Below are 56,587 nucleotides of genomic sequence, written 5' to 3'. Positions count from 1 at the left end.
GCGGCGCCGAACGCGGTGGCCAGGGCGTAGCCGAGCTCGCCGCCCTCGTGGAGGGTGCCCGGGACGGCGGGGGAGAGGTGGCTCGGGAAGCCGTCCGGGGCGCAGTAGCGGCGCGCCAGCTCGCGCAGCCCGTCCGCGTTCCTGGCCAGGGCGGGGTCGTAGTCCTCGTGCGTGCCTTCGAGCCACAGGTTGGCGTGCACGGCCGGTGCGCCGTGGCCCGGCCCGGTCACCAGCAGGACGTCGGCGCCGCGCTCGCGGACCAGGGCGTCGAGGGCGGTGTAGACCATGGTGATGCCGGGGCAGGTGCCCCAATGGCCGAGCAGTCTCGGCTTGATGTCCTCGGGCCGCAGGGGCCGGGTCAGCAGGACGTTGTCCCGCAGATAGATGAGGGCAGCCGCCACGTAGTCGGCGGCCCTCCGGTAAGCGCGCTGGTCGGGCTGCCGGGGGGACTCGGTCACGACATCGCTCCGCAAGGGCCGGGGAACCTTCACCCCCGCCGCCTGCCCCCGCCCGCGCCCCTGAACCACCGCCGTCGGGCGTAACCGGGCACGGACCGGCCCGGAGTCCGCCGGCCCGGGGAGTCCCCCGGGGGATCACGGGTAGGCGGCGGGGGTGAACTACGTGAGCCCCGGCAAGGGGTACTCCCGCGACGGCCGGTACCTCACCACCCGGATCACCGCCGACGGCCGCGACGGCTACCCGGTGGAGCCCGGCCGCTACCGGCTGGTGGTCAGCCGGGCCTGCCCCTGGGCCAGCCGGGCCGTCGTCGTACGGCGGCTCCTCGGGCTGGAGGAGGCGCTGCCCATGGCCGTCGCCGGGCCGGTGCACGACGAGCGCAGCTGGACCTTCGACCTGGACCCGGGCGGACGCGACCCGGTGCTCGGCATCGAGCGGCTCCGGGAGGCCTACCTCGCGCGCGACCCCGGCTACGACCGGGGCATCACGGTGCCGGCCCTCGTGGACGTGCCCACCGGAAAGGTGGTCACCAACGACTTCCCGCGCATCACGCTCGACCTGTCACTGGAGTGGCGGGCCCACCACCGCGCGGGCGCCCCCGACCTCTATCCCGCCGCCCTGCGCCCCGCCATCGACGCCGTCAACGAGGTCGTGTACCGGGACGTGAACAACGCCGTGTACCAGGCCGGGTTCGCGGGCGGCCAGCAGGCGTACGAGGAGGCGTACCAGCGGCTCTTCGCCCGCCTCGACCGGCTCTCGGCCCGCCTGGAACGCTCCCGCTACCTGGTCGGCGACACCATCACCGAGGCCGACGTACGGCTGTTCACCACCCTGGTGCGCTTCGACGCCGTCTATCACGGCCACTTCAAGTGCAACCGGAACAAGCTGAGCGAGATGCCCGTCCTCTGGGCGTACGCGCGGGACCTGTTCCAGACGCCCGGCTTCGGCGACACCGTCGACTTCGAACACATCAAACGGCATTACTACCTGGTCCACACCGACATCAATCCCACCGGGATCGTGCCCGCGGGACCCGATCTCTCGGGCTGGCTCGAACCGCACGGCCGCGCGGCCCTCGGGGGAAGGCCGTTCGGCGCCGGCACCGCGCCCGGCCCGGTCGCCCCCGCGGAAGCGGTACCGGCCGGCCACACCCCGCTCCCGCGGGCCTAGGAGGCGTGCCATGGCCGAACACGCGACGACCGTACGGCGGCTGATGGAGGAGTACGGGCGCACCCACGCCGAGGAAGCGGGCATCGGGCTGCGGAACACGCCCGCGCCGCTGTACCGGCTGCTGACCCTCTGCGTGCTGTTCTCCGTCCCCATCAGCGCCGACATGGCGGTGGCGGCGGCCCGGGAACTGGCCGCGGCCGGGATGCGCACCCCGCGCGCCATGCTGGACGCCTCCTGGCAGGACCGGGTGGACGCCCTGGGCCGCGCCCACTATCGCCGCTACGACGAGAGCACCTCCACCGCGCTGGGCGCCGGGGCGCAACTCGTCCTCGACCGCTGGCACGGAGACCTGCGCCGGCTGCGCGAGGAGGCCGACGGGGACCCCGCGCGCGTGCGCGACCTGCTGCGGGAGGTACCGCGCATCGGACCGGTGGGAGCGGACATCTTCTGCCGGGAGGCCCAGGGGCTGTGGCCCGAACTGCGCCCCGCCTTCGACGACCGGGCCCGCCACGCCGCCGCCGAGCTGGGACTCCCGACGTCCCCCGAGGCGCTGGCCGGCCTCGTCGGCGCCGACGACCTGCCGCGGCTGGCGGCCGCCCTGGTCCGCGTCGAACTGCACAAGGGCGCCGCCGAGCGCCTGCGCGAAACCGGCTGACCACCCGCTACCGGGGCGGCGACCGAGGTGCCACCATGGGCCCGGGCCGTTCGGGAAGGGGCGCGGGATGGGCGAGGAGCCGGCGGTACGGATCGAGCGGGACGGGCCGGTGTTCACGGTGGTCCTCAGCCGGCCCGAGGTGCGCAACGCGGTCGACGGCCCGACGGCGGCCCTGCTCGCCGACGCCTTCCGCGCGTTCGAGGCCGACGAGGACGCCGCCGTCGCCGTGCTGTGGGGCGAGGGCGGCACGTTCTGCTCCGGCGCCGACCTCAAGGCCGTCGGCACCCCGCGCGGCAACCGGGTCGGCGCCGACGGCGACGGGCCGATGGGGCCCACCCGGATGCGGCTGGGCAAGCCGGTCATCGCCGCCGTCGCCGGACACGCCGTCGCCGGCGGCCTGGAACTGGCCCTCTGGTGCGACCTGCGGGTGGCGGAGGAGGACGCCGTCTTCGGGGTCTTCTGCCGTCGCTGGGGCGTACCGCTCGTGGACGGCGGCACCGTCCGGCTGCCGCGCCTCATCGGGGAGAGCCATGCCATGGACCTGATCCTCACCGGCCGCGAGGTCTCCGCCGCCGAGGCGTACGGGATGGGCCTCGCCAACCGGCTCGTACCGCCGGGCCGGGCCCGCGCCGAGGCGGAGGAACTGGCCCGGCGGATCGCCGCTTTCCCGCAGCTGTGCCTGCGCCACGACCGGCTGTCGGTGCTGGAACAGCACGGGCTGGGCGAGCCGGAGGCCCTGGCCGCCGAGTTCCGGCACGGCGCGGTCCCGCTCGCGGCCGGGGAGACGCAGGCGGGGGCCGACCGGTTCGCGGCGGGGGCCGGCCGGCACGGTACGTACGAGGACTGAACCGGCCCGGCGCTGCGCCGAGCCGGCCCAGCGCTCCGCCGACCGACCGGCCCGGCGCTCCGGGGACCAACCGGGCGGCACAGCGGCACGGTCACCCGAACGGCCGCGCTCCGGTGTCCCCCACGCGGGCTCCGCAGAAGGCTGGAGGGTGCGCCGGAACCGGCGTACCCGCGGTCGAAGGAGCTTCCCGTGTCCCAGCAGACGACCCCCCGGTCCCCCCACCCCGACGGCGCCCGCTACGCCTGGGCGGCGGGCGGCACGGTGTTCGCCGGTGTCCTCCTCCTCGTCAACGGCGTCCTCGGCGTGATCAAGGGCATCTCGGGCATCGCCGAGGACGACGTGTACACCCGGCTGGGGTCCTACGTGTTCCGGTTCAACGTCACGGCGTGGGGCTGGATCCACCTGGTGATCGGCGTCATCCTGCTCGTCGTCGGCGCCTTCCTCCTCAAGGGCGCGGGCTGGGCGCGCGTCGTCGGTGTGGCCCTCGCCGCCATCAACGTGATCATCGACTTCATGTGGCTCCCGTACACGCCGGTCTGGGCCATCGTCTCGATCGCCATCTCCCTCTTCATCATCTGGGCCCTGTGCACGGACGGCAGCCGCCCCGCGTCCCGCCCCGTCTGACCGCCCGCCGCCCGACGCGGGACCCCGCCGTGAGCACCTCGCAGCGGGGTCCCGTCACGTCCGGCGGCCGGACGTTCGCCCCCGATTGGCCTAACCGGCCCCCGTCGCACACCGGTTGGACGTCCGTATGGGGGAGGCTGGCCCGGAAGCGTCCGTAACTCCCCCCACCGCACCGGGAGTGGTCATGAACGGATTGGGCCGGCGTGTGTTCCTCACCGCGGCGGGGGCCGTCGGCGTACGCGCCGTCACCGGCACCGCTGCCGCGGCCACCCGGGCGGCGCTCGACGCCGCCAGCGGGGCCGGATACGTCGACGTACAACTACTGAACATCACCGATCTGCACGGGTACCTCGGCGCACCGCCCGACCGGGACGCCGTCATCACCGGAGCCGGCGGGCGGACCTACACGGTCGGCGGAGTCGCCTACCTGGCCACGCACCTGGAACGGCTGCGCGCCGGACGGGCCAACACCTTCTTCTTCGCGCCCGGAGACCTCTTCTCCGGCTGGGAGTTCCCCGCCTTCACCCTGGCCGACGAGCCGACCATCGAAGCCCTCAACCTCCTCGGCCTCGACTTCGCGACCGCCGGGAACCACGAGTTCGACCGCACGCCCGGATACCTCGTCCAGCACATGGAACAGGGCCTCCCCTACGCGGGCGAGGGGAGCACCAACACCTTCCCCGACTCCCGGGGACGCCGCTTCCACGGCGCCGACTTCCGCTACTACAGCGCCAACGCCGTCACGGGCGGCCCGGCCGGGGCGACCGTACTGCCCCCTTACCACATCGAGTACGTACGGGCCCCCGGCGGACGGCAGCTGCCCCTCGGCTTCATCCACCTCACGGCCGTCGGCACGGAGGGGTTCTCGAACTCCTTCCAGCCCGGGCTCACCACCCTGGACGAGCTGACCGCCGCGAACCGCTGCGCCGCCGAGCTCAAGGCCCGAGGGGTCAACGCGATCGTGCTCAGCATGCACGACGGCGCGGTGGCCGGATCCGCCTTCGACTCCGGCACCGACCCCAGCGGACCGGCGTACGAACTGGCGCTGCGCGTGTCCGCCGACATCGACGCCATCGTGACGGGGCACTGGCACTGCGCCTTCACCATGATGCTGCCCGACCCCGCCGGACGCCCGCGGCCCTTCGTGGAGGCCGGCTGCCACGGACAGATCGTCAACGAGATCACCCTGCGCCTCGACCCCGCCACCGGCGCCGTTATCCGCGAGCTGACCACCTCGACCAACCACCCCAACACCCACGACGTCGCCCCCGATCCGGCGATGAGCCGGCTCGTCGACTACTGGAAGGGCTACGCCGCCCGGCACGCGGCCACGACCATCGGCCGCCAGCGCGCCCCCTTCCGCCGCGCCCTGTCCCCCGTCGGCGAGAGCACCATGGGCAACCTCGTCGCCGACTGGGCGCTGTGGGCGTCCGCACAGCCGGCCGACTCCTTCGACACCAGCCCCCGCCCCGGCGGCGCCGGCCGCGCGGCCGACCTGGCGCTGATCGCCCTGGCCCCGCGGACCGGCCGGAGCGTCATCAACACCGACCTCCCCCTCGGCTCCGCCACCGGCGACCCCGTCAGCTTCGAACGGGCCTGGCGGGCGGTCGGGTACGGCTGCCCCCTGGTCACGGCGACCGTCAGCGGCCGGCAGCTCCACGACGCGCTGGAGCAGCAGTGGGCGCCGGCCGCGGACGGCACGCTGACCTACGCCCCCCTCGCGGTCTCGGACAACGTCCGCTACGTCTTCGACGCCGCCCGGCCCGTCGGGGACCGGGTGGCCCCCGCCGACGTGCTCATCGGCGGCTCGGTGCTGCGCCTGGACGGCACGTACCGGGTGGTGACGACCTCGTACACGCTGACCGGGCAGGACGGCTACCCCGCGCTCGGCGCCTTCCGTGACCCGGCCCGCCACCGGCGCGACACGGACAGCTTCGTCGCCTTCGTGGCCGCCCGGGGCACCCTGGAGGCGGTGTCGACCGGCCGGGTCGCCGAGAAGCGCGGCCGGCTGGCCGCAGGGGCCGTAGGGCGGCTGCTCCCGCTCGACGAGCCGTCCGCCGCGCTGCCCGCCCCGGTCGCGGCGGCCGAGGACGCGGCCCGCGACACCGGACGCCGCCCCGTCTGCTGAGCGCGCGGGTTACGGCCCCGGGCCTACGCGCGCGGGGGCGACCGGTATTCCGGTCGCCCCCGCCGTCGGGTCCTCGGTTCCCGGGCCCCGGGTCAGCGCGTGGCGCCGAAGTCCTGCGTCCAGTACTGGCCCGGCTGCGCGAGCCCGATGCCGATCTCCTTGAAGGAGCAGTCGAGGATGTTCCGCTTGTGGCCGGGGCTGTTCATCCAGCCCTCCATGACCTTCGCGGCGGTGCTGTAGCCGTAGGCGACGTTCTCGCCGTACGTGCGCCACTCGTACCCGGCGCGGGTGATGCGCGCGCCCGGGTCGGAGCCGTCGGATCCGGTGTGGGACATGTTCTGGTGGGCGGCCATGTCCGCGCTGTGGTCCTGGGCGGCCTTCGTGAGCTTCGCGTTCACGGTGAGGGCCGGGCAGCCGACGGCGGCGCGCTCCTGGTTGACGAGCTGGAGGACCTCGGCCTGGGGGCCGGAGAGCGTCTCGGAGCCGGCCGGGGCGGAGGGCTCGGCGGACGGCCGCGCGGGCTGGGGCTGCGCCGGTTCGGGCTGCGCGGGCGCCGGAGCCTCGGCCTGCGGCTCCGCCGGCTGCTCGGCGACCGGCTGCGCGACGGGCTCGGCGGCCTCGGTGGGTTCGGCGGCCTGCGCCGGGGCGGCCTCGGGGGCGGCGGGTGCCTCGGCCTGGACCGGGGCCTGCGTGGGCTGGTGGTGGCCCGGCCGGCCGAGGGGCGCGTCCTGCCAGGGGCGGCTGTCCTGCTGGGCCGCGGCGGAGCGGGGGTGCGCGGAGTCCTGGGGGCCCAGGCACGCCATGGCGGCGGTGGGCACGCCCACGACGGCAAGCGCCCCGACGGCGACGGCTATCTTCCGGTAGTGCGTTTTCTTACGGTGCTTCCTCATGCGTGACCTCACTCGGTGATCGCGAAGCTCCCGGTGCCCGACCGCGGGACACCGCAGGAGCCGCCATTCTTAGAAGCCGGGCAGGAGCCTGGCAAGCCGGCTCCGCCGCGCCGCCCGGGAGGCCCGGAGCACGGCTTGAAACGGCCGGAAGATCGTGCATACCGGCCCGCGATCACCGCCGCACGCGCCTGACGCGCCGCTAGAACCGCCTCCCGTCAGCCCCGTTGGGCACAGGTAAATGAGAACCGGTGATTCCGTTTCCGGCGGTGTGCGGCATGTCAACGCCAAATAGCCACAAAAGGCGAAATGTCGACGCGATCGCCGCCCCCGCCCGCCCCGACGACCCGCCGGGCGGCCCGTGACGCATGTCACGATCCGGCAGGGAACCGCCCTATGGGTTGGCTGTGAAGTGACGGAGATGTGGGGGACGAGTGCGGGCGATGGGGCGAGAAGTTCTATATTCGTACGAACCAGCCATGCGCGGCCCTGCTGCGGTGATCAGGGGGGAATACGACTGCGATGGCCGACAACGATGCCGCCCCGCACACCCGGACGGAGTCCCGGAGCGTCCAGAAGGTCCGCAGGAAGGCCCGCCTGCGCAAGCGGCTCGGCGTGGGCGCCGCCGTCCTGTCCCTGGCCGCCGCCGCCACGACCGCGTACGCGTTCACCTTCGGCGACTCCTCCGGAGCCACCCGGGGGGACGCCCGGCTCGCCGACTCCGCCGCCTCCGGCGGCGCGAACGGCAACGGCGCAGCGAAGGGCGCGCAGGAGCCGTGGGACGGCAAGGTCAAGGTGCTGGGCGACGGCTCCACCTCCAACACCGGACCGCAGCCGGGCCAGCTCAAGCCCGAGCGGCTGAAGCCGGGCGAGAAGCCGCCGCAGTTCGTGGTCTTCTCCTGGGACGGCGCGCTGGAGGGTGACGACCACCTCTTCTCGCACTTCCGTCAGGTGGCCAAGGAGAGCAAGGCCCACATGACCTTCTTCCTCACCGGCATCTATCTGCTGCCGGACGCCAAGAAGATGCTCTACCGGCCGCCGCAGCACCCCCAGGGCTCGGCCGCCATCTCGTACCCGACCGTCCCGCACGTGAAGACCACGCTGGAGCAGCTGCGCGGCGCCTGGGCCGACGGCGACGAGATCGGGTCACATTTCAACGGGCACTTCTGCGGCCCCAAGGGCGGCGGCGACTGGAGCCCCGAGGAGTGGAAGAGCGAGATCGACCAGGCGTACTCCTTCATGAAGAACTGGAAGACCAACACCGGCTTCACCAAGGACGCGCCCCTGCCCTTCGACCCGGACCGGGAGGTGGTCGGCGGCCGGGCCCCCTGCCTGGAGGGCCAGAAGAACCTGCTGACCGCGATCAAGCCGTACGGCTGGCGCTACGACGCGAGCTCCTCCGGGGACTTCCAGATGTGGCCGTCCAAGCAGCAGGACATATGGAACTTTCCACTCCAGCTCGTCCCCTTGCAGGGCAAGGAGACGCAGGTCCTCTCCATGGACTTCAACTTCCTCTACAACCAGTCCGGCGACAAGACCCAGGGCGACCCGGCGAAGTTCGCCGCCTGGCAGACGCAGACCCGCATGTCGTACCTCAACGGCTTCAACCGCGTCTACAACGGCAGCCGCGCGCCCATGTTCATCGGCAACCACTTCGAGGACTGGAACGGCGGCATCTACATGAACGCCGTCGAGGACGTGATGCGGGACGTCTGCCCCCGCCAGGAGGTCCGCTGCGTCTCCTTCAAGGAGCTGGCGGACTGGCTCGACGCCCAGGACCCCAAGGTCCTGGCCCGGCTGCGCATGCTCGACCCGGCGCAGGCGCCGGACTGGAAGACCCTGGTCAAGTGAGCGTGCGCGGCGGCCGGGACCGTCGGCCGCCGCCGCCCACGCTCACTTCACGGCCTTGATGTAGTCGGCCCACAGGCGCACCGCCCGCTCGCTGCCGGGCGTGCCCGGGGCGTCAGCGCCCAGCCCCGTCAGCGGCAGCGGGACCAGGTCGGTCAGCGCCATCCGGTAGACCACCACGGCCGTGGACTCCTTCTCGGTGCTGGCCACGAACCAGCCCGCCGTGTTCGCGGCCGTCGTCCCGGTCTTGCCCGCCGCGCCGGGATGCGCCTTGGCCGCCGACTTCGCCGACCCGTCGGTGACCGTGTCCCGCAGGGCCTCCGTCACCGTACGGGCGGTCTTGGCCGACACCGCTCGCGTGGGCTTCGGCGCGGCGACGGGCACCACCGCGCCGTTGCGGGTGACCGAGCGGACCGAGTACGGGTCCGTGTGCATGCCCTGGGCCGCGAAGGTCTCGTACGCGCCGGCCATGCGGATGGCGCTGGGCGTGGAGTTCTCCCCGAGCGCGAAGGCGGGGATCCGCGGCCCCAGGCTCGATTCGAGCAGGCCCGCCCGCCGCGCGAACGCGTCCACCCGGTCCAGGCCCACGTCGAGGCCGAGCTGGAGCAGCGGGGTGTTGACCGAGTTCGCGACGGCCTGGCGCATGGTGACCTGGCCCCAGTTGCGCCCGCCGTCGTTCTTCCCCTTGACCACCTTGCCGCTGCGGTCCCAGTACGGGCCCTCGGGCGTCTGCACGGTGACCTGGTCGTTGCCGTCGTAGAGGGCCGTGGGGGACAGGGGCGTACGGGCCGCGCCGCGCGTGCGCGTGACGCCCTCCTCCAGCGCGGCGGCGTAGACGAGCGGCGTGAACGCCGTGCCGGCCGGGATCGTCGTCGCGTTCGACTCGTTGAAGCCCTGCTTCAGGTAGTCCGGGCCGCCGTACACGGCCAGCAGCCGGCCGTCGGGGGCGACGCTCGCCGCGCCGATCTTCGCGTGCTGGTCGGTGTCGGGGCGCTGCTGCGCGTCGAAGGCCTTCTGGGCGTTCTGGACGGCGGCCGTCAGGGCCTCCATGCGGGACCGGTCGAAGGTCGTGTAGACCTGGTAGCCGCCGAGGTCGAAGTCGGAGTCCTTGATGTCCCCGGCCTTGATGGCGTACTGCTTGGCCAGCTCCACCAGGTAGCCGGTCTGCGCGCCGGGCGTGCCGGACAGGGAGGTCCCGGAGGGCTCCGGGAACTTCGTGTACGTGGCCCGCTCCTTGGCCGAGAGCCGGCCGGTCTCGACCATGCGGTCCAGGATCCAGCTCCACCGCTCGACGGCCCGCTCGTGGTTCGCCTTGCCGAGGGCCGGGTCGAACAGCCCGGCGCCCTTGAGGAGGGAGGCCAGGAAGGCGCCCTCGCTCGCGTTGAGCTGCGATACGTCCTTGCCGTAGTACGCCTGGGCCGCGCGCTGGATGCCGTAGGTACCGCGGCCGAACCAGCTGGTGTTGAGGTAGTCCTGGAGGATCTGCTCCTTGCCCTTCTGGTTGTCCAGCTTGACCGCGAGGAGCAGCTCGGTGAACTTGCGGGACAGGGTGCGGTCCTGGCTCAGGTAGGCGTTCTTCACGTACTGCTGGGTGATGGTCGACCCGCCCTGGGTCTCGCCGCCCGTGACCGCGGCGCGCACGGCGCGCAGGACGCCCGAAGGCGAGACGCCGGGGTCGGAGTAGAAGCTGGAGTTCTCGGCCGCGAGCACGGCGCCCTGGACCGGTGCGGGCACCTTGTCGAGCGGCATCTCCTGGCGGCTGACCCAGCCGGTACGGGCCATCGTCGAACCGTCGGCCCAGTAGTAGATGTTGTCCTGTTGCTTGGCGAACGAGTTGAGATCGTCGGGTATGTCCGTCACCGCGTACGCGCACGCGACGAAGCCCACCATGCCGATGAGGGCGTACAGGCACGCGCCCAGCCACTGGCGCCAGGAGGGTATCCAGCGGCGCCAGCCGGCCCGGCCCGGCCGCGGATAGGCGGGCCGCAGCCGGCGCAGCAGCGGCCGGACCCTGGCGAGGGCGGCGGTGAGGACCGGCGCCAGGGCGGTGGCGAGGGGGGCCGTGAGGGTACGGATCCGGCCGGTCTTCGTACGGGCCCGGCGGCGCGAACCGGAGCCCCCGGGGCGGCCCGACGGGGCCGCGCCGCCGCCGTCGGCCGGGGCCGCCCGCCCGCCGCGCGCACGTCCTCTGCCGCCCCTCTCCTGCCTGCCCACTGCGCATGCCCTTTCCGCCGTACTTTCCCCACACCCTAGAGGCACTGCCTGTGTGGCTGTTGTGGGGCTCTCACACTCCGGACAAAAGGGGTGTCCGCGCGGCCGATCCGGAATCCGGAAGCACAGTTCCGGCGCCCCGGAGCCGCGGTGTGCGCACGTCAAGCGGAACGGATCGAAGGGGTCGCCAAGTTGTGCGAAGATTCCGTCCCCCGGTTCGAGCGGACCGGGTGACAAGGGGAAACACAGTGATAGCAAAGAGGTTCAGGCTCGCCGTGGGGGCGACCCTGACCGTGGGCGTCGCGTCCGCGAGCCTGCTCGCCTACTCCGCGAGCGCGGAATCCGGCCCCAAAGACGCCGACCGCAAGACGGTCGACACCTTCGCCCGCCTGGCGGACGATGTGCTGTCCCAGCGTACCGAGGCCCTGGTCGAGGAGCCGGCGGGACACCGCGCCCCGGCCCGTACCCCGTCCGCCAAGGCGCGCCTTTCCACCCAGCTGAAGAAGGACGAGGACGCCGCGATGGCGTCGCTGCGTTCGCGCAAGACCCGGCTGGCGGCGCTCGGCGAGGCCTACACGGGCGCCGACACCAAGGTCTCCGTGGACAAGGCCACCGTCACCGGCGGCAAGGCCACCGTGGAGGTCACCGAGCAGACCACGCTCACCTACAAGAAGGTGCGCGGCGACGAGCCGGCCACGACCGACTTCCGCACCCGCTACGAGCTGAAGCTCACCAGCAAGAAGGGCGGTGCCTGGGAGCTGACCTCGATCGCCTCCCAGGAGGCCGGCCCCGTCGCGGTGAACGAGCCGGTGGCCGCCAAGGTCAACGTGGTCAAGGACGACGGCAACCAGTACCCGGACGGCACGCCCGCGTCCACCAAGTACCCGGCGCCGGCCAAGCCCAAGGCGAAGACCGGCGGCGCCTACGACTACAACGCCATGGCGCAGTACGCCGAGAAGTACTGGAGCAACTACAACCCGGCCTACCGCAAGTTCACCGGCGCCGGCGGAGACTGCACCAACTTCATCAGCCAGGCGCTGAAGGCGGGCGGCTGGAAGGCCGTTCCCGGCTCCTCCTCGGACTACCGCAACTGGTGGTACGACGGCACCCGCCAGTCCGACTCCTGGGTCGGCGCGAACGAGTGGGCCTGGTTCACGCTCTCCAACCAGCGGGCCGCCAACCTGGCCAACGTCTACCAGACGGACGTCGGCGACATCGTGCAGGTGGACTTCAACAAGGACGGGTCCAAGGACCACTCCATGATGGTGACGTACCGCAGCGCCGCGGGCATGCCGTACCTCACCTACCACTCCACCAACACCAAGCGGAAGTCGCTCGCGAGCCTGATCGCGTCCTACCCGGACGCCGTCTACTTCGCGTACCGCACCTGACGCCGACGCCCGGCCCTGACACCGCCCGCCGCGAAACCTCGCGGCGGGCGGTGCCGCGTGTCAGGCCGGGCCGACGGCTCCAGGTGGCCGGGGGCGCCCGGGGTCTTCGTACGCGGTGGTGGTCAGGAGGCGGCGCGGCCGTGCGCCAGGGGCCACTCGCGGTGGAGGCTGCCCAGCGGGACGCGCCGCTCGACGGCCGGGGTGCCGAACAGCGACAGCCCGAGCTGGAGCTGCCCGCTCAGGTCGAAGCCGCCGTGCAGCGCCCAGGAACCGGCCGCCGCGGCCGTGCGGTCACCGGACGCCGTCGCCTTGCCGTCGGCCTCGCCGCGCAGGTAGGGCGCGAAGTCGGCGGTGACGCCGACGGCCCCGTACAGACCGACGGAGGCCTCGGCGCCGACCGCGGCCTTGACCTGCCCGGCCGCGCCGACCTCGGCCTTCACCGGCGAGCTGCGGACGGCCGAGGCGCTGACCGGGGTCCAACCCTTGCCCGCCGCGTAGCCGCCGCCGACGCGGAAGTCACCCGTCACGTCCTGCCGGACGTCGAGGGTGACGCGGCCGTCCGCCTCCACCTGGACGTAACAGGTCAGATCGAGGTTGACGACGACCGGCACCGGGCCCACCTGGAGGACGGGATCGCTGTGCAGCCTGGCGAACGGGAGGCGCCTGGGCGCGCCGGTGCTCGCCGCTGCACGCCCCTTCAGCTCCCACTGGGAGGACCAGTCGCCGCTCATGCCGAGGAAGGCCGCGCCCGGGCCGGCGCCGGGGCCGCCCTGGTAGGAGAACTCCACCTCGGGGGCGAGCTGGACGAAGCCGGACACCGAGGCGCCGGCCGAGGCGGGGGCGCCTTCGGCGGTGGCGACGGCGGCGTCGACATCGAGCCGGAGGCTGCCGAGGGGCAGGCGCGCGCCGTGGGGGCCGGAGCGCACGCCCCCGGTCTTCGCCCAGGAGACGGTGACGCCCTTCATCAGGGGCTCGACGCGGACGGTGGCCGGGTCGACGGGGACCTTGCCGTCGGCCGTGTCGTCCCCGAGGGCGGCGGCGAGCGTCGTGGAGGCGGTCTTCACCTCGGTGCCGCGGTCCGTCGTGCCGACGACCTCGGTCACCTTCGCGAGCAGCCCGTCGGGAGCGCCGGGCGCCGGGGCGCTGGCGATGACGTCGCCCACCGCCACGGGCGCGTCGGGTGCGGCGGCCGAGCGGCTGGGGGAGGCGGAGGGGGTCCGACGCGCGGGCGGGGCGTTCGATATGACGGCCCGTCCGCTGGCCTTGTCGTACGAGGCGACCTTGAGCGGGGCCTTCTCGGGGCCCTTCCCGTCGGTACGGGCGCGGGTGAGGGCGGTCGGCGCGGCCGACCCCTGCGGCGCGGCGTCCACGTCCAGCCGCTCGGGGGCGTCACCGGCCCGCGCCGCGGCGGTCGGGGGACTCGTGGTCCCGGCCGCGCCCGTGTGGGCGGTCGTGGAGCAGGCGGTGGCGGCGAGCGTCAGGGTGGTCAGACCGGGGAGCAGGAGACGGCGGGTGAACGTGCGCACGTGTGAGGGTGACCTTCTTGCGGGAGGGTTCGTTACTGACGAGTAACGCGAAAGTCGATCATGTCACGTGCGCTCGGCGGCAGTCAGGGTGGGTCCGGCCAACTCACCGCCGGGGCAGGGCGGTTGAACCTTCACCTAGCTGGGGCCCCGGCGGTGGGCGGCGGCTACAGGCCGATGTCGCGCCGGCTCATGTCGGCCAGGGATTCACGGCGTACGAGGAGCCGCGCCGAGCCGTCGCGGACCGCGACCACCGGCGGTCGGCCGACCAGGTTGTAGCCGGACGCCATGGACAGGTGGTAGGCGCCGGCCGCGGGTACGGCGAGGAGGTCCCCGGGCCGGACGTCGGCCGGCAGGGGCACGTCCTCGGCGAGGACGTCGCCCGCCTCGCAGTGCCGGCCCACCACCGTGACGAGGGCCGGCGCGGCCGTCGAGCGGCGGCCGACCAGCCGGGGCGCGTACCGGACCTCGTATAGGGCCGGCCGGGGGTTGTCGCTCATGCCGCCGTCGACGGCGACGAACGTGCGCCCCGAGGTCTCCTTGACGGTGAGCACCCGGTAGACGGCCACGCCCGCCGGGCCGACGAGGGCGCGGCCCGGTTCGACGGTCAGCCGCGGCACCGGCAGCTTCGCGTGCGCGCAGCCGTCCGCCAGCTCGGCCCGGACCCGGGCGGCCAGCGCGGCCGGGTCGAGGGCGGCTTCGCCGGGGCGGTACGGGGTGCCGTGGCCGCCGCCGATGTTCAGCTGGGGGAGCTCCAGGCCGTGGTGGTCGCGCACCTGGGTCATCAGGCCGACCATCCGGCGCACGGCGGCGACGTACGGCTTGACCGAGGTGATCTGGGAGCCGATGTGGCAGTGCAGCCCCACGAGTTCCAGGCGGGGCCGGGCCAGCACCCGGGCGATGGCGTGCTGGGCGGACCCGTCCGTGAGGGAGAGGCCGAACTTCTGGTCCTCCGTACCGGTACGGATCTTGGCGTGGCCACCCGCCGCGATGCCGGGCACGACCCGCACCATGACCGGCCGGCGCTCGCCGTCGGGGACGATCTCGGCCAGCCGGGCGATCTCCGGCGCGCTGTCGAGGACGATGCGGCCGACCCGGAGCCGCACGGCGGCGTACAGGTCCTCGGGGCTCTTGGCGTTGCCGTGCAGGACGATCCGCCCGGCCGGGAACCCGGCGGCGGTGGCGAGGCCGAGTTCCCCGGCGGAGCAGACGTCGAGGCCCAGGCCCTCCTCCTCGACCCAGCGGACCATCGCCCGGCAGAGGAAGGCCTTGGCTGCGTAGACGACGTCCGCGTCGGGGAAGGCGGCGCGGTAGGCGCGGCAGCGGTCGCGGACCTCGCCCTCGTCCAGGAGGTAGAGCGGGGTGCCGAACCGGGTGGCGGCCTCGGCGAGGGAGACCCCGGCGACGGTGACGTCGCCGCCGGGGGCCGGCCGGGCCGACGAAGGCCAGACGGAGAGGTCCGCCGGGGCGGCGGCGTGGACGGGGGCGGCCGGGAGGGTGACGGTCATGGCGGCGGGCCCTTCAGCCGATCGGGAGGTGCGGACGGTTGACGGCCGGGGCGGCGCGGTGGGGCTCGCGGCCCGGCCGGCCGGCCGGCGGCTCCGCGCCGGCCGCACCGGCGGCGGGGGCGCACAGCTGCGGGTCCACCGTGAGGAGCTGGATGCCCAGCGGGCGGGCCAGGGCGCGCAGGGCCGGTTCCGAGAGCCTGATCCACGGCTGGTCCGGGCCCAGGGTGGCGGTGAGCCGCTCGGCCGAGGTGAAGCCGACGGCGGTCCGCTCGCCGGGAGCGGTACGGAAGAAGCGGGCCGTGCAGCCCGCGGGTCCCGGCCGGACGGGGACGTGCAGGGGTCCGGCCGGGACGCGTTCGCAGGGTTCGGGGTCTTCGGCGCGGTCGGTGCTCGGCATGGTCGGCCTCCTGATCGGGAGCGTGCGGTGGCGCCCCGGCGGGAGGGCCGGGCGGCGCGCTTCGGCGAAGGTATGCCCGTACGGCCGGGGCCGGCCCCGGCGCTGACGCATGCTTGACGGGATCTCCCGCGGCGCTGACGCGTTGTTGACGCCCCGGCCGTACGACGACGCGGGGCGTGGTGGGGGGATCAGGGTTCGAAGCGGTAGCCCATGCCCGGCTCGGTGATCAGGTAGCGCGGACGGGAGGGGTCCGCTTCCAGTTTCCGCCGTAGCTGGGCCATGTAGACCCGCAGGTAGTTGGTGTTCTCGCGGTACGTCGGCCCCCACACCTCCAGCAGCAGCCGGCCCTGGGTGATCAGCCGGCCCGGGTGGGTGAGGAGGATCTCCAGCAGGTGCCACTCGGTCGGGGTCAGACGGACCGTGCGCTCGCCCCGCCGGACCTTCTTCGCCACGAGGTCCACGGTGAACCCGTCGGTGGTGACGACGGCGGTCTCCTCGGCCCGGGACGCCCCCGGCGCCGCCTGCCGGCGCGCGGCCGCCCGCAGGCGGGCCAGCAGCTCGTCCATGCTGAACGGCTTCGTCACGTAGTCGTCCGCCCCCGCGTCGAGCGCCCGGACCTTGTCCTCGGAGCCGTGGCGCGCGGAGAGGACCAGGATCGGGACGAGCCGGTCCCGGCTGCGGACGCTGCTGATGACCTCGACGCCGTCCATGTCGGGCAGGCCGAGGTCCAGCACGATGACGTCGGGCGCGCGGGCGGCCGCGAGCCGCAAGGCCGAGCCCCCGTCGGGGGCCTCCTCGACGGCGAACCCGCGCGCCTGGAGGTTGATCTTCAGGGCGCGGACGAGCTGGGGATCGTCCTCCACCACCAGCACCCGGGTCATGGATGTGCGGCCTTTCGTTCGTCGTGGGGCGGTCGCCGCCGGGAAGGGGGGAGCCGGCCGGAGGAGGTGTGCCCCCGGCCGGCTCCCGGTCCGCGCGCCGTGGAACCTCAGGGGTGGACCAGGGCCTTGAGGGCGGTGTTGAGTTCGAGGACGTTCACCCGGGGTTCGCCCATGAAGCCGAGCACGCGGCCCCGCGTGTGCGCGGCGACGAGTTCCTCGACCCGCTCGACGGCGAGCCCGTTGCGCTCGGCGACCCGGTGCGCCTGGAGCCCGGCATACGCGGGGGAGATGGCCGGGTCCAGGCCCGAGCCGGAGGAGGTGACGGCGTCGGCGGGCACGTCCTCGGGCCTGACCCGGTAGGAGGGCGTGGAGTTGTCCGTGATGACCGCCGCCTTCGCGCCGACGACCTGGGCGCAGAGGGTGCCCTCCTCGGCGTCCTCGGTGCAGCGGCCGTTCACCGCGCCGTTGTCGGCGGAGCGGTTGGTGGCCCCGGAGAGGATCAGCGTGTACCGCGTGTTGACGCTGTTGGTGCCCAGTCCGTTGGAGGGGCGCGGCTGGAACCACCTGAGGTCCGGTTTCGCCGCCTCTTCGGCGTTGCCCGGGTCCTGCTTCGGCAGCGGGTAGCTCTGGCCGATGAGCGACGAGCCGACGACCCGGCCGCTCCCGTCCTTCACCTCGGAGCCGTTGGCCTGGTCGGGGAAGAGCGCCTGGGCGACGCCGGTGACGGCGAGCGGGTAGAGCACGCCGCAGAGCACCGTCAGGACCAGCAGGGCGCGGAGGCCGGCGCCGACGAGGCGGGCCGTATTGCCTACGGAAGTGTTCATGCGGATCAGCCGATTCCGGGGATGAGGGAGAGGAGGAGGTCGATGAGCTTGATGCCGATGAACGGGGCGACGAGACCGCCCAGTCCGTAGAGGCCGAGGTTGCGGCGGAGCATCCTGTCGGCGCTGGTCGGCCGGTACCGGACGCCCTTGAGGGCGAGGGGGACCAGGGCGATGATGATCAGCGCGTTGAAGATGACGGCGGACAGGATCGCCGACTCCGGGGAGGCCAGGCCCATGATGTTGAGCTTGTCGAGGCCCGGGTAGACCACGGCGAACATGGCCGGGATGATCGCGAAGTACTTGGCCACGTCGTTGGCGATGGAGAAGGTGGTCAGCGCGCCCCGGGTGATGAGGAGCTGCTTGCCGATCTCGACGATCTCGATGAGCTTGGTCGGGTCGGAGTCCAGGTCCACCATGTTCCCGGCCTCCTTGGCGGCCGAGGTACCGGTGTTCATGGCCACGCCGACGTCCGCCTGGGCGAGGGCCGGGGCGTCGTTCGTACCGTCGCCCGTCATCGCGACCAGCTTGCCGCCGGCCTGTTCCCGCTTGATGAGGGCCATCTTGTCCTCGGGGGTGGCCTCGGCGAGGAAGTCGTCGACGCCGGCCTCCCGTGCGATCGCCTTCGCGGTCAGCGGGTTGTCACCGGTGATCATGATGGTCTTGATGCCCATGCGGCGCAGCTCGTCGAAGCGTTCGCGCATGCCCTCCTTGACCACGTCCTTCAGGTGGACGACCCCGAGGATCCGGGCGCCCTTCTCGTCCTCGACGGCCACCAGCAGCGGCGTGCCGCCCGCCTCGGAGATCCGGTCGGCGAGGACGGCCGCGTCGTCGCAGACCCGGCCGCCGCGCTCCTCGACCCAGGCGATGACCGAACCGGCGGCGCCCTTGCGGGTCTTCCTGCCGTCCACGTCGACGCCCGACATACGGGTCTGCGCGGTGAAGGCGATCCATTCGGCGCGGGCGAGCTCGCCCTGGTGGCGTTCGCGCAGCCCGTACCTCTCCTTCGCGAGCACCACGATGGAGCGGCCCTCGGGGGTCTCGTCGGCCAGCGACGACAGCTGCGCGGCGTCGGCCAGTTCGGCGGCCGTGGCGCCCTCGACGGGGAGGAACTCGGCGGCCCGGCGGTTGCCGAGGGTGATGGTGCCGGTCTTGTCGAGCAGCAGCGTCGACACGTCACCGGCGGCTTCGACGGCCCGCCCCGACATGGCGAGGACGTTGCGCTGTACGAGGCGGTCCATGCCCGCGATGCCGATCGCGGAGAGCAAGGCCCCGATGGTGGTGGGGATGAGGCAGACCAGCAGCGCGGTCAGGACGATCATCGACTGCTCGGCGCCCGCGTAGACCGCGAACGGCTGGAGGGTGACGACGGCGAGCAGGAAGACGATCGTGAGGGACGCCAACAGGATGTTGAGGGCGATCTCGTTGGGCGTCTTCTGCCGGGCGGCGCCCTCGACCAGGGCGATCATGCGGTCGATGAAGGTCTCGCCGGGCTTGGTGGTGATCTTGATGACGATGCGGTCGGAGAGGACCTTGGTTCCGCCGGTCACGGCACTTCGGTCGCCGCCGGACTCCCGGATGACGGGCGCGGACTCGCCGGTGATGGCGGACTCGTCGACGGAGGCGACGCCCTCGACGACGTCACCGTCGCCGGGGATGACGTCGCCCGCCTCGCAGACGACCAGATCACCGATGCGCAGCTCGGTGCCCGGGACCTGCTCCTCACCCGAGGCGCCCAGACGGCGGGCGACGGAGTCCGTCTTGGCCCTGCGGAGGGTGTCGGCCTGGGCCTTGCCGCGCCCCTCCGCCACGGCCTCGGCGAGGTTCGCGAAGACCGTGGTCAGCCACAGCCAGGCGGTGATCGCCCAGCCGAACCAGTCGCCGGGGTCCCTCAGGGCCAAGGCGGTGGTGACGACCGAGCCGGCCAGCACCACGAACATGACCGGCGACTTGATCATGACGCGCGGGTCCAGCTTGCGGACGGCGTCGGGGAAGGACTTCAGCAGCTGCCGGGGATCGAACAGGCCCCCGTCCACCCGGCCGGCGGCCGGCTCGCGGCCGGTGGACACCTCCTGGTGCGGAGGCCTCGTGGGGGTTGCGGTGCTCATGCGGCGAGCCCTTCGGCGAGCGGACCCAGCGCGAGGGCCGGGAAGTAGGTGAGTCCGGTGATGATGACGATCGTGCCGACGAGGAGGCCCGCGTAGAGCGGCTTGTCGGTGCGCAGGGTGCCCGCGGTCTCGGGGACCGGGGTCTGCTCGGCGAGCGAACCGGCCAGCGCGAGGACGAACACCATGGGAAGGAAACGGCCCAGCAGCATGGCGAGGCCGATGGTGGTGTTGAACCACTGCGTGTCGGCGTTCAGGCCGCCGAAGGCGGAGCCGTTGTTGTTGGCGCCCGAGGTGTACGCGTACAGGATCTCGGAGAAGCCGTGCGCCCCGGAGTTGAGCATCGAGTGCGGCGGGGTGGGCAGCGCCATCGCGGCCGCGGTGAAGCACAGCACCAGGGCGGGGGTGACGAGGATGTAGCAGGCCGCGAGCTTGATCTGGCGGGTGCCGATCTTCTTGCCGAGGTACTCGGGGGTGCGGCCGACCATCAGGCCGGCGAGGAACACCGCGATGACCGCCATGACGAGCATGCCGTACAGGCCGGAGCCGACGCCGCCGGGCGCGATCTCGCCCAGCTGCATGCCCAGCAGCTGGATGCCGCCGCCCAGGCCCGTGAACGAGGAGTGGAAGGAGTTGACCGCACCGGTCGACGTCAGGGTCGTGGCGACGGAGAAGATCGCGGATCCGGCGATGCCGAAACGGGTCTCCTTGCCCTCCATCGCTCCGCCGGCGACGTCGAAGGCCGGCCCGTGGTGGGCGAACTCCGTCCACATCATCAGCGCGGTGAACCCGAGCCAGATCGTCGCCATCGTCGCGAGGATCGCGTAGCCCTGGCGCGGACTGCCGACCATCCGGCCGAAGGTACGGGTCAGCGCGAACGGGATCACCAGGATCAGGAAGACCTCGAACAAGTTGGAGAAGGGGGTGGGGTTCTCGAAGGGGTGGGCGGAGTTGGCGTTGAAGTAGCCGCCGCCGTTGGTGCCCAGCTCCTTGATGACCTCCTGCGAGGCGACGGCGCCGCCGTTCCACTGCTGCGCGCCGCCCGTGAACTGGCCGACCTCGTGGATGCCGGCGAAGTTCTGGATCACCCCGCACGCGACGAGCACGAGCGCGCCGAGCACGGAGACCGGCAGCAGGATCCGGAAGGTGCCGCGCACCAGGTCGGCCCAGAAGTTGCCGAGTTCGCCGGTACGGGAGCGGGCGAAGCCCCGTACGAGGGCCGCGGCGACGGCCATGCCGACGGCGGCGGAGACGAAGTTCTGCACCGCCAGGCCGCCGGTCTGCACGACGTGGCCCATGGCCTGCTCGCCGGAGTACGACTGCCAGTTGGTGTTCGCGACGAAGGACGCGGCCGTGTTGAAGGCCTGGTCCGGGTCGATCGCGGAGAAGCCGAGCGAGCCGGGGAGTATCCCCTGGGCCCGCTGCAGACCGTAGAGGAACAGGACGCTCACCGCGGAGAAGGCGAGGACACCGCGCAGGTAGGCGGGCCAGCGCATCTCGGCCGAGGGGTTGGCGCCGATGGCCCGGTAGATCCACTTCTCCGGGCGGTAGTGCTTCTCGGAGGAGTAGACGCGGGCCATGTGGTCGCCGAGCGGACGATAGGCCAGCGCGAGGGCGGCGACGAGGGCGAGCAGCTGGAGCACGCCTGCGGTTACGGGGCTCATGACCGTGCTCAGAACCTCTCCGGGTACACGAGGGCGAGGACGAGGTATCCGAGCAGGGAGACGGCCACGACGAGGCCGACGATGGTTTCGGCGGTCACAGCTTGGTCACCCCCCGGGCGATGAGCGCCACCAGCGCGAACACCGCGACCGTGGTGACGACGAAGGCCAGATCGGCCATCGCGAGCTCCTGAGTGAAGTGGGGAGAAACGAATCGGCCAGGTGGCCGGTCGATGTCGAGACAACCCTGTCTTCACCCCGGCGTTAAGCCGCCTTGACGGGCTCCATACGGGCACGGGGGGAGTCTTGACGGCTCCCTGACGCCGGTGGGGGCCGGTGAGCGCCGGTGGGGCGGGTGGGGCCGGTCAGCGTCCGTGGGGCAGGCCGGCCGTGTCCAGGGCCGCGCCCGCCTGCGCGGCCAGCGCCACGGCCACCAGCCGCGCCTCCTCCGGCGGCAGCGGGCCCGGGCCCGGGGTCAGCAGGAAGCGGCCGTAGTAGTGCCCGCCGCCGACGATCCGCAGCTCGGTCTCGCCCTCGGGCCACTGCGCGTACTGCGTGATCCGCGTCCCGCGGCGCAGCCACACCGCGCCGTCGTGCTCCAGCCGCGGCAGGTGCCCGAGCAGGTTGCCGTACTCGAAGCGACAGTCCCGCAGCTCCAGCAGTCCGACCAGCTCACGGCGCACGCGCTCCACGACCTCCTGCGCGGAGCCGCCGCCCTCCGCGAGACGGGCGGTCGCCTGGAGGCCGGACAGATAGGCGGTGTCGCTGACCACGACGGTGCGCAGCCGGCGGGCGCGTACGGCCAGCTGGGAGACGATCAGCCCGACGACGAGCAGCAGGACCGCGGTCTGCACCTCGTCGCCGCCCGCGATGGCGAATCGGTGGTAGGGCCGGGTCAGGAAGAAGTCGTACCAGGCGGCCGCCGAGACGGCGGCCAGCGCGCCGGCCACCCGCGTGCCGAAGGCGGCGACGGCCACCACCGTGACGACCATGATCAGCGCCTCGTTCGTCGCCGAGAGGCCGCTGCGGAAGGGCACGAGGGCGAACGCCACGAGGAAGGGGGCGACGAGGGCCGCGAGCAGCGCGGCCCCGTCCTGGAACCGGTACCCGGACATCCGGCGCCTCCTGTCCGTCGGTACTTGTGCGGTCCGTTACGTCGGGACTCCCGGGCGGTGCGGTGGGCCCCGGCCCGTCCGTCAGCCGTACGCGTTCCGCCCACCACCCCAGCGTCCCTCCACCCACAGGAACGCGCGCGCCGTGGCAGCGGCTGCTGCGGAACCGGCGAGGCGGGTGCCGCTGAGCCCGACGGCGCCCGTGTCAGTCGCGCCGGGCGCGGGCGCAGCGGGCGGCGAGGGACTCCGTACCGGCCGGGGTGGGGGAGCCGTGGAGCCTGAGCCGGGCGATGCCGCCGTCGGGGTGGACGTCGAGGCGGGCGTGGGTGGCGACGACCGGTGCGCGCAGGGGCAGCCGGTGGAGGGTGTCGGGCTGGAGGCGGGTGCGGGGCAGGGCCTCGGTCCACGCCCCCGACGCGCCGTCCCGGACGGAGAGGGAGACCCAGCCGGCGGCGTTGCCCTTGAGGTGGGCGGTGTCGATTTCCACGGCGCGTACCTCGCTCTGCGCGGCCAGCCGGTAGACGATCCAGTCGTGGCCCGCGTCGCGCCGGCGCCGGGTCTCCCAGCCGTCGTCCTGCTTCTGCGACAGGCCGGGCAGGATGGTGTTGCCGGGGGAGGAGTAGAAACCGTCCGAGGCGTCCTCGACGCTGCCGCCGTTGCTCACGCAGGCCACGTCGACGGTCCCGAGCAGCGCGAGCCAGGCCGGGTCGGGCAGCACCTCGCCGTGGACGCGGAGCCGGGCGATCCCGCCGTCGGGGTACTGGTGGAGCCGCAGGTGGGTCCACCGGCGTTCGGAGGCGATGGCGAAGCCGTTGGCGGCGTGGCCGCGCACCGGGGTCTCGGGGAGGAGCTCGTGCCAGCGGCCCTCGTCGCGGAGCAGGTCGGAGACGGTGGGGACGCCTTCGAAGGCGGCGGCGTGGATGCTCACGCGCTGCGGAAAGTTGCCCCGGAAGTGGGCCGTGTCGACGAGGACACCGCGGATGACGCCGGGGGCGCCGAGACGGACCAGGGCCCAGTCGTGGTCGCCGTCGGCGGGGAACGGAGCGGCGGCGTCCGCGCCACGGCGGCGCCGCGTCTCCCAGCCGTCCATGACCTTGCCCTTGGGGCCGTAGGCGTGGACGTCGAAGACGGCCGGGGCGCGGGAGAGGAGGTTCTCGCGCGCGGCGAAGGACTCGTCGTTGGCGGCGACCACCCCGGCCCCGAGACGGCGGTCGGCGAGGTCGGTCAGCCGGGTGAAGGGGGAAGCGCCGTCGCGGTAGTCGGCATAGGGGTCGCCGGAGACGTAGGGGGCTGCGTAGGCGGAAGCGGAAGTGGGCAAGGCGTCGGCCTTTCTGCCGTGGTGGAGGGGCTCGTTGGAGCCGCTCTACGACTGCGGCAGCCGACGAAGGAACAGGTCCATCGATCATCTTCGACAGAATCATTCAGTCAGGCTTCAAAATCCAGCCCCCGCCCGCATCGGTTTGGGCCGTTTTCGAATCTCTGGCTGGGGTAGATGAGGTTTTGTTCGCCTACCCCGAGTGGCCGGACGCGTGGGGCGAACCCCGCACGCGACGGCTCGTAGAACGGAGTGTTTCCCTGTGTCCAGTGTCAGGAACGCCCTTCCCGAAGAAGACCTGAAGATCGTCGGTGCCGCGCTGCAGGGCGCGCTGGTCGACCTGATCGACCTGTCGCTGGTCGCCAAGCAGGTCCACTGGAACGTGGTCGGCCCCCGCTTCCGCTCCGTCCACCTCCAGCTCGACGAGGTCGTCACCTCGGCCCGCGCCCACTCCGACGTGGTCGCCGAGCGCGCCTCGGCCCTCGGCGTGGCCCCGGACGGCCGTGCCGGCTCGGTGGCGAAGTCGAGCGCGATCAAGGCCGTACCGGAGGGCTGGATCAAGGACGTCGACGCCGTCAAGATCCTGGTCGACGCCCTGGCCGCGGTGATCACCGGCATGCGCGAGCGCATCCGCGACACGGACGGCCCGGACCCGGTGACCCAGGACATCCTGATCGGCCTGACCGGCGACCTGGAGAAGCACCACTGGATGTTCCAGGCCGAAAGCGCCTGAGCGGGTCAGCGGAGGGCATGCGGCTCCGGCAGTGCCCCGGCCGTCTCGGACGGCCGGGGCCGTCGCATGTCGGCGGTTCAGCAGACCGGGTGGTCCCAGCGCAGGTCGGAGCCGGAGTCGGAGGACCCGTCGATCCAGAAGGTGTGGGAGCGCTCGGTCACGCGAAGGCACAGCTGGGAAATGCCGGGCCTGCCGATGCCCGCCCACGCCAGGAGGGCCCGCTCGATGTCGTCCCATACGGCGGCGGGTCCGCCCTGGCGTACGAGCCATCCGCCGTCGTCCCGCGTGAGCTCTGCGAACGACTCCCGGTCCGGGTCGAAGACGTAGACGATGGCCGTTCCCTCAGGGGACCGGGCCCTGAGGATGTGGGCCGTTGGCGCCGCCAGCTGGGCCAGGAGCGCCTGCATCGGCTCGTCTAGGGCATCCGGTACGACGAGGGCCCGCCGCTCGGTGTCGGGGTAGGCCACGGGGGAAGCCAGGTCTCCGGTGATCGGCGTGACGGCCTGGGAGCGGGCCTGCATGAAAGCGGTGTGGGCGACGAACCGGCCCTCGGCCGTTCCGTCCTCGCGCACGCTCACCTTCGCCAGGCCGCTCCCCACGGCCGCAGACCCGACCGTGGCGAGAACGCAGCCGCCGGGGCGGGTCTGCCGCACCCAGGCGTAGGGGATGCGCCGGACCCCGCAGGTGGCGATCACCCGGTCATACGGGGCCCGGCGGGGCAGGCCGAGCAGCCCGTCCCCCGTCACGGTCCAGGTACAGAACCCGGCCGCCTCAAGGGCCGCGTCGGCGCGCGCTGCCACGTCGGGATCGACCTCGATCGTGGTGACGTTGTCCTCGCCGAGACGGTGACACATCAGGGCGCTGGAGTAGCCGGTCCCCGTGCCGATCTCCAGCACGTGGTGCCCGTCCTCGACCTCCAGCTCCTCGATCATCTCCAGCACCAGCCGTGGGGCCGTGGACGATGAGGTCGGGATGCCCGGTACCGGCCCGGGGACGGCCTGGTCGGCGGTGAGGTGGTTGTCGAGCTGGGTGACGAGAGACTCGTCGGCGTACGCGATCCTGGCCCATTCCGCCGGGTCGGTGCCGGTGGCGGTCACCGGCCGCCACAGCCCACGGTCGGCGGGCTGGAAAACACCGGGGTGCAGGAACAGTTCCCGGGGGACCGCTTCGACGGCCTTCCGCCATGCCGGGGTGCGGACGACGCCTGCGGCTTCGAGCCGGCCGGCGAGCGCCCGCCGCTGGGGACTGGTATCGGTCACACGATTCTTCACAGGTTTCCTCCTTGGGTGAGAAGGTCGGCGAAGGCGGCTGCCATGGGGAGCCCGGTGTGCTCCTCCAGCCAACCCCACTGGCCGTTCGGGTTGAGCTCCAAGAACCAGTGGGTGCCGACGCGGTCGACGGCGAGGTCGAAGCTCCCGGACGTGAGGCCGAAGGAGTCGAGGAAGGCGAGAAGCGCCTTCTCCAGCGCGCCGGGCAGGGTGACGACCGAGTACGTGAGCGCGGAGTAGTCCCGCCGCCAGTCGAGGAGTTCGGATTCGATGCGTACGGCGAAGACCGCGGATCCCGCGATCAGCACGCGGAGGTCGTACGTTTTGTCGACGCGTACCTGGAAGAGGTGCGGGACGACGCGGACCCGGTCATCGATCTCGTCCTCCGTGACCGGCTCCGCCCAGGAGACGACGGGGACCCCGTCGCGCTGGTACGAGGTGGCTCGCAGCGTCTTGTGGATCACCGCGGTGTGGGCGGCGATGAACTCGCGCGCGTCGTGCGGGTCGTTGGTGATGAGGGTCGGTGGGATGGCGAGGCCGAGCCGTTGGGCGACGGCCAGCTGATGGGGCTTGTAGTCCGCTTCGGTGTTGCGGAGCGGGTGGTTGACCCACACCGGGCCATCGAGCGCGTGCAGGATTCCGCCGAGCCCGTATCGCGTCTGGGCATGGGCGAAGCGGGCGTCATCGCTACTGAGGCCGGCGAATGCGGGCCAGGTCGGCCGACGCCAGTACACGGCTCGGACGTTCTCCAGGAAGACGTCTCGGGACGGGGTGCGCAGCCGCCCGGCCACCGGGACCGGGCGGCTGCCGTACCGAGCCGAGACCGAGAGACCCTCGCCGATGTCGGCCGGGTTGAACCTGACCACGGGCGCGCCCCGTGCGTTCAGTTCGCCGATGACCATGTCGGCGGTGACATCGTCCGCTTCCGTGAGCACCAGGACCGGCCCCTTCTCGGTCGTACGCATCAGTCCTGGTTGCTGTCCTGGTCGCTGCCCTGGTCACCGGTCCCCGGTCCGCCGTCAGGGCTGGTCGAGGTCGTGGTTCCCGTGGCGCTGGCGGTGCCGTGCTTTCCCATCTCGACGATGTGCCCGTCGCGGTCGCGGCGAACGCCGAGCTGGGTGTGTGGGTCGATGGTGACGGAGGTGTGCGGGACCCGCACGACGGCGCTGTGGGGAGCGAGGCGGCTGCTTCCCCAGGGCGTCGCGGGGGCGGAAGTCGTGAGGGACATGGGTATCCGATCCAGAAGTGCCCGGCCCCGGTCGGGGCGGGGATCAGCGGGTGCCGATGACGATGACGGCGAGGATGCCGAGCACGATGACGGCGTACAGGGCTTGTCGAACGTGCTCAGCCACGCTTGCCGGTCTTCGACGGCTGGCACGAGGGGTCACGGATGTCATGCGCCCACGCGTCGGGGCGGGCGCCGGACATGGAGTGCGGGATGAACCCTGGAGGACGCGTCGTGAAGATCTGCGCGGTCTGTGGCCGTCCCATCCGGGCCGGGGGTGTCAGGCAGCGGCCGTGAACTCGACGCCGTTCGCGCCCCGGACGTACGCGGTGCGCGTGATGCGCTCGACCCCCTCGGCGTAGCCGAGCGTCTCGCGCAGGACGGCCATCAGCAATCCGGCGCGGCCCGTACGAGGGTCGCGGACATGGCGGTGCAGAAAAGGGTGGTCCACGTGCTCATCGAGCGAGTGGGTGCCGGTCTCCCGGATGTCCATGGTCGTGCTCCCTGCCGTCGTCAGCGGTGGAAGGCACGTCACCAGCGGAGAGGCGAAAAGGTGAATCGCGGCCGGTGACAGCCTTATGCGAGTAGCGTCACAGGGGCTGCGGGACGACGGAAGCAGGACAGTGTCCACTGCTGTCCGCAGCGCAGTGGACACGGGGGACATCCGCCATGCCCGAGACCTTCGCCGCAGCACTCCGCCGCCACCGCGCCAGCCGCTCGTTACGCGACGTGGCCCGCCTTGCGTCCTGTAGCAAGACCTACATCGGCGACCTGGAGCACGGCCGGGCGCCGAGCCCTGCGATCGCGGTGGCGCTCGACCGGGCCCTGAACGCGGGCGGCGAACTCGTTGCCCTCGCCGAAGTGCGGCCCGACGCGGACCCGGTCGAGCAGGCCGATGCCCTCCAGCACGGCATCGTCGGCACCCTCGTCGAGGCACCGGCCACGGACATGAGCCTGGACGAATGGGAGTACACCGTCGCCCGGCACGGCCGCGCGACCCGCTACCGGCCCGAGCGGGAACTCCTGCCCGACCTGCTCGCAGAACTCGCCGACCTCCGCGTGCTCCTCGCCCGGCGGCGGCCCGCAGCCACCCGACGGCGGCTCACGATCACCATGGCCCAGATGTCGGGGCTCGTGGCCCTCACGCTCCTCAAGGCCGGTGACGGGCGCGCCCGCAGCTGGTGGCGTACCGGCCGTACCGCGGCTGCGGCCGCCGAGGACCGGGCCACCCTGTCGTGGATGTACGCGCAGGAGGCGTACCAGCTGTACTACGGAGGCGACCTCCACGGCGCCGTGGAGCTGGCCGTCCGCGCCCAGCACCTGGCCGGCGGCCTGCCCTGTGTCGGTCCGGCGCTGGCAGCCCCGTTGGAGGCGCGTGCGCTGGCCCGTCTGGAACGGCGCGAGGATGCCCTCGCCGCGCTCGGCCGCGCCGAGTCCGCCCTGGACCGGCTCCCCGTCGCCGAGCGGTTGCCGTCGGCTCTCGGCTACGACGAAGCGCAGTTGCGCTTTCATTCCGGGAACGCCCTCACACACCTTGGGGAGTTCGACCGGGCGGGAGAGCAGCAGCACCGGGCACTGGAGCTGTACCCGGAGTCAGACCGGTCCGACAGGGCGCTGGTGCGACTCGACCAAGCGATGTGTGCCGCCCGGTCCGGGGACGCTGCCGGAGCCGCGGTCGTGGCGATGGACGCGGTGCTGGATCTCCCGTCCGCGTGCCGGTCTCAGCTGATCATCTACCGGGCTCGGGAGGTCGCGGCTAAGGTGCCTCAGGCGCGCGCGGTAACAGAGGTTCAGGCGTTGCGTGAGCTGTTGGCGCTGCCCGCGGTGGAGAGGACTACGGATGCGGATCGAGCAGGCGACCGAAACGGACATCGAGACGATCTCGGTGCTCCTCGGTGAGATCGAGGAGTACTACGGCGGGGAGCCGACGCCCGGTGACCCGGTCGCCGTGAGGGCGGCTCTGTTCGGGCAGTGCCCCGCGGCGATCGTTCTGCTCGCCCGTGATGACGACGGGGTGCTGGGAATGGCCTCGTACACGTGGCTGTGGCCGGCCGCCGGCGCCGATGCCAGCCTGTACCTGAAGGAGCTGTTCGTACGGAAGTCGGCCCGCCGCCGGGGGGTTGCGCGAGCGCTGATGGCCGAGCTGCGGGCGGCCGCCGAGCGAGCGGGCGCGTCCCGGGTGGAATGGACGGCGGACGCCGACAACCCGGCCGCGCTCGCCTTCTATGAGGCGCTCGGCGCTGAGCCTCGCCCCGGGAAGCTTTTTTACCGGCAGGCGTGAGGCCGGGATCCGACGCGACACGGCGAGCCGCGCCTGTCACGGAGTGGTTCACCCTGCCGGGCCGCCACCGTGGCGGTACCTGCGAAGGCCGTCGTGGCCGGTGCGTCCGTAGGCCCCGCGACGGGCGTCGCCCGGTCACCCTGCAGCGGGCCGAGCGGCCATGGCACGATGCCCCCGTAGGCCGGGATCTCACCGAGGGTCCCGGCATCTCACCGGAGGGGATATGACATGGGTGTGCCTCAGCCGATGACGCACGAGGAGATGGCCGAGCACCTGGCCGGGCTTCCGGGATGGGTACAGGAGGGCGACGCGATCACCCGTACGTACCCGATCGGCTACCACGCGGCGGTGGCCGCGATCGTCACGATCGCGGACCGGTCCCGGCGGATCCGGCACCACGCTGATCTAGACCTGCGCATCGACCACCTGCGCGTCTCGATCACCACGCCCGACGCGGGCAACCGGCTGACGCGCGCGGACTTCGACCTGGCGCACCGCATCGACGCGATCGTGGCCGCGCACCAGGAGCTTCCGCTGGACTGACGGCGAGCGCGCGCAAGCCCCCGCTCCAGCCCGTCCACCGCGACGTGGCGGATGCTCCCGAGAGGCCCCGGGGCGGGCGGTGTTGCACTCGTTACACAGGTCGGCCCGGTGGGGCCGATGAGTTTTGGGTGGGGGTGGAGTCCTACATGTGTTGAGAAGCTGATACGAGATACCGAGGAACCGCGATGCGTACCCTGATCAGTACTGCCTTCATCTCGCTCGACGGAGTCGTCGAGGCCCCGGGCGGGGAGCCCGGGTACCGGAATTCCGGGTGGACCTTCAAGGAGATCGAGTTCCTTCCCGAGGCGTTCGAGATCAAGGGGAGTGAGCAGCAGGAGGCCACCGCGATGCTCCTGGGCCGGACCAGTTACGAGGCGTTCAGCCCCGTGTGGCCCGGGATGGAGGACTTCGCCGGTTACAAGGCGATGCCGAAGTACGTCGTCTCCACCACGCTCGCCGAAGACGACCTGGTGTCGGACTGGGGCGCGACCACCATCCTGCGTTCGCTCGACGAGGTCGCCGCGCTCAAGGAGACCGAGGGCGGCCCGATCATCGTCCACGGCAGCGCGGAGCTGAACCAGGGCCTCTCGGACGCCGGGCTGATCGACCGCTACCACCTGCTCGTCTTCCCGCTCCTGCTCGGCGCCGGCAAGCGGCTGTTCAGTGCCACCGACAAGGACGCCCAGAAGCTGGAGCTGGTCGAGCACGCGGTGTACGCCAACGGGCTGCAGAAGAACGTGTTCGACGTCGTGCGCTGAGGCGTCAGGTTCCCCTCGTACCCGTGCTTCGGCCCGGACGGCATTCGCCGTCCGGGCCGAAGTGCTGTGCGGTGGCGCAAGCGGTTTGAGGGTGGCTCCGGTCGGGTGCGAGCCGGACGAGAGCGAGGCCGGAGGCAGTTCCGGAAAAGTGCCTGGGGAAGCTCATTTGCCGCAGGAACGTCAATCGGCCCAAAAGGACCACGGACCTCCTGCGCTTGTACGTCTCAGGAAGGGCAGGACATCCCATGACCCTTGCCGCCCCCGCAGGAACGGCGGACTGGGTGCGCCACGTCCTCGCCACACACTGGGGGGAGCCGTGGGGAGGGGCCCGGCTGAGCCCGCTGACCGTCGGCGGCGAGGCGCCGCTCAGTCACACGGCCGGGCTCTGGCGGGTCGCGGTACCGGCGGCCGGTCGCGCGTACGTGTTCAAGGCGCAACTGAACGCCGATGCCGCCCGGCCCGAGGCGTTCGACTCGCTGAAGGCCCGGATCCTCGCCCACTGCGCCCGCCGGGGGATACCCGTCCTCGTCCCCGTACCGGCCGCCGACGGCCGCCCCGCCGTCCGCCACGACGGGGTGCTGTGCGAGATGTCGCCCCTGTGCCCCGGGCGGAAGGCGAGCGGCGGACGCGCGCAGGCCGCCGCCGTCGTCGCCACCGGGCTGGACCTGCGCGCGGCACTGGACGGCCTGCCGGCCGCCGTGGCCGATGAGCTGGCCTCCGTGCACCTCCCGCTGCTGGTCGAGGAGGAGCACTGGCCGGCCGCCCTGGAGGACGCCGAGCGGCGACTCCTGCCCAAGGCCGAGCAGCGGGCGGACGATCCCTGGTACCGCGCCGCCGCCCGCGTGCTGACCGAACTCCGCGCGTCGAAGCCGCTGTTGGGCGAGCACGGCGGAAGTAGGAGGGGGACGGGGGTCGTGCACGGCGATCTGCACGCGCATCACTTCCTGCTCGACGGACTCGACGGACTCGACGGGCTCGACGGGGACCGGGTGCTGGCCGTCCTCGACTTCGACAACCTCCACGTCGCCGACCGCCTCCTCGACCTCGCCTGGACCGCCGACACGGCGATGCTCGCCTGCGGCGACGACACGGACGCCGCCCGCGACGTCCTCGCCGGGCTCCTGGACTCCGGCCGCCGCCGCGGGCTGCTCCTGCCCGGCGACGAGGAACGGCTGATGCCCCTCCTGATGGCGCACTCGCTGCCCGTCATCGTCGACATCGCCAAGGACATCCTCGACCGCGGCATCCTCACCCCGCAGTGGCTCGCCTACTTCGAGCTGCTCTCCCCGGCGCGAAGACTCGCCGTGCACCGGCTGCTGCTCACCGCCGCCCGCTGACCGCCGGCGAACCCCACAGACCACCTTCCCGCCCGGGCCCGCTTCCGCGTGCCCGCGCACCGCCCTGCCCGTCCCGTCCCCCTTCGCGAAGGAGCCGTACGTGACCGTCACACCCACACCGCCCCTCTCCTCCTGGCCCTCCGACCTCTCCGCCTTCTGCTTCGAGGTCCCGCACTCCGCCGAGGCGCTGCTCTTCGAATCCGGCAAGGGCATCCGCCTCTCCGACGCCGCCGGCCGCAGCTACCTGGACGCCCTCTCCGGGGTCTTCGTGACCTGCTTCGGCTACGACTGCGCGCCCATCGCCGACGCCGTGGCACGGCAGTTGCGCACCCTGCCCTTCAACCCGCCGCTGCACGGCACCAACCGTGCGGCCCTGGAACTCGCCCGCGCCCTCGTCGACCTCGCGCCCCCCGGCATCACGGCGGCCAAACTGGTCAACGGCGGCTCGGAGGCCATCGAGGCCGCGATGCGCCTCGCCCGCCTGCACCACCACTCCCGCGGCAAGGCGGGCAAGGTGAAGATCCTCAGCTACTACCACGGCTACCACGGCGCCACGTTCGGCTCCCTCTCCCTGACCGGACGGCCCGACGTCACCCGCTTCGGGCCCGGTCTGCCGGGCGTCGTGCACGTGTGGCCGCCGGACTGCCTGGAGGCCTTCTGGGACGTGCCGGCGGAGCGCTCGGGCGCCCTCGCCGCCGCCGTGATCGAGCGGACCATCGAGGCCGAGGGGCCCGACTCGGTCGCCGCCATCGTCATGGAACCCGTCATCCACCTGCGCGGCATGGCCATCCCGCCGGCCGACTACCTGGCCCGGATCCGCGAGGTGTGCGACCGCCACGACGTCCTGCTCGTCTTCGACGAGATCGTCACCGGCTTCGGCCGCACCGGAGCCGCCTTCGCCGCCCAGACCTTCGGCGTGACCCCCGACATCCTCTGCGTCGGCAAGGGCATCTCCGGCGGCTACGCGCCCCTGGCCGCCGTACTGATGGGCTCCCACCTCGCCGAACACCTCGGCGAGCACGGCGGACCGGTGTCCTTCGCCCCCTCCCACACCTACGCCGCCAACCCGCTGGCCGCGGCGGCCGGACTCGCCGCCGTCACCCTGTTCCGCGAGGGCGGCTACCAGGAGCGGATCCGCGAACTCGCCGCCCACACCGAGACCCGCCTGCGCACCGTCACCGCGGGACGCGGCACCGTACGGGCCGTGGGCCTGCTCTACGGGATCAAGCTCACGGGCGCCGACGGCGAACCGGGGGAACGCCTCGGCGAACGGGTCGCCTCCGCCTGCCTGCGCCGCGGCCTGATCATCCGCGGCCAGGACGACTGGGTGGTGCTCGCGCCCGCCTTCGTCACCACCACGGCGGAGGCCGACGAGATCACCGGCATCCTCGGCGAGGCCCTCGACGAGGTCTGCGGAGCCGCCCGGTGAACGGCCTGTACGAGCGCTTCGCCGCCCCCGCCCGCGAAGCGCTGCCCCGCCTCACTCCCGCAGAACGGCGTGCGGTGGAACGGGAGTTGGCCGAAATGGGGCTCCACGGAAGCCCGTACGACGGCCCTCTCCTGGAGGGCCTGCGCGAGGTCGCCGCCCAGGTCCCCGAACGCCTCTACACGGACAGCGCCGAGGTCCTGCTGCGGATGCACGAGATCGCGGGCTCCGGGAACCTGCAGAGCAACCTCTCCTCGCTGGCCCTGGTCCGCGCCTGCTTCGCGCACGGACTGGCGGACGGCGAAGGCGCCGGACCGGCCGAACTGGTCGTCGGCCGCGGACACATCGCCCCCGCCTTCTACGCCGAGCACTACGTACGCGGCACGCTCCCCTTCGCCCCGCTGGCCACCCTTCACCAGGGCGGGCTGACCGGCGTCGTCCACCGCGACCTCGGCTTCCGCACCACGATGCGCTACGCCCTCGGCGTCGGCGTCGCGCAGGCCGTCAGCCTCGCCTGGGACCTGACGCGGCGCGGCGAGGACCGCAAGGTCGTCTGCCTCGCCGGGGACGGCGAACTCCACGAGGGCGCCGCCTTCGAGGCCCTGCGCTTCGCGCACGACGCGGGGCTGACGAACCTGCTCCTGGTCGTCGACGCCAACGGCAAGGGCATCGAGCCGCTGGCCAAACCGCTCAACACCGCGTACCTGGCCGCCTACCTCGGCACCCTCGTGGAGGCCGACGGCCGCGACGACGCGGCTGTTGAGAGCGCTCTGGGCGACCTCCTGAGCCGTCCCGGCCCGGCCGCCCTCGTCTGCCGCACCCGCAAGGGCGACCACAGCTTCAAACCGGCGTCCCCGCCCCCGCCGGCCCCGTCCCCCCGCCCCTTACCGTCGTTCGCCTCGACCGCCGGGCGCATGCTGGCCGCGCACCGGGAGCGCGCCGGCGGTGAACTGGCCGTGTTCACCCCCGACATGGCCGCCCGGTTCGGCCTCGGCGGCCACGTCCCGTACACCAACACCGGACTCGCCGAGACCCTCACCGTCGGCATGACCCTCTGCCTCCCCGACCACGTCACCAAAGTGGTCGCCACCGACGCCATGTACTACATGGACTCCCTGAGCATGCTCACCGAGGCCACCACCAGCGTCCGCAACCTGCTCGTCCTGGCCGGCCGCAGCTGGGGCGCCTGGGGCGGCGCCCACAACGCCACCAACCTCCTCGGCCTGCTCCTGCACACCCGGGTTTACGAGCCCACCACCACCGCCGAGTTCCACGCCTGCCTGGACCGGCTCGCCCGGGACCCGGCCACCACCCACGTCGTCAGCATGATCGACGCCGCGTTCGAACCGCCCGCCCTGGACTGCTCCGCCGACATCGACGGCGCCGTCTGGCTCACCCCGCCCCCACCCGGGGCCGCCCCGGACGCCGTCGTGGTCACCTTCGGCTACGCCGGAGTCCTCGTCGCCGCCGCCAACCGAGACACCGGGCTGCCGCACCTGCACTGCGCCGCCCTCACGCCCCGGCTCGACCCCGCCACCCTCGACGTCCTGCGCCGCGCCCGCCGCGTCCTCGGCGTCGAGTACAACGGCGCCGGCGGCGGCTTCGGCGAGCGGCTGCGCGCCGAGCACCTGCTCCCGGTCGAGGTGCACGCCGTACGCCGGGACATCGCGACCCGCGTCCACCGCCACCAGCTGCCGCTGCACGCGATGGGCCCCGACCAGCTGCGCGAGCGGCTCGCCCGGCTGGCCTCGGAGCGGGAGGGGTCCGGCCATGCGCCTGCATACGCATGACTACCGGGCCCCTGACACCCGGGGCATCGTCGACGGCGCGGTCCTCATGCACCGGGAGATGGCGCGACTCCTCGCCCGGCGCGGCTCCGTCACCCTGCACGACCTGACCTCGGGCCCCGGCTGCGTCGCCGGACTCGGCGAGGACGACGTGGTGTACGCCGGCTCGGGACCGTACGCCTTCCTCTACCACCACTGGCGCGCACTCCACGGCGGCCGCTTCCGGATCGTCCGCGAGGCGCACACCGCCCTCTGGTCGGGCTACTGGGCGCAGGAGGAGCTGTGCGCCCCGCTGCTGCGCGACGGTGACCTGGCGCTCTTCCCGACCGAGTACACGCGCCGGCTGTTCCTGCGCAACTTCCCGGCGCTGACCCCGGCCGGCACCGCCGTGGCCTACCCGATGCTCGACCGGCTGCCGCGCACACCCGCCCGGCCCCTGCCGCCACCCGGAACACCGCTGCGCATCGGCTACCTGGGAGCGCTCTCGCTGGCCAAGAACTTCGACCAGGTCGTGTCGGTGTTCGCCCGCTGCCACCGGGAGTCCGGTGGCGCGGCCCGCCTGGTCTGCGCGGGCAAGCCCAACGACCCCCGCTGGGAGGCCGACGCGGTCCGCGCCACCCTGCGCGAGGCCGGCGTCCCCCCGGAGGCGGTACGCATGCAGGGGGTGCGCCCCCAGGAGGAACTCGGCGCCTTCTTCGACGCGGTCGACGTGCTGCTCTTCCCGAGCACGGCCTCCCGCGAAACCCTCGGCCGGGTCGTCCTGGAGGCCCTGGCCCACGGGGTCCCGGTGCTGGCCGCGGACGTCGGCCCGGCCGTCGAACTGCTCCCCGACCGCAACCTCGTCCCCACCACCCTCGACACCGACGGCGCCTTCGACATGGGCCGCGTCGGACCGCTGGGCCGGATCGACGAGGACGCCCTGGTCGCGAAGCTGCTCACCCGCGACATCGCCCCCGCCGCCCTCACCTGCGTGGCGCCCTACACGGACGCGACCTTCCTGCGGGCCCTGGCCGGCCACCCCGTCCCGGACCCCGTGGGCCACGACCGGGTCCTGCCCGAGGCCGTACGGGTCGCCCCCCGCGCCCCCGGCGCCCCGGACGCGGCGGCGGCCACCGCCCTGTTCCGGGACTTCTTCGAACGCCGCGACGGCGTCCTGTCCGCCGCCCTGGACGCCCTCGCCGCCCGCACCGGCCACGACGACCCGGCCCTGCGCCGCATCGTCGCCGCCCCCGAACGCAACCTGGCCGACTACCGGGCCTTCCCCCGGCTGCTGGACGCCCTGGTCCTGCCCCCACTGCCCTACACCCTCGCGCCCGCCCCGGTGGGCGCCGTCCCGACGGGAGACACACCATGACATCGGACCACCACCCCACCGCGCCCCTCGCCGGACAGGTGGCGCTCGTCATCGGCGGCGGCCGCGGCATCGGCGCCGCCGTGGCCGAGGCCTTCGCCCGGCAGGGGGCCCGCGTGGTCGCCGCCGACACCGACCGGCTGCCCTCCGCCTTCAACCACTACCGCTCGACCGCCGTCACCGGTTACACCGAGGCCCGCGAGCTGGCCGAACGGCTCACCGCCCAGGGCCTGGAGGTGAGCGCCGCCGAGGTCGACGCCACCGACGAGGACGCCGTACGCCGCCTCTACGCGGGCATCGCCGACGGCCCCGGCCGCCTCGACACGGTCGTCAACGCCTTCGGGGTCACCCACGTCAGCCCGGTCGAGACCATGGAACTCTCCGAGTTCCGGCACGTGGTCTCCGGCAACCTCGACGGGGTCTTCCTCTCCTCCCGGGCCGCCCTCCCGCTGCTGCGCGCCTCCGGCGGCGGCTCCATCGTCAACTTCTCCTCAGTCTCCGGCCGTTCGGGCTTCTCCAAGGTGGCGCACTACTGCGCGGCCAAGTTCGGCGTCATCGGCTTCACCGCCGCGCTCGCGCAGGAGGTCGCGAAGGAGAACATCCGCGTCAACGCCGTCTGCCCGGGCATCGTCCGCTCCAACATGTGGCGCTACCTGCTCTCGGAGTTCGTCCGGCCCGGGGAGAGCGAGGACGAGTGCTGGGAGCGCATGCGGTCGATGATCCCGCAGCGGGAGTTCCAGACGCCCGAGGACATCGCGGGCCTCGTCCTGTACCTGGCCTCGGCGCCCCGGGTGACCGGCCAGGCGATCAGCGTCGACGGCGGGATGGCCGCCCCGTGACCGCCCCCGCCGCCGACCTGCCCCCCGGCAGGGTCCTGCCCTTCGACGGCCCGGGGTGGTCGTTCGCGGGCCCCGGCGCGCTGCCGGTCCGTGACGCGACCACCCTGGAGGTCCGCGCCGACCGCGGCGCCGACCTGTACGCCATGCCGGGCTTCCACCAGGCGCCCGCCGTCCCCGCGCTGGCCCGCGCCATCACCGGCGACCACACCCTCTGGACCCGGGTCGCCGTCACCGGCGGTGCCTTCGGCGACGCCGGGGGCATCGTCGTCCACGGCGCCGACGGCTGGTTCAAGGTCTGCGTGGAACGCATGCGGACGGGCGGCTGGGCCGTGGTCACCGTCGTCTCCCGCCCGGTGTCCGACGAGGCCGTGGGACCGGCCCTGGCCGGCCCGGCGGCCGAACTGCTGGTGACCCGCGAGGGCGGACGGCACGCGGTGTTCTGCCGCGAGGACCCGGACGGGCCCTGGCGGTTCGTCCGCACGTACCTGGGGCCCGCGCGGGACGGCGTACGGGTCGGGCTGTTCGCGCAGGCGCCGTTCTCCGAGGCGTGCACGGCCGTCTTCACCGGGGCCCGGCTGGCCCCCGTCGCCCTGGCGGACCGGCGGTGAGCGACGGCGGCGCCGCCGGGAGCGACCTGGTCATGTTCTGGAACCTGTACGAGGCCGGCATCGAGCGGCTCGCCGGCCGGGACGAGCGCTGGCGCGCCCAGTGCGCCCTGGTCGGCGCGGTGCGCCCACGGGTCCTGCTCACCACGGAGGGCTGGGGCTGGCACCGGGACGGCGGGGCGCTCTTCGAGGACGCCAAGGCCGCCTTCGGCATGGACGGCGAGCTGTTCACCGCCAGGACCGGCTGCCACCAGGCCGTCTTCTGGCAGCGGGACATCGAACGGGTCGCCGTCGAACGGCCGGCCCCCGAGCTGACGCACTGGCACGGCCACGGCCTGGTCACCCTGCGCCTGCCCGGCTGGACGACGCCGCTGCGGTTCCTGGTGGCCCACCTCGACCCGTTCAGCCCGACCGGGCGGCGGATCGAGTCGGACCACCTGCGCCGGCACGCCGACCCCGCCCTCCCGCCCCTGGTGGCCGGCCTGGACGCCAACAGCCTGCCGCCCGGCGACCCGGAGCCCGACTGGAGCCTCGTACCGCGCCACCGCAGAGCCGACCACCTCGGCGCGGACGGCCGCTCCGACCGGGAACCGCTGCGCCGGCTCCTGGGGGACCCCCGCGACCCCCTCCTGGTGGACGCGGGCGCCCACCTGGGCGACCGCTCGCCCACCTACGGCACCGTGGAGCCGGGGGAGGCGCAGCGGCGCATCGACCTGCTCCTGCTCTCCCCGTCCCTGGTGCCCGGCCTGCTCTCCTACGCGTCCCCGGACCCGTGGCCCGCCCGGCCGGGCGGCCACCACCCGGCGGCGTCCGAGCACCCGGCGGCCTCCGACCACCCGGCGGCGTCCGACCATTCGGCCGCCTCCGACCACCTGGCCGCCTCCGACCACCGGCCCGTCACGATCCGGCTCCGCCGCCGGTGAGCCCGTATCCGTACCCGTCCGCGCACCCGTACCCGTACCCGAAAGGCGGTCCACCTCCCCGTGTCACCCTCCGCACCGCACGGAGCCGGCCCCCACGACGCCGTGGTCTTCGACCTCGACGGCACCCTGGTGGACTCGGTCCGTCCCGACTACCTCGCCTGCGGCGCCCTGTTCGCGGAACACGGCCACCGGCTGCCGCACGGGCTGTGGGCTCGCGAGGTCTGCGGCCGGCCCGAGGGCTATCCGCGGCTCTTCGCCCACCTGCGCGGCCTGTGCGCCGACGGCCCGGCGCCCGCGCCGGACGACGCGTTCCTGCGCAGGCGCCTGGAGGCGCTGTGGGAGCGGTACATGACGCCCCAGCACGTCCGGTTGCTGCCGGGCGTGCCCGGGGTCCTGGAACGGGCCCGGGCCGCCGGACTGCGGCTGGCGGTGGCCTCGTCCTCGGACGGCGCCTGGGTGCGCCGGTGGCTGGGCCACTACGGCCTGTGCCACCACTTCGACGCCGTCGTCACCGGCGACGACGTCACCCGGCGCAAACCGCACCCCGAGGCCTACCTGAAGGCCGCCGCGGCCCTGGGAGCCGATCCCGGCCGCTGCCTCGCCGTCGAGGACTCGCTCACCGGCGTCGAGGCCGCACGCGCCGCCGGCATGACCGTCGTCGCGGTACCCACCGCCCTGACCCGGGGCCTGGACCACGGCCGCGCCGACCGCGTCGTGCCCGACCTGACGGCCCTGGAGTTCACCGGGCCGACCCCCCTGTCCGCCTCACCCGCGTAAAGGAATGACGAGGTTCCGTCATGATCGAGAACATTCAGGAAACCGTTTCCGCCCTGTCGCGGCGCGAACGCGAGGTCCTCGTGCACCTGGCCGAGGGGCACACCTACTGCGCCATCGCCCGCCGCATGGGCCTGAGCGTCCACACCGTCGACACCTACCTGCGGCGCATCCGCGGGAAGACGGGCGCGACGACGCGCGTCCAGATGGCGTTCCTCGCCATGTGCGCGGCCCAGCCGGCCGCCCGGGCGGCCCGCCCGGTCCCGGAATCACGTGACTTGGCCGCGTGAGACGGCCACGGCAAAGTAATACCTGTCAGCAGCGAACGGAAAGCACGGAAAGCAGAAAGCGCCGAAGCACGAAAGTGCCGAAAGCGCCGAAGCCCCGAAAGCGCCGTACGCCGCACGACATGAGAATCAGCTCCATCCCACGACAGAGGAGATTCCCCATGAAGAAGATCGAGCTCGCCGCCAAGCCCGTCCAGGCCCGTTCCATCAAGATCCACTACCAGCGCTGATCCGCCGGTGACCGCGATCGGGGGCCGGCGGAATCCGGCCCCCGATCGGCCACCAGGCACGATGGAGGTTCCAGGCATGACTTCCGCACAACCGGTCGTCGACCTGATGTGGGCGCACTGGAAAACGAAGACCATGCTGAGCGCACTCGAACTCGGGGTCTTCACCGCCCTCGCCGACGGCCCCCTGCGCTCCGCGGAACTCGCCGTCCGCACCGGAGTGAACGACCGCGTCGCAGCCGATTTCTTCGACGCGCTGGTGGCCCTCGGACTCCTGGAGAAGCACAGCGGGAATTACGCGAACTCCCCGGCCTCCAGCGAATACCTCGACCCCGCCAGACAAGAGGCCTATCTCGGCGGCAGCTTCCTGGCCCGCAGCACCGGCATGGCCGACGACCTCACCCGCGTCCTGCGCTCGGGCCGGGCCCTGAACGGGGCCTCGACGGGCCGGGACTACTACGACTCCCTCTACACGTCCGCCGACACCGTCCGCTCCTTCCAGCGCGACATGACCGCCCTCAGCATCGACTCGGCGCGCGCCATCGCCGAGGCCTTCCCGTGGGAGCGCCACCGCACGCTGGCCGACATCGGCTGCGCCGAAGGGGCCCTGTCCACCCAGGTCCTGCTGCGCCACCCGCACCTCACCGCGACCGGCTTCGACCTGGCACCGGCCCGCGAGGGCTTCCTCGCCTACACCGACGGCCACGGCCTGGCGGGCCGCCAGACCTTCCAGGAGGGCGACTTCTTCGCGGACGACCTGCCCCGGGCGGACGTCATCGTCTTCGGACACGTCCTGCACAACTGGGGCCTGGAGGAGAAGCGGCTCCTGCTGCGCAAGGCGTACGAGGCCCTGCCGCCGGGCGGCGCGGTGCTGGTCTACGAGACCCTCATCGACGACGAGCGGCGCGACAACGCCATCGGCCTGATCCTCAGCCTGATCATGCACATGGAAGTCCCGCAGGGCTTCGACTACACCGGCGCCGACTGCGCCGGCTGGATGCGCGACTGCGGCTTCACCGACCCCCGGGTCCAGCACCTGGCGGGCCCGGAGTCCATGGTCGTCGCCACCAAGCCGCGATGACCGGCGGCGACGGGGACACGATCGGCGCGCTCCGGGCCCGGATGGCGGCGGGCGAGCCGTACCCGGCCGGCGACCCGGCCCTGCGCCCGTACCGCAAGCGGTGCGAGGAGCTCCTCGACCGGTTCAACGCCACCGCCCTCCCCGACCAGCGGGAGCGGGACCGGATCCTGCGGGACCTGCTGGGGGACGTCGGACCCGGCGTACGGGTGGTGCCCCGGCTGCTGTGCGAGTTCGGGTTCTTCATCCGGATCGGGGAACGCTCCCGGATCAACTTCGACGCGGTCCTCCTCGACTGCGCGCCGATCACCATCGGCGCCGACGTCCGCATGGGACCCCGCTGCCAGCTGTACACCGCGAACCACCCCGAATCCGCCGCGCTGCGCCGCGGCGGATGGGAGAGCGCGAAACCCATCACGATCGGCGACGGAGCCTGGCTCGGCGGTGGCGTGATCGTCCTCCCCGGGGTCACGATCGGCGCCGGCACGGTCGTCGGGGCCGGCAGCGTCGTCACCAGGGACCTCCCGGCGGGGGTCGTCGCCGTGGGCAACCCGGCGCGGGTGGTCCGGTCCGTGACCCCGGACCCCTGAGGGCCCGTACGGCCCTTCTGTCAGATCAGAGTCGGCTTCGGCGCGTAAAGGACATCGACGGTGCACGCAGAGCGATCCCCCCGGCAGCCGCGCGGCTGGTGGTGGCACGCCGTGGTCTACGAGGTCTACCCGCGCAGCTTCGCCGACGGAGACGGCGACGGCACGGGGGACATCGCCGGTCTCCGGGCCCGGCTCCCCTACCTGGCGGCCCTGGGCGTCGACGCGCTGTGGATCACGCCCTGGTACCGCTCGCCCATGGCCGACGGGGGCTACGACGTCGCCGACCACCGGGACATCGACCCCGTCTTCGGCACCCTGGCCGAGGCGGAGCTGCTCATCGCCGAGGCCCGCGCCCTGGACCTCGCCGTCGTCATCGACGTCGTCCCCAACCACGTGTCCGTACGCCACCCGTGGTTCCGCGCCGCCCTCGACGCCCCCGCCGGCAGCGCCGCGCGCGCCCGGTTCCACTTCCGGGCCGGCCGCGGGGAGTCGGGCGAACTACCGCCCAACGACTGGCGCTCCGAGTTCGGTGGACCGGCCTGGACCCGGACCACCGGCGCCGACGGCACACCGGGGGAGTGGTACCTGCACCTCTTCACCCCCGACCAGCCGGACCTCGACTGGAACAACCCCGCCGTCCGCGCCGAGTTCGAGTCGGTCCTGCGCTTCTGGTTCGACCGGGGCGTCGCCGGCATCCGGGTCGACTCCGCGAACCTGCTCGCCAAGGACCCGGACCTGCCCGACCTCGCCGCGACCCCGGACGGCGGAGCGCACCCGTACGTCGACCGGGAGGAACTGCACGACATCTACCGCGCGTGGCGCCGGATCGCGGAGTCCTACCCGGACGAGCGCGTGCTCATCGGCGAGCTCTGGATCCGCGACGGCGCCCGGCTGGCCCGCTACCTGCGCGCCGACGAACTCCACGCGGCCTTCGACTTCACCTTCCTCGCCGGCCCCTGGGAAGCGGCCCCGGTCCGGGAGGCCGTCGACGCCTCCCTCGCCACCAGCGCCCGGGCCGGGGCCCCCGCGAGCTGGGTGCTGTGCAACCACGACGTCACCCGTACCGTCACCCGGTACGGCCGGGCGGACACCTCCTTCGACTTCGCCACCGTCGCCCACGGCATCCCCACGGACCTCGCCCTCGGGACCCGGCGCGCCCGCGCGGCCGCCCTGCTCACCCTGGCCCTGCCCGGCGCCGTCTACCTCTACCAGGGCGAGGAGCTCGGGCTCCCCGAGGTGGAGGACCTGCCCCCCGAGGCCCGGCGCGACCCCGTCCACCTGCGCTCCCACGGCGCGAACCCCGGCCGGGACGGCTGCCGCGTCCCCCTGCCGTGGTCCGGGCACGCCCCGCCCTTCGGCTTCGGCGGCCCGGGCACGCGGCCCTGGCTCCCCCAGCCCGAGCGGTGGGCCCCGTACACGGTCGAGGCGCAGGAGGCGGACCCCGACTCCCCGCTGCGCCTCTACCGCCGGGCCGTCGGCCTGCGCAACTCCCTGGCCGCCTTCCGGGACGGGCCGCTGCGCTGGGTGGAGACCGGCCCGGACGTGCTGGCCTTCCGGCGCGGGGACGACCTCCTCTGCGCCGTCAACTTCTCCGCCCGGCCGCTGCCCCTGCCGGCCGGGCACACCGTCCTGCTCTCCAGCGACCCGGCGGGCGGCGACACCCTCGCACCCCACGCGGCCGTCTGGCTCAGCCCGTCCCCGTCCCCGTCCGCCGGCCCCGGCCGGGTGGACGCACACCCACGTACAGAGGGGAACCCCTGGTGGTAAACGGTCATGTCGTCCTCGTCGACGCGAGTCCCACCTGCCGCTCCGGCGGCCTCGTCGGCGCCTTCGAGGCATGCGGATACGCCTGCGTCCACGTCCAGAGCACACCCGTGCGCCCCGCGTTCTACCAGTCGGTCGTGCCCACCGGCTTCGCGGCCGAAGTGGTCCACCACGGCGACCTGGAGGAAACCCTCCGCGCGCTGGCCCCGTACGCACCGGTCGCCGTCATCCCCGACAGCGAGTACGGGGTCGCCTTCGCGGACCTGCTGAGCGAACGGCTCGGACTGCCGACGAACGGCACCGAAGGCAGCTCCGCCCGCCGCGACAAGTACGTGATGGTCGAGAAGATCAAGACGGCCGGCCTGCGCGGCGCCCGGCAGCTCCTGATCGAGGACTCCGCCCAACTGGCCGACTGGCACGCGGAACTGGGCGGCCGGATCGTGGTGAAACCCCTCAGCAGCGCGGGCAGCGACGGCATCCACTACTGCGACACCCCCGAACAGGCGGTGCGCGCCTACGAGTCCCTGCACGGCACGGACGACCTGTTCTCCGAGCCCAACGACACCGTCCTGGCCCAGGAGTACCTCGCCGGCCAGGAGTTCGCCGTCAACCTGGTCAGCCGGGACGGCAGGCACCACGTGTGCGACATCTGGACCTCCACCCACATCACCGCGAACGGCGTCCTCGACCTCTGCGACGGCATGGTCCTGCTCCCGTACGAGGGCGAACGGCTCGACGGGATCATCGCGTACTGCGAGCAGGTGCTGGACGCCCTCGACATCCGCCACGGACCCTCCCACGTCCAGGTCAAGCTGACCCCGGCCGGCCCGTGCGTGATCGAGGTCGCGGCCCGGATGGGCGGCGGGAGCACCGCGCACTACGCGCGGACGGCGACCGGCGAGTCCCAGCTGAACTGGACGGCCGACGCCTACGTCCGCCCCGAACGGTTCCTGGCGCGCCACCGGGAGCGCTACCAGGTCCGGCAGTTCGTCGCCGGAGCGCCGATGATCTCGCCGGTCGAAGGCACCCTGAGGGCGTACACGGGCCTGGAGGAACTGAAGAAGCTGGAGAGCTTCGCCGGCGTACGGGAGTTCGTCCGTCCCGGCGACCCGATCGTGCCCACCGTCAACGACCTCACGTACCCGCTGCTCGTGGAACTGCGCCACGACGTCCTGGAGAGCGTGCTCCGCGACCTCGCCACCGTCCGCTACCTCGACGGCCGCGATTTCTACGACATCGGCTGAGACCGGCCCACCGCGCCCTCCGGCCCCCGCCCCCGGTCACCAAGGAGCTTCCCCATGCTGCTGCGCCGTGCGCACAACCTCCTCTGCTACTGGCGTGACGGCTCGTTCGTCATCCAGAACTACCTCAGCGGTACGGAGGTCTCCCTCGCGCCGATGGCGGCCGACCTCCTCGCCGCCTTCACCGACTGGACCACCGCGGACGAGGCCGCCGCCCTGTTCCCGGACCACGACGCGGAGTCCTTCCGCGCCGCCGTGGCCGAACTGCACTCCCTCGGCTTCCTGCTCCCGGCCGACGAGGGCGAACGCGACGGCCGGCTGGCCGAGCAGTGGGAGACCTGGTCACCGGAGGCCGGTGCGCTGCACTTCTCCAGCAAGGACGCCGACTACAGCGAATCCGCCGAGGTCAACGAGGACTTCCGGGCCGGAAAGCGGCCCGCGCTGTTCAAGGGCTACCCGGAGGCGGACCGTATCCTGCTGCCCCGCGCCCCCCTCGACGTGGACGCCGGCTTCGTCCGCACCCTCTACCAGCGCCGCACCCACCGCAGCTTCCGGCAGGTGAACCTGCCGCTCCCGCTGCTGTCGGGGCTGCTCGCGATGGTGTTCGGCCCCAGCGAGTTCCTCGACGGACACGACTTCGGCGCCCTGATGAAGCGCACCAGCGCGGCCGGCGGCTCCCGGCACGAACTGGAGGCGTACGTAGGCGTCTTCGCGGTCGACGGCGTCACCCCGGGCCTCTACCACTACAACGTCCTCGAACACTCCCTGGAACTGCTGGACCCCGGCTTCACCCGGGAGCGGGCGGCCCACCTCAGCTACGACCAGGAAGCCGTCGCCGAGGCCGCCGTCACCGTCTTCGTGACCGCCGTGGTGGAGCGGATGAGCAGCAAGTACCGGGCGCCGCGCGCCTACCGGGTGATGCTGATGAACGCCGGGCACCTGGGGCAGACCTTCGCCCTGACCGCCACCGCGCTGGGCCTGGGCCCCTTCCAGACCGTCGCCTTCCGGGACAGCGAACTGGAAGAGGCCCTCGGCGTGGACGGCATCGGGGAGACCGCCCTCTACCTCTTGGCCGCGGGGATCCCCGCCGAGCGGCGGGAGACGGACGACACCGCCGGCCTCGACGCCTTCCGGCGGGCGGTGCTGCACCCGCCGCGGACGTGACGCGGGGCGGTCACGCCGCTCACCGGTTGCTGTGGCACACCCGGTTGAAGGCGCGGTCGGCGGCCTGGCTCCAGGCCTTCCAGTAGGCGTCGCTGTGCTGCTGGCCGCTCTTGTCGGGCACCGGCTTGGCCGAGCAGCTGTTGGCGGCCGCGGCGGCTCCCGCCTGGGCGCCGGCCGCGCGGCCCTGCGCGAGGTCACGCCGGGAGCCGGGCTGGGCCGGGGTCGTGTTCCCCGGGTTCTGGGGGCTCGGCGTCGGCGATGTGCCCGCGCCGGCCACCCGCTTGCAGTTCACGAAGATGAAGTCCTGGTCCTCGTTGACCGCGAGGACCGTGTAGTCGACGTTCTTCTGGAACCGCTTCACCATGAACGTCCCGTTCGGTCCGATCGCCAAATCCTCCGTGCTCTCTCCGTCGTTGAGCTTGCGCGGTGCGCTGAACCCCTCGCCGGAGATCGTCACGTACGTGTCGTTCGGCCCGGGCGTGACCGTACAGCTGGCGGCCGGTGCCGCCGCGCCCGCGGCCGGGGCGAGGGCGACGATGCCGCCGCAGGCGACCGAGGAGACCAGCAGGGACGTGACCACGGCGCGTCGGGTGCGTCGGTACATGAGGGTGCTCCCATCGGAGAAGGGCCCGTCCCCTCCATGCTCTCCCCGGCCCCGGAGGGTGTCGACCGGGGGCGGACCCGCCGGTCGACGGGCCGGCGCACGCGCGTCCGCCGTGGTGCCGGACCCTGGGGTTCCGGCACCACGGCGGACGGGGGAGAGGGAGCGGAGCGTCGCTCTCAGTACTCCGGCGTCAGTGCGTCACTGCCTCAGTGCTTGAAGATGTCCTTCGTCTTCTCCTTGGCCTGGCGCGCGTCGCCCTTGGCCTGTTCGACGCGGCCCTCGGCCGTCAGGCGCTCGTTGCCCACGGCGCGGCCGGCCGCCTCCTTGAGCTTGCCCTTGGCCTGCTCGGCCTTGGCCTTGCCCTTTTCGTTCTTCGCCACGGCTGATCACTCCCTGCGGAAGGGGACAACGTACGCCCCTCGTCTGACCCGGATCCGGCCCCGCAAACGCACCACTACACGATCGTCCCCTGGTGCTGGTCCCGGCCCGTGTCCTGGGTGTCCGTGCCGCGGCGCCGGGCGATGAGCTCGTCCTCGATGCGCCGGACGGTCCGCGGCGACGTCGAAGGCGCGCTGGACATGGAGGCCGCCAGCGGCCTCGTGCCCCTCAGGCGGTCTCCTTCGCCCGCTCCCGCTCCGCGTCCCCGGCGGGGCGGGAGCCACGGCGGGTGTGGCGCGGGAACCGGATCCGGCGGCGCAGCCAGGGATGGCGCTCGCGCCGTTCCCGGGCGTGCCGGTCGAGTTCCTCCAGCAGCCGCTCGGAGCGCTTCTCGACGCTGAGCTCGTCCAGCACCCGGTCGGCCTCCGCCAGCAGGGCCCCGTACAGCTGCCATTCGCCGGGGTGGCGGGTGATCTCCTCGGGCAGCAGCGCCGCGAGCCGGTCGCGGCTCTGTCGTGCGGTGTCGAGCTCGCGGGTGAGCAGGCTCTCGGCGTCCTCCGCGTTGGAGCTGACCTGGGCCGTGATCAGCCGGGCGAAGGCCCCGACGGCCGCGGCGGTGTGACCGTACAGCTCCCGCAGGGCGTCGGCGACCGGGGGAGGGAAGGGCGCCTCGTCGCCGCGCCGCGTCTTGGCCAGGTCGGTGAGCGTACGGCAGGTGACGCGCAGCACCACCGCGCAGATCTCCAGGGTGTCCAGGCCGGTGCGCAGCACCAGCCGGAAGAGGACGCCCTCCTTGACCCGGGGGTTCAGCCGCAGGCTGTCCTCGGCCTGCCGCAGCGCGGCGTCGACGTCCGCGATGTCGTTGTCGAGCCGCCGCGCCTCGTGCAGCCGGGCCGCCGCCTGCTCCACGCTGGCCGGTCCGCCCGCCTCGCCGCCGATGTGCAGCAGCAGGGTGCTCATGCGGGCGGCGAGGTCGGTGATGGAGGCGCCGGCCGGCCCGATCCAGACCGGCGGGGCCAGCAGCAGGTTGAAGGCGAGGCCGACGGCCGCGCCGATCAGCGTTTCGAGGACCCGGTCCCAGGCCGTGTCCGCCACCTGGGTGACGCCGAGGACGAGCATGGCGCTGATCGCCACCTCGGGGACGAACTCGCCCGCCCGCACCAGCCGTCCCACGACGAGCGAGGCCAGGATGATCAGGCCCAGGCTCCACCAGGTCAGGCCGACCAGGGCGCTGAACCCGATCGCGATCAGCACGCCCGCGACGACGGAGTTCACGCGCCGCACGCCGGTGGTGAGCGTGGAGTACAGCGTCACCTGGACGACGAGCAGCGCGGTCAGCGGCGCGGTCAGCGGGGCCGGCTCACTGCTGAGCCGCAGCGCCACCACGTACGAGACGACGGCGGCGGCGGTCGAGCGGAGCGCCTGGACGACGGCCGGTTCCCGGTGGCGGCGTACGAGTTTCAGGGCGGCGGCATGTGCTGGTGTCATGCCCGGCGCCTGCCCCCGTCGGCGCGGATTCATCATCCCGCGCACCCCGAACCCCCGCACGGCCTGCGCAAAGCCCCGCGCGGTCGCCCTGGCGGGCCGCTCCCGGTCCGCTCCCGTGAGCCGCTCCCGGGCGGCCCCGGGCGCCTCCCCGGGGCGGTTCCGGCCGTATCCGTGGCCGGTCCGCGCGTGCGGGGCGGTACGGGGTGGTACGGGCCACGGCGGGAGCCGATACTGCGACGCCGGGCGGAGCGTCCGCCCGGGGAGGGGGACCGATGAAGCAGACCCGGAAGTTCCGCAGGACCCCGCACCGCCGGGCCGTGGCCGCGGCGGCCCTGCTGGCGGCGCTGGCGGGGGTGTGCGCGCCCGGAACCGCCCAGGCGGCGCCCTCCTGCGCGGCCGCCCCCGGGGCCGCGCCCGTGGAGGTGGCACGGATCCCGGACTGGGCCGAGTCGATCGCCGTCGACCGGCGGGGCCGGATGTTCGTGACGGCGTACTTCACGGGCCGGGTCTACCGGATCGACGCCCCGGGCGCCGAGCCCGTCGCCCTCACCGGCGGCATCGGCGCCAACGGCGGCGTCGTCGTCCGCGACGACGGCACGCTCCTGGTCGGCACGGGCAACGACCTCGCCCACTCCCTGACCGGCGGCCTCTTCCCGGTCTCGGAGCTGCTGGCCGTCGACCCGGACTCCGGCCGGGTCCGTACGTACGCCTCGGGGCTCGGCGGCATCGACGGGGTCGCCCTCGCGCCCGACGGCACCGTGTACACCACCACCCTGGGCGGCGGCACCATCGGCCGTGTCACCCCGGACGGACGCGTCGACCCCGCCTGGGCCCGGCTGGGGGAGCCGAACGGCATCGCGGTGTCCCCCGACGGTTCCGAGGTCTACGTCGTCCAGACCACCGCGGCCCCCGGCCTGTACCGGATCCCCGTCGCGGACCCGGCCCACCCGGTGCGGTGGATCACCGCCGGGCTCTCCGACGCCCTGGCCCTGCCCGACGGGCTCACGCTCGACGGGCGCGGGCGCCCGCTGATCGCCACCCATGTGTCGGGGCAGATCTGGCGGGCCGAGGGAGGGGCGCTGTGCGCCGTCGCGTCGGGCCTGCACCTGTCCACCCAGATCACCTACGGGCACGGCGAACGGGGTTTCTCGGCGGGCCGGCTCTACCGCGCGGGCGTCGACGGCCGGATCTACGAGGTCCCCGCGGGCGCCGACCCGTCGGGGCGGTAGCGGGGCCTGCGGCGGCGGGGTCCGCCGCGGGACCCTCACGAGGCGCGGCCGTAACGGACGTTCCCGCTCCAGATCCGTTCGAGCCGGACGCGGGTGCCGGGTCTGGGAGCGTGCCAGATCTTGTCGTCGCCGGCGTAGATGCCGACGTGTCCCATGACCGCGCCGGCGGGAAAGAAGACCAGGTCGCCCGGGACCCGTTTGTCGCGGGAGATGTGGTCGGTGTCCTCGTACTGCTGTTCGGCGGTACGCGGCAGGGTCCGGCCGGCCTGCCGGAAGGAGTAGACCGTCAGGCCGGAGCAGTCGAAACGGGCGGGGCCGGCCGCGCCGCGCGCGTACGGGGCGCCCGCCTTGGACGCGGCCACGACCACGGCTCTGGCGCCGTAGGAGGGGACGGCCCCGGCGGGCGCGGCCGGGCCGGCCACGGTCGCGGCGGTCAGCAGGAGAAGGAGCGTGAGGGCACGGGGAGGGCGGGAGCCTGGGACGGGGCGGACGGGCCGGTGCGTCGTGCGAAAACTACGGGAGTGGGTCCTGGATGCGGACATCGGGATACCTCCGCGTTCGGGTGCGGGCAGCGGTCGGTCGGGTACCTGTGAAGGTCGTCCTGCTTTCGGTGACGTGGGTTCCCTGGGGCCGAGGGCGTCGGACGCCGTCTCACGGCGTCTCACGGCGTCAGACGACGCCTGACGGCCGACCAGTTTTATCTGCCGCCCCACCCGTTTCGCTTCTCGGGGACCGCCCTTGCTGTATCGATTCTGCAAAATATTTGCGAAGCATTGGAAAAATTCCCGCGCATTGGCGTGCACCTCACGACACGCGACCACCGCCGCGCCGTCCGGACCGGACCGCTCGCGATAATCGCCCCCGGCGTGGAGCGGAGAGCCCCGGCGCCGGTGGACGTCCGGCGGGGGCGGGCAGGTCCGGCGGTACGTGTGAACCAGCGGGTGAAGGGCACACGAGGGCGCGAAGAGGCGGACGGCGGCGACAGGCGCCGCCCACCGCCACCGACCGGAGGAGCTGCGTTCACGTGACCGGACAAGTGTGGAGCTACAGGTCGGCGGCCGGCCGCAGGGACGGCGTCGATCTGACGGGATTCACGGTGGAGGCCACCGACGGGTGCGTCGGCAAGGTCGACGCGCACAACGACGAGGCGGGCGACGCCTACCTCGTCGTGGACACCGGGGTGTGGATCTTCGGCAAGGAGGTGCTCCTGCCCGCGAGCACCGTCGTGAGCGTCGACGCCGGGACGCGGACGGTCTTCGTCGACCGCACCCGCGCCCAGATCAAGGACGCCCCCGTCTTCGTGCGCGAGACCCACCTCGCCGACCCCCGCTACCGCGAAGAGCTCGGGGTCTACTACAGCTTCGGCGTCCACGGCACCGCCGGCCCGGTCGGCGGCCACGCCGTCTGACCCGGGCCCCGCTCGGCCCGGCCCGGCCCCAGCCGGCCGGTGCGGACCGGCGGCTCAGTCGAGCGCCGGGTGGACCTCCGGGTGGGCGTTCCACCAGGCCTGGTGGAACGGGTGGTTGCCTACATTGGCGACGTAGGCGCGGGCCGCCGCCCGGTAGAGGAGTTCCGCCTGGCCGCAGGAGAGGGCCGCGCGGTTCCAGGCGAGGCGGATCCGGCCGGTGACCGGGGAACCGGCCAGGGGGCGCATGACCGTCCCCGCGGCGGCCGGCGCCGTGGGCTGGCTCAGGGAGACGGCCCGGCCCGCCGCGATCAGGTCGTAGTGCATCTTCCGGTCCGTGATGCGGTAGCGCAGCAGCGGGCTGAAACCGGCCTGCGCGCAGGCGGCCACCAGGGCCTCCGGGCCCCCGTCGTCGTCCTCCACCAGCGTCATCCACGCCTCGTCGGCGAGATCGGTGAGGTCGATGCGGTCCAGTGCGGCCAGCGGATGCCGGGCCGACAGCCGGATGCAGAACGGCTCCTTCGGGATCAGGGTCCTCGCCAGGGTCCCCTCCGGGAGCGGCACCTCGTGGTCGTTGACCTCCCCGAACACGATGGCGTCGTAGCGGCCGGCGCCCAGCATCCGGGACAGCGCGGTCACCGAGTCCTCCAGGTCCACGGTGATCTCCCGCCCCGCCATGGCCAGGTCGGTCTGGGCGAGGAGTCCGTCGAGCAGCACGAGCAGGATGCAGCCGAGCCGTAGCGGCGCGCCCGGGGCCAGGGCCCGTGCCTCCGCGCCGAGCGCGTCCATCTCGCTGAGCACCCGGCGGGCCTTGGCCAGGACGAACTGCCCGAGCGCCGTGGGCTCCACCCCGCCCCGGCCGCGGACGAAGAGCTCGCCGCCGGTGACCGCCTCGATGCGGCGCAACTGGGCCGAGAGCGCGGGCTGGGACACCCCGAGCCGACGCGCCGCGCCCCCCAGACTGCCCGCCTCCGCGATCCGGCAGACGGCTTGCAGATGCCTCAACTCCAGCCGCATCCGGGCAGCGTACGCAGCGCCCCGGCGGCGCACCATAACCCGGGCCTTATGCCTGCCGGGATGTCCCAAACCCGTCATGTCCACGCCCATACTCGGCGCAACGATCCCCCCACCCCCCACGAACGGAGTGGACGTTGCCCCCCACCAGATGGACGGCGAGCGTGGCGGCCATGGCGCTGACCGCGAGCCTCGCCGGAGCCCTGACCGGGACGGCCGCCGCCCAGCCGGCCCGGCCGCCCGCCGCGGCGGCCGTACAGGACACCCCCGCCGCGCGCGCCGTCGCCGCGGCCGACCGGGCCGTCGCCAGCGGCCTCGACTCCCTGGTCAACTCCGCCCAGGAGCGCTACGAGCGCCGCCTCGTCACCCCCTGGCTGGGTGACCTCTACTCGGTGGCCTACGAGCGCAGTTACCGCGGCATCCCCGTCGTCGGCGGCGACGCCGTCGTCCTCGCCGACGGCGCGGGCGCGGGCACCGTGCGCGCCCTGCGGTCCGCCTCCGCCGTCCGCGTCGACATCGAGACCCGCCCCACGGTCACCGCCCAGGACGCCGAGTCCACGGCGCGCACCCGCCTCGCCACGGTCGACAGGACCGAGAGCAGCCGGCTCGTCGTCCGCCTCAAGGACGACAAGCCGGTCCTGGCCTGGGAGACCGTACTCGCCGGCCGGACGAAGGACGCCCCCAGCAGGCTGCACGTCTTCGTGGACGCCCGCACCGGATCCGTCGTCGACACCCACGACGACGTGGTCGCCGGCACCGGCAACAGCAAGTGGAACGGCCCCGGCCCGGTCGCCCTCGACACCACCGCGTCCGGGTCCACGTACAGTCTGCGCGACCCGAACCGCACCGGCCTGAGCTGCGCCGACTACAGCTCGGGCAGCGTCTTCTCGAAGTCCTCCGACGCCTGGGGCACCGGCAACCCCACCAGCAAGGAGACCGGCTGCGTCGACCTGATGTTCGCCGCCCAGAAGCAGTGGGACATGCTCGGCCAGTGGCTCGGGCGCAACGGCGTCAGCGGCAACGGCCGCAGCTTCCCCGGCAAGGTCGGCCTCGGCGACCTCAACGCGTACTGGGACGGCAGCTCCGTCACCATCGGGCACAACAGCGCCAACGAGTGGATCGCCGGCATCGACGTGGTGGCCCACGAGTACGGGCACGCCATCGACTCCAACACCCCCGGCGGCACCAGCGGCCAGGAAGCCGGCCTCGGCGAGGGCACCGGCGACATCTTCGGCGCGCTGACCGAGGCGTACGTCAACGAGCCGTCCCCGTACGACTCGCCCGACTACACCGTCGGCGAGGTCATCAACCTCCAGGGCCGCGGCCCGATCCGCAACATGTACGACCCGCCGGCCGTCAACAACGACCCGGCCTGCTACAGCTCCGCGATACCCGGCACCGAGGTGCACGCCGCCGCCGGCCCGCTCAACCACTGGTTCTACCTGCTCGCCGAGGGCACCAGCCCCGGCGGCGGCAAGCCCTCCAGCAGCACCTGCAACCAGAGCGCCCTGACCGGCGTCGGCGTCCAGAACGCCGGAAAGATCTTCTACGGCGGCATGCTGCTCAAGACCAGCGGCATGTCCTACAAGAAGTACCGCACCGCCACCCTGAGCTCCGCCAAGACGCTCGACGCGACCTGCGAGCTGTTCACCAGGACCAAGGCCGCCTGGGACGCCATCAGCGTTCCCGCCCAGGCCGGCGACCCCACCTGTACGCCGAGCGGCCAGAACGGCGACTTCACCCTCGCCCTGAACCCGGCCTCCGGCACCGTCCGGCAGGGCGCCTCCGTCACCACCACGGTCACCACCGCCACCTCCACCGGCGGCGCCCAGCAGGTCACCCTCACCGCGAGCGGCCTCCCGGCCGGGGTGAGCGCCTCCTTCAGCCCGGCCACCGTGCCGTCGGGCCAGTCCTCCGTACTGACCCTGACCGCCACCGCCAACGCGGCGCCCGGCGCCGCCACCGTCGTCGTCAAGGGACAGGGCGCCACCCTCTCCCACACCGTCGACTACGCGCTCAACGTCGGCGGCACCACCCCCGGCACCGACCCGCCGGACATCGACGTGGCCGTCGTCCAGGCCCACCTGGCCCAGCTGGGCACCATCGCCTCCCAGAACGGCGGCAACCGGCGGGCCGGCAGCGGCGGTCACACCCAGTCCCTGGCCTACCTCAAGGGCAAGCTGGCGGCCGCCGGTTACACCGTCACCGAGCAGACCTGCTCCTCCTGCACCTACCCGTCCAACAACCTCATCGCCGACTGGCCCGGCGGACCCGCCGACCAGACCGTCATGTTCGGCGCCCATCTCGACAGCGTCTCGGCCGGTCCCGGCATCAACGACAACGGCTCCGGCTCCGCGACGCTGCTGGAGAACGCCCTCGTCCTCGCCCAGAAGAACCCGGCGATGACCAAGCACGTCCGCTTCGCCTGGTGGACCGACGAGGAACAGGGCCTCAACGGATCCGCGTTCTACGTCAGCCGGCTCGACAGCGCCCAGCGCGCCGCCATCAAGGGCTACTACAACTTCGACATGGTCGGCTCGCCGAACGGCGGCTACTTCATCAACAACCTGAACTCCACCACCGCCGCCCCCCTCAAGGCCTACTGGACCTCCCTGAACCTCGCTCCCGAGGAGAACACCGAGGGCCAGGGCCGCAGCGACGACTACTCCTTCCAGCAGGCCGGCATCCCCACCTCCGGCTACGCCGCCGGCGCCAGCGCCCGCAAGAGCGCCCAGCAGGCGGCCAAATGGGGCGGCACCGCGAACGCCGCCTACGACTCCTGCTACCACAGCGCCTGCGACACCACGAACAACATCAGCGCCACCGTCCTCGACCGCAGCGCCGACGGCGTCGCGTACACGGTGTGGAAGCAGGCCGTCGGCGGCCAGGCGCCCGCCCAGGACTTCTCCCTCGCCACCAGCCCCGCCGCGGGCAGCGCCGCCCCCGGCGGCTCCACCACCGCCAGCGTCGACACCACCACCGTCAGCGGCGCCGCCCAGAGCGTCGCCCTGTCCGTCTCCGGCGCCCCGGCCGGGGTGAGCGCCACGCTCAGCCCGTCCTCCGTGCAGTCCGGCGCCTCCGCCACCCTGACCGTCCAGGTCGGCGCGAGCACCGCGCCCGGCACCTACACCCTCACGGTCACCGGCTCCGGCACCGTCAGCCACACCACCACCTACACGCTGACCGTCACCGGCGGGGGCGGCACGTGTACCCCGCGCCAGATCGTGGCCAACGGCGGCTTCGAGAACGGCAGCAGCCCGTGGAACACCACCACGGGCGTCATCACCAACCAGGCCGGTGAGGTCGCGCACTCCGGCTCCTTCATGGCCTGGCTGGGCGGCTGGGGCTCCCCCCACACCGACAGCGCCGCCCAGTCCCTCGCGATCCCGGCCGGCTGCTCCTCGTACCGGCTCTCGTTCTTCCTGCACATCGACACCGAAGAGACCGAGAACGTGGTCTACGACCGCTTCACCGTCTCGGTGGGCGGCCAGACGCTGGAGACCCTCTCCAACGTGGACGCCACCACCGGGTACGTGCAGAAGTCCTACGACCTCTCCCGCTTCGCCGGGCAGAACGTCACCCTCCAGTTCCTCGGCGCGGAGGACCAGTCGCTCCAGACCTCCTACGTGGTGGACGACGTGACCCTCCAGGTCGGCTGACCCGCCACCGCAGACCCGCCCGGCCGCCCCGCACGGGGAGGCCGGGCGGGCCGGTGTCCGGGGCTGCCGACCCCGGCCCGCGGTGGGACCCTGAGACAACGGAAGACCGCGAGCGGGCGGAGTCGCGATGGGTGCGCGGACACAGGACGGCGGCCGGGACGCGGGCCACGGGCCGGGGCCCGGCCCCGGCGGCCGCGGCACCCGGCAGGCGGCGCCCGGCCCCGCCCGGGCGCTCGACCGGCTGCGGCACGGCACCGGCCCGGCGCCCGCCGCGGCCCGCCGCGCCGCCCGCGTCACCCTGGCCGCCTGCCTCGGCTTCTACGTGTTCCGCTATGTCCTCGACAGCCGCGTCGGAGCCACCTACGCGCTCTTCTCGGCCGTCTCCCTCGCCGCCCTGGCCCGGATCCCCGGCACCGGCCGGCAGCGGGCCGCCGTGATGGTCCGGCTGCTGCCCGTCGCCTGCGTGCTGGTCACCGTCGGCACCTGCCTCGCCGTCCGCACCTGGACCGCCGTCCTCGGCACCCTGGTCGTCGGCTTCTGCCTGGCCTTCGTCGCCGCCGCCGGCCCCCGCCCGGCGGGCGCGTCCCCCGGCCTCCAGCTGCTCTACATCCTGCCCTGCTTCCCCCCGTACGCCCCGGACACCCTTGGGGAACGCCTGACCGGAACCGTCGTCGGCATGGTGCTGATCCTGCTCGCCGAGGCGTACGTGCTGCCCGACCCGGTCGTGCCCACCTACCGGGAGAGAGCCGCGGCCGCCGCCCGGACGGCCGCCCGCTGCGCCGGGGCCCTGCGCTCGCCGCCGCACGCCCTGCCCCCGGACACCGTCCGGCAGGCGCTGGCCGCAGGGCAGGCCGTACGCCCCTCCCACGTGCCGGAGGCCGAGCGCCCGGCCGGCCCCGACGTACGCGAACGGGCGCTGGCGCACACCGGCCTGGCCGTCCGCACCCTGCTCGCCCGGCTCCGCACCCTGCCCGCACCGGCCTCCGGCGCCCCGCCCGACGCCGGGGGCCCGGACGTGCTCGGCGCCGTCGAGGACTGCGCCGCGGAGAGCGCGCGGCTGCTCGCGCCG

54 protein-coding genes (2 of these 54 only partly in view) are annotated in these 56,587 nt (G+C 73.2%); 30 read left to right on the top strand and 24 right to left on the bottom strand.

The features are described from left to right. Window positions 1-458, bottom strand: partial view of a phosphoketolase family protein gene (locus ACZ6ZT_RS11160; protein ID WP_469717760.1) — the 5' portion only. 1,894 nt of this gene lie to the left of the window's left edge; the window shows 458 of its 2,352 coding nt (coding positions 1-458); it begins with the start codon at window positions 456-458; its stop codon lies beyond the left edge, outside the window. A gap of 163 nt (window positions 459-621) precedes the next feature. Between ACZ6ZT_RS11160 and ACZ6ZT_RS11155 the strand changes: the two genes are divergently transcribed. The 5 genes from ACZ6ZT_RS11155 to ACZ6ZT_RS11135 all read left to right on the top strand — a co-directional run bounded on the left by ACZ6ZT_RS11155 (window position 622) and on the right by ACZ6ZT_RS11135 (window position 5,880). After that, window positions 622-1,626, top strand: a complete 1,005-nt coding sequence (locus ACZ6ZT_RS11155; RefSeq protein WP_469718271.1) for a glutathione S-transferase family protein — start codon at window positions 622-624, stop codon at window positions 1,624-1,626. 10 nt (window positions 1,627-1,636) lie between these two features. Then, a complete protein-coding gene (locus ACZ6ZT_RS11150; protein WP_469717758.1) occupies window positions 1,637-2,281 on the top strand; it encodes an endonuclease in 645 nt (214 codons plus the stop codon). Between the two features lie 67 nt (window positions 2,282-2,348). Further along, on the top strand, window positions 2,349-3,128 hold the full coding sequence (locus ACZ6ZT_RS11145) for a crotonase/enoyl-CoA hydratase family protein (RefSeq protein WP_469717755.1): 780 nt from the start codon (window positions 2,349-2,351) through the stop codon (window positions 3,126-3,128). 189 nt (window positions 3,129-3,317) lie between these two features. After that, window positions 3,318-3,752: a DUF7144 family membrane protein gene (locus tag ACZ6ZT_RS11140; protein WP_469717752.1), complete on the top strand. Its 435-nt coding sequence runs from the start codon at window positions 3,318-3,320 to the stop codon at window positions 3,750-3,752. Window positions 3,753-3,936: 184 nt separating this feature from the next. Continuing rightward, window positions 3,937-5,880 (top strand): bifunctional metallophosphatase/5'-nucleotidase, encoded by a 1,944-nt coding sequence (locus ACZ6ZT_RS11135; RefSeq protein WP_469717749.1) that lies wholly within the window; start codon window positions 3,937-3,939, stop codon window positions 5,878-5,880. Between the two features lie 92 nt (window positions 5,881-5,972). On the opposite strand, the gene ACZ6ZT_RS11130 is transcribed toward ACZ6ZT_RS11135, so the two are convergent. Continuing rightward, window positions 5,973-6,770: a CAP domain-containing protein gene (locus tag ACZ6ZT_RS11130; RefSeq protein WP_469717746.1), complete on the bottom strand. Its 798-nt coding sequence runs from the start codon at window positions 6,768-6,770 to the stop codon at window positions 5,973-5,975. Window positions 6,771-7,289: 519 nt separating this feature from the next. Here ACZ6ZT_RS11130 and ACZ6ZT_RS11125 point away from each other — a divergent pair. After that, complete coding sequence (locus tag ACZ6ZT_RS11125) at window positions 7,290-8,618, top strand: polysaccharide deacetylase family protein (protein WP_469717743.1); 1,329 nt, start codon at window positions 7,290-7,292, stop codon at window positions 8,616-8,618. 42 nt (window positions 8,619-8,660) lie between these two features. Here the strand turns inward: ACZ6ZT_RS11125 and ACZ6ZT_RS11120 are convergent, their stop codons facing one another. Then, window positions 8,661-10,829: a transglycosylase domain-containing protein gene (locus ACZ6ZT_RS11120; RefSeq protein ID WP_469717741.1), complete on the bottom strand. Its 2,169-nt coding sequence runs from the start codon at window positions 10,827-10,829 to the stop codon at window positions 8,661-8,663. Between the two features lie 245 nt (window positions 10,830-11,074). Between ACZ6ZT_RS11120 and ACZ6ZT_RS11115 the strand changes: the two genes are divergently transcribed. Then, the gene (locus ACZ6ZT_RS11115; RefSeq protein ID WP_469717739.1) at window positions 11,075-12,217 is read left to right on the top strand and encodes an amidase domain-containing protein; all 1,143 of its coding nucleotides are present in this window, start codon (window positions 11,075-11,077) and stop codon (window positions 12,215-12,217) included. 122 nt (window positions 12,218-12,339) lie between these two features. Here ACZ6ZT_RS11115 and ACZ6ZT_RS11110 read toward each other — a convergent pair whose 3' ends face one another. The 10 genes from ACZ6ZT_RS11110 to alc all read right to left on the bottom strand — a co-directional run bounded on the left by ACZ6ZT_RS11110 (window position 12,340) and on the right by alc (window position 23,543). Then, on the bottom strand, window positions 12,340-13,743 hold the full coding sequence (locus ACZ6ZT_RS11110) for a hypothetical protein (RefSeq protein WP_469717737.1): 1,404 nt from the start codon (window positions 13,741-13,743) through the stop codon (window positions 12,340-12,342). A gap of 164 nt (window positions 13,744-13,907) precedes the next feature. After that, a complete protein-coding gene (lysA, locus tag ACZ6ZT_RS11105) occupies window positions 13,908-15,248 on the bottom strand; it encodes a diaminopimelate decarboxylase (protein WP_469717736.1) in 1,341 nt (446 codons plus the stop codon). A gap of 13 nt (window positions 15,249-15,261) precedes the next feature. Next, a complete protein-coding gene (locus ACZ6ZT_RS11100; RefSeq protein WP_469717733.1) occupies window positions 15,262-15,645 on the bottom strand; it encodes an SAV_915 family protein in 384 nt (127 codons plus the stop codon). 188 nt (window positions 15,646-15,833) lie between these two features. Beyond that, the gene (locus tag ACZ6ZT_RS11095) at window positions 15,834-16,526 is read right to left on the bottom strand and encodes a response regulator (RefSeq protein WP_469717729.1); all 693 of its coding nucleotides are present in this window, start codon (window positions 16,524-16,526) and stop codon (window positions 15,834-15,836) included. 107 nt (window positions 16,527-16,633) lie between these two features. Next, a complete protein-coding gene (locus tag ACZ6ZT_RS11090) occupies window positions 16,634-17,350 on the bottom strand; it encodes a potassium-transporting ATPase subunit C (protein ID WP_469717726.1) in 717 nt (238 codons plus the stop codon). A gap of 5 nt (window positions 17,351-17,355) precedes the next feature. Continuing rightward, complete coding sequence (gene kdpB / locus ACZ6ZT_RS11085; RefSeq protein ID WP_469717724.1) at window positions 17,356-19,455, bottom strand: potassium-transporting ATPase subunit KdpB; 2,100 nt, start codon at window positions 19,453-19,455, stop codon at window positions 17,356-17,358. Next, a complete protein-coding gene (gene kdpA / locus ACZ6ZT_RS11080; protein WP_469717721.1) occupies window positions 19,452-21,116 on the bottom strand; it encodes a potassium-transporting ATPase subunit KdpA in 1,665 nt (554 codons plus the stop codon). The genes kdpB and kdpA overlap by 4 nt, the downstream gene beginning before the upstream one ends. An 8-nt stretch (window positions 21,117-21,124) precedes the next feature. Further along, window positions 21,125-21,214 (bottom strand): K(+)-transporting ATPase subunit F, encoded by a 90-nt coding sequence (gene kdpF, locus ACZ6ZT_RS11075; protein ID WP_069922808.1) that lies wholly within the window; start codon window positions 21,212-21,214, stop codon window positions 21,125-21,127. A gap of 264 nt (window positions 21,215-21,478) precedes the next feature. Next, complete coding sequence (locus ACZ6ZT_RS11070; protein ID WP_469717719.1) at window positions 21,479-22,228, bottom strand: DUF4118 domain-containing protein; 750 nt, start codon at window positions 22,226-22,228, stop codon at window positions 21,479-21,481. Between the two features lie 202 nt (window positions 22,229-22,430). Beyond that, window positions 22,431-23,543: an allantoicase gene (gene alc, locus ACZ6ZT_RS11065; protein ID WP_469717717.1), complete on the bottom strand. Its 1,113-nt coding sequence runs from the start codon at window positions 23,541-23,543 to the stop codon at window positions 22,431-22,433. A gap of 259 nt (window positions 23,544-23,802) precedes the next feature. Between alc and ACZ6ZT_RS11060 the strand changes: the two genes are divergently transcribed. Then, complete coding sequence (locus ACZ6ZT_RS11060) at window positions 23,803-24,273, top strand: Dps family protein (RefSeq protein ID WP_469717716.1); 471 nt, start codon at window positions 23,803-23,805, stop codon at window positions 24,271-24,273. A 77-nt stretch (window positions 24,274-24,350) separates the two neighbouring features. Here the strand turns inward: ACZ6ZT_RS11060 and tgmC are convergent, their stop codons facing one another. The 5 genes from tgmC to ACZ6ZT_RS11035 all read right to left on the bottom strand — a co-directional run bounded on the left by tgmC (window position 24,351) and on the right by ACZ6ZT_RS11035 (window position 27,259). Further along, window positions 24,351-25,532 (bottom strand): ATP-grasp peptide maturase system methyltransferase, encoded by a 1,182-nt coding sequence (tgmC, locus tag ACZ6ZT_RS11055; RefSeq protein WP_469718267.1) that lies wholly within the window; start codon window positions 25,530-25,532, stop codon window positions 24,351-24,353. 8 nt (window positions 25,533-25,540) lie between these two features. Continuing rightward, window positions 25,541-26,506: an ATP-grasp ribosomal peptide maturase gene (tgmB, locus tag ACZ6ZT_RS11050; RefSeq protein WP_469717714.1), complete on the bottom strand. Its 966-nt coding sequence runs from the start codon at window positions 26,504-26,506 to the stop codon at window positions 25,541-25,543. After that, on the bottom strand, window positions 26,506-26,769 hold the full coding sequence (tgmA, locus tag ACZ6ZT_RS11045; RefSeq protein ID WP_469717712.1) for a putative ATP-grasp-modified RiPP: 264 nt from the start codon (window positions 26,767-26,769) through the stop codon (window positions 26,506-26,508). The genes tgmB and tgmA overlap by 1 nt, the downstream gene beginning before the upstream one ends. A 43-nt stretch (window positions 26,770-26,812) precedes the next feature. Beyond that, entirely contained in the window at window positions 26,813-26,938 is a 126-nt protein-coding gene (locus tag ACZ6ZT_RS11040) for a hypothetical protein (protein WP_469717711.1), read from the bottom strand. Window positions 26,939-27,046: 108 nt separating this feature from the next. Beyond that, window positions 27,047-27,259 carry a hypothetical protein gene (locus ACZ6ZT_RS11035; RefSeq protein WP_469717710.1) on the bottom strand — a complete coding sequence of 71 codons (213 nt, stop codon included), beginning with the start codon at window positions 27,257-27,259 and terminating at the stop codon, window positions 27,047-27,049. Between the two features lie 176 nt (window positions 27,260-27,435). Here ACZ6ZT_RS11035 and ACZ6ZT_RS11030 point away from each other — a divergent pair, with 176 nt between their 5' ends. The 18 genes from ACZ6ZT_RS11030 (at window position 27,436) to ACZ6ZT_RS10945 (ending at window position 45,741) form a co-directional block, all read left to right on the top strand. Then, on the top strand, window positions 27,436-28,665 hold the full coding sequence (locus ACZ6ZT_RS11030) for a helix-turn-helix domain-containing protein (RefSeq protein WP_469717708.1): 1,230 nt from the start codon (window positions 27,436-27,438) through the stop codon (window positions 28,663-28,665). Next, window positions 28,607-29,047: a GNAT family N-acetyltransferase gene (locus ACZ6ZT_RS11025; RefSeq protein WP_469717706.1), complete on the top strand. Its 441-nt coding sequence runs from the start codon at window positions 28,607-28,609 to the stop codon at window positions 29,045-29,047. Before ACZ6ZT_RS11030 ends, ACZ6ZT_RS11025 begins: the two co-directional genes overlap by 59 nt. Before the next feature lie 228 nt (window positions 29,048-29,275). Then, entirely contained in the window at window positions 29,276-29,590 is a 315-nt protein-coding gene (locus tag ACZ6ZT_RS11020) for a 4a-hydroxytetrahydrobiopterin dehydratase (RefSeq protein WP_469717705.1), read from the top strand. 185 nt (window positions 29,591-29,775) lie between these two features. Then, window positions 29,776-30,348 (top strand): dihydrofolate reductase family protein, encoded by a 573-nt coding sequence (locus ACZ6ZT_RS11015; RefSeq protein WP_469717703.1) that lies wholly within the window; start codon window positions 29,776-29,778, stop codon window positions 30,346-30,348. Window positions 30,349-30,593: 245 nt separating this feature from the next. After that, complete coding sequence (locus ACZ6ZT_RS11010; RefSeq protein ID WP_469717702.1) at window positions 30,594-31,685, top strand: phosphotransferase; 1,092 nt, start codon at window positions 30,594-30,596, stop codon at window positions 31,683-31,685. Window positions 31,686-31,785: 100 nt separating this feature from the next. Further along, the gene (locus ACZ6ZT_RS11005) at window positions 31,786-33,114 is read left to right on the top strand and encodes an aminotransferase family protein (RefSeq protein ID WP_469717701.1); all 1,329 of its coding nucleotides are present in this window, start codon (window positions 31,786-31,788) and stop codon (window positions 33,112-33,114) included. After that, window positions 33,111-34,901 carry a 1-deoxy-D-xylulose-5-phosphate synthase N-terminal domain-containing protein gene (locus ACZ6ZT_RS11000; RefSeq protein ID WP_469717699.1) on the top strand — a complete coding sequence of 597 codons (1,791 nt, stop codon included), beginning with the start codon at window positions 33,111-33,113 and terminating at the stop codon, window positions 34,899-34,901. The genes ACZ6ZT_RS11005 and ACZ6ZT_RS11000 overlap by 4 nt, the downstream gene beginning before the upstream one ends. Further along, window positions 34,882-36,252 (top strand): glycosyltransferase family 4 protein, encoded by a 1,371-nt coding sequence (locus tag ACZ6ZT_RS10995; protein WP_469717697.1) that lies wholly within the window; start codon window positions 34,882-34,884, stop codon window positions 36,250-36,252. Before ACZ6ZT_RS11000 ends, ACZ6ZT_RS10995 begins: the two co-directional genes overlap by 20 nt. After that, window positions 36,249-37,088, top strand: a complete 840-nt coding sequence (locus ACZ6ZT_RS10990) for an SDR family oxidoreductase (RefSeq protein ID WP_469717695.1) — start codon at window positions 36,249-36,251, stop codon at window positions 37,086-37,088. The genes ACZ6ZT_RS10995 and ACZ6ZT_RS10990 overlap by 4 nt, the downstream gene beginning before the upstream one ends. Further along, window positions 37,085-37,696 (top strand): DUF1349 domain-containing protein, encoded by a 612-nt coding sequence (locus ACZ6ZT_RS10985; protein WP_469717693.1) that lies wholly within the window; start codon window positions 37,085-37,087, stop codon window positions 37,694-37,696. Before ACZ6ZT_RS10990 ends, ACZ6ZT_RS10985 begins: the two co-directional genes overlap by 4 nt. Next, window positions 37,693-38,616: an endonuclease/exonuclease/phosphatase family protein gene (locus tag ACZ6ZT_RS10980; RefSeq protein WP_469717691.1), complete on the top strand. Its 924-nt coding sequence runs from the start codon at window positions 37,693-37,695 to the stop codon at window positions 38,614-38,616. The genes ACZ6ZT_RS10985 and ACZ6ZT_RS10980 overlap by 4 nt, the downstream gene beginning before the upstream one ends. Before the next feature lie 60 nt (window positions 38,617-38,676). Beyond that, on the top strand, window positions 38,677-39,393 hold the full coding sequence (locus tag ACZ6ZT_RS10975; RefSeq protein WP_469717689.1) for an HAD family hydrolase: 717 nt from the start codon (window positions 38,677-38,679) through the stop codon (window positions 39,391-39,393). Window positions 39,394-39,413: 20 nt separating this feature from the next. Continuing rightward, on the top strand, window positions 39,414-39,680 hold the full coding sequence (locus ACZ6ZT_RS10970; protein WP_469717686.1) for a response regulator transcription factor: 267 nt from the start codon (window positions 39,414-39,416) through the stop codon (window positions 39,678-39,680). A 303-nt stretch (window positions 39,681-39,983) separates the two neighbouring features. Continuing rightward, a complete protein-coding gene (locus ACZ6ZT_RS10965; RefSeq protein ID WP_469717684.1) occupies window positions 39,984-40,985 on the top strand; it encodes a methyltransferase in 1,002 nt (333 codons plus the stop codon). Next, complete coding sequence (locus tag ACZ6ZT_RS10960; protein ID WP_469717682.1) at window positions 40,982-41,572, top strand: sugar O-acetyltransferase; 591 nt, start codon at window positions 40,982-40,984, stop codon at window positions 41,570-41,572. Before ACZ6ZT_RS10965 ends, ACZ6ZT_RS10960 begins: the two co-directional genes overlap by 4 nt. A 60-nt stretch (window positions 41,573-41,632) precedes the next feature. Further along, complete coding sequence (locus tag ACZ6ZT_RS10955) at window positions 41,633-43,339, top strand: glycoside hydrolase family 13 protein (protein WP_469717680.1); 1,707 nt, start codon at window positions 41,633-41,635, stop codon at window positions 43,337-43,339. Then, window positions 43,333-44,580, top strand: a complete 1,248-nt coding sequence (locus ACZ6ZT_RS10950) for an ATP-grasp domain-containing protein (RefSeq protein WP_469717677.1) — start codon at window positions 43,333-43,335, stop codon at window positions 44,578-44,580. Before ACZ6ZT_RS10955 ends, ACZ6ZT_RS10950 begins: the two co-directional genes overlap by 7 nt. Window positions 44,581-44,634: 54 nt before the next feature. Then, the gene (locus ACZ6ZT_RS10945) at window positions 44,635-45,741 is read left to right on the top strand and encodes a SagB/ThcOx family dehydrogenase (protein WP_469717673.1); all 1,107 of its coding nucleotides are present in this window, start codon (window positions 44,635-44,637) and stop codon (window positions 45,739-45,741) included. Window positions 45,742-45,760: 19 nt separating this feature from the next. On the opposite strand, the gene ACZ6ZT_RS10940 is transcribed toward ACZ6ZT_RS10945, so the two are convergent. The 4 genes from ACZ6ZT_RS10940 to ACZ6ZT_RS10925 form a co-directional block, all read right to left on the bottom strand. After that, a complete protein-coding gene (locus tag ACZ6ZT_RS10940) occupies window positions 45,761-46,345 on the bottom strand; it encodes a hypothetical protein (RefSeq protein WP_469717670.1) in 585 nt (194 codons plus the stop codon). Between the two features lie 206 nt (window positions 46,346-46,551). Beyond that, window positions 46,552-46,725 carry a CsbD family protein gene (locus ACZ6ZT_RS10935; RefSeq protein WP_469717668.1) on the bottom strand — a complete coding sequence of 58 codons (174 nt, stop codon included), beginning with the start codon at window positions 46,723-46,725 and terminating at the stop codon, window positions 46,552-46,554. Window positions 46,726-46,799: 74 nt separating this feature from the next. After that, entirely contained in the window at window positions 46,800-46,925 is a 126-nt protein-coding gene (locus ACZ6ZT_RS10930) for a hypothetical protein (protein ID WP_469717666.1), read from the bottom strand. A gap of 26 nt (window positions 46,926-46,951) precedes the next feature. Further along, window positions 46,952-48,211 carry an FUSC family protein gene (locus ACZ6ZT_RS10925; protein WP_469717664.1) on the bottom strand — a complete coding sequence of 420 codons (1,260 nt, stop codon included), beginning with the start codon at window positions 48,209-48,211 and terminating at the stop codon, window positions 46,952-46,954. Between the two features lie 272 nt (window positions 48,212-48,483). On the opposite strand from ACZ6ZT_RS10925, the gene ACZ6ZT_RS10920 reads away from it, so the two are divergent. Continuing rightward, window positions 48,484-49,440, top strand: coding sequence for an SMP-30/gluconolactonase/LRE family protein (locus ACZ6ZT_RS10920; protein WP_469717662.1), 957 nt, complete (start codon window positions 48,484-48,486; stop codon window positions 49,438-49,440). Window positions 49,441-49,475: 35 nt separating this feature from the next. Here the strand turns inward: ACZ6ZT_RS10920 and ACZ6ZT_RS10915 are convergent, their stop codons facing one another. Then, a complete protein-coding gene (locus ACZ6ZT_RS10915) occupies window positions 49,476-49,862 on the bottom strand; it encodes a C40 family peptidase (protein ID WP_469717659.1) in 387 nt (128 codons plus the stop codon). Window positions 49,863-50,464: 602 nt separating this feature from the next. Here ACZ6ZT_RS10915 and ACZ6ZT_RS10910 point away from each other — a divergent pair. After that, the gene (locus ACZ6ZT_RS10910) at window positions 50,465-50,848 is read left to right on the top strand and encodes a PRC-barrel domain-containing protein (RefSeq protein WP_469717656.1); all 384 of its coding nucleotides are present in this window, start codon (window positions 50,465-50,467) and stop codon (window positions 50,846-50,848) included. 54 nt (window positions 50,849-50,902) lie between these two features. Here ACZ6ZT_RS10910 and ACZ6ZT_RS10905 read toward each other — a convergent pair whose 3' ends face one another. Beyond that, window positions 50,903-51,862 (bottom strand): LysR family transcriptional regulator, encoded by a 960-nt coding sequence (locus ACZ6ZT_RS10905; protein WP_469717653.1) that lies wholly within the window; start codon window positions 51,860-51,862, stop codon window positions 50,903-50,905. 170 nt (window positions 51,863-52,032) lie between these two features. Between ACZ6ZT_RS10905 and ACZ6ZT_RS10900 the strand changes: the two genes are divergently transcribed. Beyond that, a complete protein-coding gene (locus ACZ6ZT_RS10900) occupies window positions 52,033-55,518 on the top strand; it encodes a M28 family peptidase (RefSeq protein WP_469718264.1) in 3,486 nt (1,161 codons plus the stop codon). A gap of 127 nt (window positions 55,519-55,645) precedes the next feature. Beyond that, window positions 55,646-56,587 carry the 5' end (the start) of an FUSC family protein gene (locus ACZ6ZT_RS10895; protein ID WP_469717652.1) on the top strand. It continues 1,299 nt past the right edge of the window, so 942 of the gene's 2,241 nt are visible here — the first part of the coding sequence; its start codon is at window positions 55,646-55,648; its stop codon lies off the right edge, out of view.

The sequence above is a fragment of the Streptomyces sp. NPDC102258 genome (assembly GCF_055584685.1).
This window is presented reverse-complemented; position numbering and strand designations above follow the sequence as displayed.

Bases quoted from the DNA above. Each gene is read 5' to 3' on its own strand.
- ACZ6ZT_RS11145 (WP_469717755.1), top strand. From the start codon at position 2,349: ATGGGCGAGGAGCCGGCGGTACGGATCGAGCGGGACGGGCCGGTGTTC.
- ACZ6ZT_RS10940 (WP_469717670.1), bottom strand. From the start codon at position 46,345: ATGTACCGACGCACCCGACGCGCCGTGGTCACGTCCCTGCTGGTCTCC.
- ACZ6ZT_RS11135 (WP_469717749.1), top strand. From the start codon at position 3,937: ATGAACGGATTGGGCCGGCGTGTGTTCCTCACCGCGGCGGGGGCCGTC.
- ACZ6ZT_RS10905 (WP_469717653.1), bottom strand. From the start codon at position 51,862: ATGCGGCTGGAGTTGAGGCATCTGCAAGCCGTCTGCCGGATCGCGGAG.
- ACZ6ZT_RS11130 (WP_469717746.1), bottom strand. From the start codon at position 6,770: ATGAGGAAGCACCGTAAGAAAACGCACTACCGGAAGATAGCCGTCGCC.
- ACZ6ZT_RS11095 (WP_469717729.1), bottom strand. From the start codon at position 16,526: ATGACCCGGGTGCTGGTGGTGGAGGACGATCCCCAGCTCGTCCGCGCC.
- ACZ6ZT_RS10960 (WP_469717682.1), top strand. From the start codon at position 40,982: ATGACCGGCGGCGACGGGGACACGATCGGCGCGCTCCGGGCCCGGATG.
- kdpA (WP_469717721.1), bottom strand. From the start codon at position 21,116: ATGAGCCCCGTAACCGCAGGCGTGCTCCAGCTGCTCGCCCTCGTCGCC.
- ACZ6ZT_RS10995 (WP_469717697.1), top strand. From the start codon at position 34,882: ATGCGCCTGCATACGCATGACTACCGGGCCCCTGACACCCGGGGCATC.
- tgmB (WP_469717714.1), bottom strand. From the start codon at position 26,506: ATGCGTACGACCGAGAAGGGGCCGGTCCTGGTGCTCACGGAAGCGGAC.
- ACZ6ZT_RS11070 (WP_469717719.1), bottom strand. From the start codon at position 22,228: ATGTCCGGGTACCGGTTCCAGGACGGGGCCGCGCTGCTCGCGGCCCTC.
- ACZ6ZT_RS10930 (WP_469717666.1), bottom strand. From the start codon at position 46,925: ATGTCCAGCGCGCCTTCGACGTCGCCGCGGACCGTCCGGCGCATCGAG.
- ACZ6ZT_RS11010 (WP_469717702.1), top strand. From the start codon at position 30,594: ATGACCCTTGCCGCCCCCGCAGGAACGGCGGACTGGGTGCGCCACGTC.
- ACZ6ZT_RS10965 (WP_469717684.1), top strand. From the start codon at position 39,984: ATGACTTCCGCACAACCGGTCGTCGACCTGATGTGGGCGCACTGGAAA.
- ACZ6ZT_RS10990 (WP_469717695.1), top strand. From the start codon at position 36,249: ATGACATCGGACCACCACCCCACCGCGCCCCTCGCCGGACAGGTGGCG.
- ACZ6ZT_RS10970 (WP_469717686.1), top strand. From the start codon at position 39,414: ATGATCGAGAACATTCAGGAAACCGTTTCCGCCCTGTCGCGGCGCGAA.
- kdpB (WP_469717724.1), bottom strand. From the start codon at position 19,455: ATGAGCACCGCAACCCCCACGAGGCCTCCGCACCAGGAGGTGTCCACC.
- tgmA (WP_469717712.1), bottom strand. From the start codon at position 26,769: ATGTCCCTCACGACTTCCGCCCCCGCGACGCCCTGGGGAAGCAGCCGC.
- ACZ6ZT_RS11015 (WP_469717703.1), top strand. From the start codon at position 29,776: ATGCGTACCCTGATCAGTACTGCCTTCATCTCGCTCGACGGAGTCGTC.
- ACZ6ZT_RS11020 (WP_469717705.1), top strand. From the start codon at position 29,276: ATGGGTGTGCCTCAGCCGATGACGCACGAGGAGATGGCCGAGCACCTG.
- ACZ6ZT_RS11125 (WP_469717743.1), top strand. From the start codon at position 7,290: ATGGCCGACAACGATGCCGCCCCGCACACCCGGACGGAGTCCCGGAGC.
- ACZ6ZT_RS10920 (WP_469717662.1), top strand. From the start codon at position 48,484: ATGAAGCAGACCCGGAAGTTCCGCAGGACCCCGCACCGCCGGGCCGTG.
- ACZ6ZT_RS11150 (WP_469717758.1), top strand. From the start codon at position 1,637: ATGGCCGAACACGCGACGACCGTACGGCGGCTGATGGAGGAGTACGGG.
- ACZ6ZT_RS11035 (WP_469717710.1), bottom strand. From the start codon at position 27,259: ATGGACATCCGGGAGACCGGCACCCACTCGCTCGATGAGCACGTGGAC.
- ACZ6ZT_RS11025 (WP_469717706.1), top strand. From the start codon at position 28,607: ATGCGGATCGAGCAGGCGACCGAAACGGACATCGAGACGATCTCGGTG.
- ACZ6ZT_RS11100 (WP_469717733.1), bottom strand. From the start codon at position 15,645: ATGCCGAGCACCGACCGCGCCGAAGACCCCGAACCCTGCGAACGCGTC.
- ACZ6ZT_RS11040 (WP_469717711.1), bottom strand. From the start codon at position 26,938: ATGACATCCGTGACCCCTCGTGCCAGCCGTCGAAGACCGGCAAGCGTG.
- lysA (WP_469717736.1), bottom strand. From the start codon at position 15,248: ATGACCGTCACCCTCCCGGCCGCCCCCGTCCACGCCGCCGCCCCGGCG.
- ACZ6ZT_RS11090 (WP_469717726.1), bottom strand. From the start codon at position 17,350: ATGAACACTTCCGTAGGCAATACGGCCCGCCTCGTCGGCGCCGGCCTC.
- ACZ6ZT_RS10900 (WP_469718264.1), top strand. From the start codon at position 52,033: ATGGCGCTGACCGCGAGCCTCGCCGGAGCCCTGACCGGGACGGCCGCC.
- ACZ6ZT_RS10945 (WP_469717673.1), top strand. From the start codon at position 44,635: ATGCTGCTGCGCCGTGCGCACAACCTCCTCTGCTACTGGCGTGACGGC.
- ACZ6ZT_RS11030 (WP_469717708.1), top strand. From the start codon at position 27,436: ATGCCCGAGACCTTCGCCGCAGCACTCCGCCGCCACCGCGCCAGCCGC.
- ACZ6ZT_RS10925 (WP_469717664.1), bottom strand. From the start codon at position 48,211: ATGACACCAGCACATGCCGCCGCCCTGAAACTCGTACGCCGCCACCGG.